The sequence below is a fragment of the Halomonas litopenaei genome, assembly GCF_017303055.1.
GTDB lineage: Bacteria > Pseudomonadota > Gammaproteobacteria > Pseudomonadales > Halomonadaceae > Halomonas > Halomonas litopenaei_A.
On record NZ_JAEKJT010000001.1, the window covers coordinates 396,200 to 453,870 of the forward strand.

General features: G+C 58.1%; 48 protein-coding genes and 1 pseudogene (1 of these 49 cut by a window edge). 23 read left to right on the forward strand and 26 right to left on the reverse strand.

The genetic code is table 11. The features are described from left to right. The 3 genes from JF545_RS01790 to sodC form a co-directional block, all read left to right on the forward strand. Positions 1–538, forward strand: the 3' portion of a protein-coding gene (locus tag JF545_RS01790) for a histone deacetylase family protein (RefSeq protein WP_206937904.1). 497 nt of this gene lie to the left of the window's left edge; only the last 538 of its 1,035 coding nucleotides appear in the window; the start codon falls outside the window, past its left edge; the stop codon is at positions 536–538. Between the two features lie 475 nt (positions 539–1,013). Continuing rightward, positions 1,014–2,363, forward strand: coding sequence for a Na+/H+ antiporter family protein (locus tag JF545_RS01795; RefSeq protein ID WP_206937906.1), 1,350 nt, complete (start codon positions 1,014–1,016; stop codon positions 2,361–2,363). A gap of 393 nt (positions 2,364–2,756) precedes the next feature. Continuing rightward, the gene (gene sodC, locus JF545_RS01800; protein ID WP_206937909.1) at positions 2,757–3,275 is read left to right on the forward strand and encodes a superoxide dismutase family protein; all 519 of its coding nucleotides are present in this window, start codon (positions 2,757–2,759) and stop codon (positions 3,273–3,275) included. Between the two features lie 152 nt (positions 3,276–3,427). Here the strand turns inward: sodC and JF545_RS01805 are convergent, their stop codons facing one another. The 6 genes from JF545_RS01805 to JF545_RS01830 form a co-directional block, all read right to left on the reverse strand. Continuing rightward, positions 3,428–4,168, reverse strand: a complete 741-nt coding sequence (locus tag JF545_RS01805; RefSeq protein WP_206937918.1) for an RNA methyltransferase — start codon at positions 4,166–4,168, stop codon at positions 3,428–3,430. Positions 4,169–4,410: 242 nt separating this feature from the next. Next, a complete protein-coding gene (locus tag JF545_RS01810) occupies positions 4,411–5,691 on the reverse strand; it encodes a Wzz/FepE/Etk N-terminal domain-containing protein (RefSeq protein ID WP_206937920.1) in 1,281 nt (426 codons plus the stop codon). Positions 5,692–6,471: 780 nt separating this feature from the next. Then, entirely contained in the window at positions 6,472–7,389 is a 918-nt protein-coding gene (locus JF545_RS01815; protein WP_206937922.1) for a homocysteine S-methyltransferase family protein, read from the reverse strand. Positions 7,390–7,663: 274 nt separating this feature from the next. Next, entirely contained in the window at positions 7,664–9,307 is a 1,644-nt protein-coding gene (groL, locus tag JF545_RS01820) for a chaperonin GroEL (RefSeq protein ID WP_206937932.1), read from the reverse strand. 68 nt (positions 9,308–9,375) lie between these two features. Next, positions 9,376–9,669: a co-chaperone GroES gene (locus tag JF545_RS01825; protein WP_045994577.1), complete on the reverse strand. Its 294-nt coding sequence runs from the start codon at positions 9,667–9,669 to the stop codon at positions 9,376–9,378. 570 nt (positions 9,670–10,239) lie between these two features. Beyond that, positions 10,240–10,800 (reverse strand): FxsA family protein, encoded by a 561-nt coding sequence (locus tag JF545_RS01830; RefSeq protein WP_206937934.1) that lies wholly within the window; start codon positions 10,798–10,800, stop codon positions 10,240–10,242. 476 nt (positions 10,801–11,276) lie between these two features. Here JF545_RS01830 and JF545_RS01835 point away from each other — a divergent pair, with 476 nt between their 5' ends. Continuing rightward, complete coding sequence (locus JF545_RS01835) at positions 11,277–12,038, forward strand: SDR family NAD(P)-dependent oxidoreductase (protein ID WP_206937937.1); 762 nt, start codon at positions 11,277–11,279, stop codon at positions 12,036–12,038. Positions 12,039–12,157: 119 nt separating this feature from the next. Here the strand turns inward: JF545_RS01835 and JF545_RS20120 are convergent, their stop codons facing one another. Beyond that, positions 12,158–12,520, reverse strand: a complete 363-nt coding sequence (locus tag JF545_RS20120; protein ID WP_206937939.1) for a helix-hairpin-helix domain-containing protein — start codon at positions 12,518–12,520, stop codon at positions 12,158–12,160. A gap of 429 nt (positions 12,521–12,949) precedes the next feature. On the opposite strand from JF545_RS20120, the gene pyrF reads away from it, so the two are divergent. After that, positions 12,950–13,648 (forward strand): orotidine-5'-phosphate decarboxylase, encoded by a 699-nt coding sequence (gene pyrF / locus JF545_RS01845; RefSeq protein ID WP_206937950.1) that lies wholly within the window; start codon positions 12,950–12,952, stop codon positions 13,646–13,648. 15 nt (positions 13,649–13,663) lie between these two features. On the opposite strand, the gene lapB is transcribed toward pyrF, so the two are convergent. The 3 genes from lapB to JF545_RS01860 all read right to left on the reverse strand — a co-directional run bounded on the left by lapB (position 13,664) and on the right by JF545_RS01860 (position 15,529). Next, positions 13,664–14,842 carry a lipopolysaccharide assembly protein LapB gene (gene lapB / locus JF545_RS01850; RefSeq protein ID WP_206937959.1) on the reverse strand — a complete coding sequence of 393 codons (1,179 nt, stop codon included), beginning with the start codon at positions 14,840–14,842 and terminating at the stop codon, positions 13,664–13,666. Next, complete coding sequence (locus JF545_RS01855) at positions 14,843–15,148, reverse strand: LapA family protein (RefSeq protein ID WP_206937961.1); 306 nt, start codon at positions 15,146–15,148, stop codon at positions 14,843–14,845. It lies immediately after the preceding gene. An 84-nt stretch (positions 15,149–15,232) separates the two neighbouring features. Continuing rightward, the gene (locus tag JF545_RS01860) at positions 15,233–15,529 is read right to left on the reverse strand and encodes an integration host factor subunit beta (protein ID WP_045994571.1); all 297 of its coding nucleotides are present in this window, start codon (positions 15,527–15,529) and stop codon (positions 15,233–15,235) included. A 247-nt stretch (positions 15,530–15,776) separates the two neighbouring features. Between JF545_RS01860 and JF545_RS01865 the strand changes: the two genes are divergently transcribed. After that, on the forward strand, positions 15,777–16,079 hold the full coding sequence (locus JF545_RS01865) for a succinate dehydrogenase assembly factor 2 (protein ID WP_206937970.1): 303 nt from the start codon (positions 15,777–15,779) through the stop codon (positions 16,077–16,079). A 394-nt stretch (positions 16,080–16,473) separates the two neighbouring features. Further along, on the forward strand, positions 16,474–16,782 hold the full coding sequence (locus JF545_RS01870) for a hypothetical protein (protein ID WP_206937972.1): 309 nt from the start codon (positions 16,474–16,476) through the stop codon (positions 16,780–16,782). Between the two features lie 76 nt (positions 16,783–16,858). Here JF545_RS01870 and dinB read toward each other — a convergent pair whose 3' ends face one another. Continuing rightward, positions 16,859–17,917 (reverse strand): DNA polymerase IV, encoded by a 1,059-nt coding sequence (gene dinB / locus JF545_RS01875; protein ID WP_206937980.1) that lies wholly within the window; start codon positions 17,915–17,917, stop codon positions 16,859–16,861. Between the two features lie 159 nt (positions 17,918–18,076). After that, positions 18,077–18,742 carry a transcriptional repressor LexA gene (gene lexA / locus JF545_RS01880; RefSeq protein WP_206937983.1) on the reverse strand — a complete coding sequence of 222 codons (666 nt, stop codon included), beginning with the start codon at positions 18,740–18,742 and terminating at the stop codon, positions 18,077–18,079. A gap of 313 nt (positions 18,743–19,055) precedes the next feature. On the opposite strand from lexA, the gene JF545_RS01885 reads away from it, so the two are divergent. Together JF545_RS01885 and JF545_RS01890 are read left to right on the forward strand one after the other, a co-directional pair. After that, positions 19,056–19,718 carry a TetR/AcrR family transcriptional regulator gene (locus JF545_RS01885; protein WP_206937984.1) on the forward strand — a complete coding sequence of 221 codons (663 nt, stop codon included), beginning with the start codon at positions 19,056–19,058 and terminating at the stop codon, positions 19,716–19,718. A gap of 156 nt (positions 19,719–19,874) precedes the next feature. Beyond that, a complete protein-coding gene (locus JF545_RS01890; protein ID WP_206937986.1) occupies positions 19,875–20,393 on the forward strand; it encodes a L,D-transpeptidase in 519 nt (172 codons plus the stop codon). Positions 20,394–20,500: 107 nt separating this feature from the next. Here the strand turns inward: JF545_RS01890 and JF545_RS01895 are convergent, their stop codons facing one another. Both JF545_RS01895 and pilB read right to left on the reverse strand, forming a co-directional pair. Continuing rightward, positions 20,501–21,640: a type II secretion system F family protein gene (locus JF545_RS01895; RefSeq protein WP_242520558.1), complete on the reverse strand. Its 1,140-nt coding sequence runs from the start codon at positions 21,638–21,640 to the stop codon at positions 20,501–20,503. A 423-nt stretch (positions 21,641–22,063) separates the two neighbouring features. Beyond that, complete coding sequence (gene pilB / locus JF545_RS01900) at positions 22,064–23,896, reverse strand: type IV-A pilus assembly ATPase PilB (protein ID WP_347401295.1); 1,833 nt, start codon at positions 23,894–23,896, stop codon at positions 22,064–22,066. Between the two features lie 228 nt (positions 23,897–24,124). On the opposite strand from pilB, the gene JF545_RS20125 reads away from it, so the two are divergent. The 10 genes and pseudogenes from JF545_RS20125 to JF545_RS01950 all read left to right on the forward strand — a co-directional run bounded on the left by JF545_RS20125 (position 24,125) and on the right by JF545_RS01950 (position 36,129). Then, complete coding sequence (locus JF545_RS20125; protein WP_347401296.1) at positions 24,125–24,655, forward strand: pilin; 531 nt, start codon at positions 24,125–24,127, stop codon at positions 24,653–24,655. Positions 24,656–24,690: 35 nt separating this feature from the next. Next, complete coding sequence (locus tag JF545_RS01910; RefSeq protein ID WP_206937990.1) at positions 24,691–26,160, forward strand: MBL fold metallo-hydrolase; 1,470 nt, start codon at positions 24,691–24,693, stop codon at positions 26,158–26,160. Between the two features lie 210 nt (positions 26,161–26,370). Then, positions 26,371–27,174, forward strand: a complete 804-nt coding sequence (locus JF545_RS01915) for a glycosyltransferase (RefSeq protein ID WP_206937992.1) — start codon at positions 26,371–26,373, stop codon at positions 27,172–27,174. Between the two features lie 2 nt (positions 27,175–27,176). Then, on the forward strand, positions 27,177–28,382 hold the full coding sequence (locus JF545_RS01920) for an oligosaccharide flippase family protein (RefSeq protein WP_206938002.1): 1,206 nt from the start codon (positions 27,177–27,179) through the stop codon (positions 28,380–28,382). Next, on the forward strand, positions 28,379–29,335 hold the full coding sequence (locus JF545_RS01925) for an EpsG family protein (protein WP_206938004.1): 957 nt from the start codon (positions 28,379–28,381) through the stop codon (positions 29,333–29,335). The genes JF545_RS01920 and JF545_RS01925 overlap by 4 nt, the downstream gene beginning before the upstream one ends. Positions 29,336–29,678: 343 nt before the next feature. Beyond that, a pseudogene (locus JF545_RS20185) lies at positions 29,679–29,834 on the forward strand (DapH/DapD/GlmU-related protein); the annotation flags it as partial. Beyond that, positions 29,834–31,015 (forward strand): glycosyltransferase, encoded by a 1,182-nt coding sequence (locus tag JF545_RS01935; RefSeq protein WP_206938008.1) that lies wholly within the window; start codon positions 29,834–29,836, stop codon positions 31,013–31,015. The pseudogene JF545_RS20185 and the gene JF545_RS01935, both read left to right, overlap by 1 nt. Before the next feature lie 1,411 nt (positions 31,016–32,426). Continuing rightward, positions 32,427–33,704 (forward strand): sugar transferase, encoded by a 1,278-nt coding sequence (locus JF545_RS01940; RefSeq protein WP_347401297.1) that lies wholly within the window; start codon positions 32,427–32,429, stop codon positions 33,702–33,704. A gap of 18 nt (positions 33,705–33,722) precedes the next feature. Next, positions 33,723–34,739, forward strand: a complete 1,017-nt coding sequence (gene galE, locus JF545_RS01945) for a UDP-glucose 4-epimerase GalE (RefSeq protein ID WP_206938010.1) — start codon at positions 33,723–33,725, stop codon at positions 34,737–34,739. A gap of 34 nt (positions 34,740–34,773) precedes the next feature. Continuing rightward, positions 34,774–36,129, forward strand: a complete 1,356-nt coding sequence (locus JF545_RS01950; RefSeq protein WP_206938012.1) for an O-antigen ligase family protein — start codon at positions 34,774–34,776, stop codon at positions 36,127–36,129. Between the two features lie 57 nt (positions 36,130–36,186). Here the strand turns inward: JF545_RS01950 and JF545_RS01955 are convergent, their stop codons facing one another. Continuing rightward, positions 36,187–37,467, reverse strand: a complete 1,281-nt coding sequence (locus JF545_RS01955; RefSeq protein ID WP_206938014.1) for a PIG-L deacetylase family protein — start codon at positions 37,465–37,467, stop codon at positions 36,187–36,189. After that, positions 37,451–38,638 carry a glycosyltransferase gene (locus tag JF545_RS01960; protein ID WP_206938016.1) on the reverse strand — a complete coding sequence of 396 codons (1,188 nt, stop codon included), beginning with the start codon at positions 38,636–38,638 and terminating at the stop codon, positions 37,451–37,453. The genes JF545_RS01955 and JF545_RS01960 overlap by 17 nt, the downstream gene beginning before the upstream one ends. Positions 38,639–38,962: 324 nt before the next feature. Here JF545_RS01960 and JF545_RS01965 point away from each other — a divergent pair, with 324 nt between their 5' ends. Next, a complete protein-coding gene (locus JF545_RS01965; RefSeq protein ID WP_206938018.1) occupies positions 38,963–40,102 on the forward strand; it encodes a glycosyltransferase in 1,140 nt (379 codons plus the stop codon). A 183-nt stretch (positions 40,103–40,285) separates the two neighbouring features. Here JF545_RS01965 and JF545_RS01970 read toward each other — a convergent pair whose 3' ends face one another. Then, positions 40,286–41,020 (reverse strand): lipopolysaccharide kinase InaA family protein, encoded by a 735-nt coding sequence (locus tag JF545_RS01970; RefSeq protein ID WP_206938019.1) that lies wholly within the window; start codon positions 41,018–41,020, stop codon positions 40,286–40,288. A gap of 4 nt (positions 41,021–41,024) precedes the next feature. Continuing rightward, entirely contained in the window at positions 41,025–42,134 is a 1,110-nt protein-coding gene (locus tag JF545_RS01975) for a glycosyltransferase (RefSeq protein ID WP_206938021.1), read from the reverse strand. A gap of 177 nt (positions 42,135–42,311) precedes the next feature. Here JF545_RS01975 and JF545_RS01980 point away from each other — a divergent pair, with 177 nt between their 5' ends. Together JF545_RS01980 and JF545_RS01985 are read left to right on the forward strand one after the other, a co-directional pair. Next, complete coding sequence (locus JF545_RS01980; protein ID WP_206938023.1) at positions 42,312–43,310, forward strand: NAD-dependent epimerase; 999 nt, start codon at positions 42,312–42,314, stop codon at positions 43,308–43,310. Positions 43,311–43,609: 299 nt separating this feature from the next. Next, positions 43,610–44,953 (forward strand): UDP-glucose dehydrogenase family protein, encoded by a 1,344-nt coding sequence (locus JF545_RS01985; RefSeq protein WP_206938025.1) that lies wholly within the window; start codon positions 43,610–43,612, stop codon positions 44,951–44,953. Positions 44,954–45,153: 200 nt separating this feature from the next. Here the strand turns inward: JF545_RS01985 and JF545_RS01990 are convergent, their stop codons facing one another. Together JF545_RS01990 and JF545_RS01995 are read right to left on the reverse strand one after the other, a co-directional pair. Next, complete coding sequence (locus JF545_RS01990; RefSeq protein ID WP_206938027.1) at positions 45,154–45,957, reverse strand: lipopolysaccharide biosynthesis protein; 804 nt, start codon at positions 45,955–45,957, stop codon at positions 45,154–45,156. A gap of 297 nt (positions 45,958–46,254) precedes the next feature. Continuing rightward, on the reverse strand, positions 46,255–48,162 hold the full coding sequence (locus tag JF545_RS01995; protein WP_206938028.1) for a putative bifunctional diguanylate cyclase/phosphodiesterase: 1,908 nt from the start codon (positions 48,160–48,162) through the stop codon (positions 46,255–46,257). Between the two features lie 333 nt (positions 48,163–48,495). Between JF545_RS01995 and JF545_RS02000 the strand changes: the two genes are divergently transcribed. Then, positions 48,496–49,326, forward strand: coding sequence for a 2OG-Fe dioxygenase family protein (locus JF545_RS02000; RefSeq protein ID WP_242520561.1), 831 nt, complete (start codon positions 48,496–48,498; stop codon positions 49,324–49,326). Positions 49,327–49,511: 185 nt separating this feature from the next. Here the strand turns inward: JF545_RS02000 and JF545_RS02005 are convergent, their stop codons facing one another. From JF545_RS02005 to JF545_RS02030, 6 genes are all read right to left on the reverse strand, one after another. Then, positions 49,512–50,630, reverse strand: coding sequence for a pyridoxal phosphate-dependent aminotransferase (locus JF545_RS02005; protein ID WP_206938037.1), 1,119 nt, complete (start codon positions 50,628–50,630; stop codon positions 49,512–49,514). Positions 50,631–50,776: 146 nt separating this feature from the next. Then, entirely contained in the window at positions 50,777–52,285 is a 1,509-nt protein-coding gene (locus JF545_RS02010) for an FAD-binding oxidoreductase (protein WP_206938046.1), read from the reverse strand. Further along, complete coding sequence (locus tag JF545_RS02015) at positions 52,282–54,018, reverse strand: ABC transporter ATP-binding protein (RefSeq protein WP_206938048.1); 1,737 nt, start codon at positions 54,016–54,018, stop codon at positions 52,282–52,284. The genes JF545_RS02010 and JF545_RS02015 overlap by 4 nt, the downstream gene beginning before the upstream one ends. Before the next feature lie 3 nt (positions 54,019–54,021). Next, positions 54,022–54,855, reverse strand: coding sequence for an ABC transporter permease (locus JF545_RS02020; protein WP_206938050.1), 834 nt, complete (start codon positions 54,853–54,855; stop codon positions 54,022–54,024). Then, positions 54,852–55,832, reverse strand: a complete 981-nt coding sequence (locus tag JF545_RS02025) for an ABC transporter permease (RefSeq protein WP_206938052.1) — start codon at positions 55,830–55,832, stop codon at positions 54,852–54,854. Before JF545_RS02025 ends, JF545_RS02020 begins: the two co-directional genes overlap by 4 nt. A gap of 128 nt (positions 55,833–55,960) precedes the next feature. Next, complete coding sequence (locus JF545_RS02030) at positions 55,961–57,574, reverse strand: ABC transporter substrate-binding protein (protein ID WP_206938055.1); 1,614 nt, start codon at positions 57,572–57,574, stop codon at positions 55,961–55,963. Positions 57,575–57,671 lie beyond the last annotated feature (97 nt).

Below are 57,671 nucleotides of genomic sequence, written 5' to 3' on the forward strand. Positions count from 1 at the left end.
TCGCGCCGGGGGCTTCTGTTATCTCAACAATGCCGCTCTCGCGGCCACCGTGCTGCGCGAACATGTGTCCCAGGTGGCCATCCTGGATATCGATCTTCATCACGGTAACGGCACCCAGGACATCTTCTACGACCGCGGCGACGTCTGGACCGGTTCGCTGCACGCTGACCCTGCGGACTTCTATCCCTACTACTGGGGTGGCGCAGAAGAGACCGGCATCGGCCCTGGGCTAGGGGCCAATCTGAATGTCCCGCTGCCGGTGGGCAGTGGCATCGATGCCTTCCAGGCTGCGCTGGACGAGCTGCTCGATGCCATGGCGAGCTTTAGCCCGGATGCACTGGTACTGGCGCTGGGGCTGGATGCCCACAAGGATGATCCTCTGGCGGGGCTGAGCCTCGATACTCAGGACTTTGTGACGATTGGCCGCCAGGTGGGCGAGCTGGGCCTGCCCACGGTGCTGGTGCAGGAGGGGGGTTATCCGACCCCGGCGCTGAGCCGTAATCTCGCTGCCTTTCTGCGCGGGTTCACCGATACCTGAGAGCGCTGGGCATGAGTTTGCTGCGGCGACCATGAGTTTGCTGCGGCGACATTGTTGCGGCCACATAGCACGGTCGCCTTAGCCGCTGACGTCCTCTAGAGCTGACGTTCTCCAGAAAAGCGCCACAAAAAAGAAAAGCGCCACGACCGATGGACGTGGCGCAGCAATCTTTTCGCTTTCTTTCCTCCCTGAGGCACTATCCCGGTGCCTGAACTCCCTCGATGCGTCCTGCATCGTCGCATCCGTGACGCTCATGGGGCAGTATCCGTTGCCCGATGTTGCCTGAACACGAGTGTAGTATGTCCTGCCAATATGACAAATCCGTAAACGCCGCGTGATGCTTTGGTGACATCCCGCAGCCAGCGCTTTTCTGGTATCCTTCGCGCCGACTTTTGCGGGAAACCTGCGCTATTCCTGGCTTTGCGCCGAGGTTTTCCCCTCCCTCAACCCTCGTAACCCCAACTCGGATGTTCCTATGAACGCTGTAATTATTGCCGTTCTGGTGATGGTGGGCCTGTCGCTGGCGCGGGTCTCGGTGGTGCTGGCGCTGGTGGTCGGCGCCCTGGTGGGTGGCCTGGTCGGTGGTCTGTCCATCGAGGATACCCTGGCGGCTTTCAATGACGGCGTAGGGGGAGGTGCCAAGGTGGCGCTGGCCTATGCCACGCTGGGGGCCTTCGCGGTGGCGATTTCTCGCTCGGGCCTGCCTGACCTGCTGGCCCGACGCCTGATCACCTTGCTGGGGCAGGAATCCAGTGCATCTCGCCAGGCCACGGTCAAGTATCTGTTGCTGGGCAGCGTTCTGTTGGTCGCGGTATCGTCCCAGAACCTGATTCCCGTGCACATCGCCTTCATCCCGATCCTGATTCCGCCGCTGCTCAAGGTCATGAACCAGCTGCGTATGGACCGTCGCGCCGTGGCCTGTGCCCTGACCTTTGGCCTGACGGCGCCCTATATGCTGCTGCCGGTGGGATTTGGCGCGATCTTCCTCAACGATATTCTGCTGGCCAATATCAATCAGGCCGGGGAGAGCCTTGGCCTCGAGATCGGCCGTGCCATGGTGCCCATGGCGATGGGCGTGCCCGTGGCTGGCATGTTCCTGGGATTGCTGGTGGCGGTGTTTCTGTCCTATCGCAAGCCTCGTGACTACTCTGAGGCCGAGCTGACCCATCATGCCCACGGCCATGAAGCGGGCGACACCGAGGAGCCCCGCGCGCTGGGGCTGATCATGTCGGTGGTGGCCATCGTCGCGGCGCTGGGTATCCAGCTTTACACCGGTTCCATGATCCTGGGCGGGCTGGTCGGTTTCTCGCTGCTGTCCATGGGCGGCATCTTCCGCTGGCGCGAGGCGGACGACCTGTTCACCAGCGGCATGCGCATGATGGCGCTGATTGGCTTCATCATGATCTCCGCTTCGGGCTTTGCGGCGGTGATGACGGCCACCGGCGATATCGAGAGCCTGGTCAGTGCCAGTGTCGAGGTCATCGGCGACAACCGCGGCCTGGCGGCGCTGCTGATGTTGCTGGTCGGTCTGTTCATTACCCTGGGCATCGGCTCCTCGTTTTCCACCATCCCCATCATTGCCGCCATCTTTGTTCCGCTGGCGGTGCAGTTCGGTTTCTCCGATCTGGCGACGGTGGCCCTGGTGGGTACCGCAGCGGCGTTGGGTGATGCGGGTTCACCTGCCTCGGATTCCACCTTGGGTCCGACCTCGGGGCTCAATGTGGACCGCCAGCACGACCACATCTGGGATAGCGTCGTGCCGACCTTCGTGCACTACAACATTCCGCTGGTGGCCTTTGGCTGGCTCGCGGCAATGACGCTTTAGTCCTGGGTGCCCGTTGAGGCCCTACGCAGACGTCCTTGCCAGCGTAAGCGGCAAAAACCTAAGCGGCTCACGTCAGGCAATGACAGTGCACACGCGATAGACCAAAACAGTGCCCGTGCTCCCGCAGCACGGGCATTGTCGTTTCAAGGGGGGTGTAAAGGGGGGCTGTAAAGGGTGTTTGACGATATCGCTTACGGGTTGTGCTGATCCGTCACTTTGGTCCAGGCTAAGGGACAGGGAGTCGCGAGATCGAGTCGTCGAACACGGCCAACTGTCGGCAAGGCTCGGCGCTGAACTCTCTACAGGGAGAGCAAGACGTTCCTGACGGCAGGGTGTTCCAGAAGGAACGTCGTACCCGATGGAAAGACACTTCACATGGAAAGGAGCCTCTAGATGATCAAGGCAACATGGTGGTTAGGCGCTAGCCTGCTGGTGGCGGGTACAGCACATGCCGCGACCGAGGTGGAGATGCACCGTGTCAGTACTGACGGCGTGGGAGACAGCGTCGGTACCATCACCTTCGAGGATAGCGATCATGGCCTGCTGATTACGCCTGCCCTGGAAGGGCTGGACACCGGAATCCACGGCCTGCACGTACACGTCAACCCGGATTGCTCTCCGGCAGAGAAGGGCGGGGAAGTGGTGGCTGCTGCCGCTGCCGGTGGTCACTATGACCCCGAGGAAACCGGCACCCATCAGGGCCCCTATGGCGATGGACACCTGGGGGATCTGCCCGCACTGTCCGTAGGACAGCAGGGCGAAGCCGAGCTGACGACCCTCGCCCCAAGGGTGAAGGAGTCTGACCTGAGCGGCCGCGCGATCATGATTCATGCCGGTGGCGACAACTACAGCGACGAACCCCACCTTGGTGGTGGCGGAGCCCGCGTCGCCTGTGGGGTCATTGACGGGTAAGCGTCAGCCCGAGCGGGTCGCGATAATGTCGCAATAGTGTCGCGACCCGCGTTTACGTGCACGATGTTGTCGTTCTAGCCAATCAAAAGCCGCTCTACCCAGGTAAGAGCCGCTCTAGCCAACCAAGGGTTGCTCTAGCCGGCCAAATGCCGCTAGCGGTTGTCGTCGGAAGGAAGGTGACTTTCCAAGGAGGACAGCCAGCCTCGCAGCAACGATAGCTCCTTGCGCGAGGGAGTAGCACGGGCGAACAGGGCCTGCAGCTGCTCTTCGGTTTTTGCGTGGGGCTGGGTGATAAAGCCACTGCGTTGCATGACGCGGCTCAAGTGGCTCTGAAAGTGCCCCACCTGCTCACGCGTAGGCGGTGTCGCTATAGAGCTGGCACCGGCCGTAGACTCACCCGCGTGCTTGCGCCATGCCCGCCTGACCTCGTAGGACAGCACCTGTACCGCCTGGGACAGGTTCAAGATGCCGTAGTCAGGATTGGCAGGAATGCTGACCTGATGCGAGCACAAGCGAATCTCGTCGTTGGTCAGGCCGTAGCGCTCGCGACCGAACACCATCGCCACGGGACTGCTGCGAGCATCCTCCACCAGGTCCTTGGCCAGTTCATCCGGCTCGTCGTAGTGGGGCAGTGGCAGGCTACGCAGTCGCGCGCTGGCGCCGACCACCCGCACGCAGTCGCCAATGGCATCTTCCAGACGCTCGACCACTCTTGCTCCCTCGATCACATCCAGCGCGCCCGCCGCCAAGCGGCTGGCTTCCTCGTCAGGAAAGGCACGGGGATTGACCAGCACCAGGTCCGTCAGGCCCATGGTCTTCATGGCGCGGGCGGCGGAGCCGATGTTGCCGGGATGATAGGTCTGGACGAGAACGATGCGGATATTGGAGAGCATTCGACAGCAAATCGCAGTAGAGACAGGGAGCGCCATTGTAGCCGCCAGCGGCCTGGCGGGGAATGAGCGTGCTCTCACGGTCTAGAGCGTTAGTGCGTTGGATGCGTGATGGCAGGCGTATCTGGGCTGCAATGCAGGCAAGACGAGTCTAGTGCCTCCGACGTGGGATGCACAGGCAGGTAGCCGTACTAAGTGTGTCGTGAAAAAGAGGCCGCATGTGCGGCCTCTTCTGCTGGCGAACGTCAAGCGTATTGGGCGCGGTAGCTTTTGACGCTCCGAGAGAAAGTGACGAGCATGACCAGCATTAGACCCATCATTCCACCCAGGATCAGAGCCAGCGCTAGCACAAGCGATTTACCCGGACCATCGCTTGCCGCAGGACGGTAGGCAACATCGACGATCTCTGTGACAGTGATATCGTCAGGCGTGACATTCTTTGCACGGAGCAAGGTGTTTTCTTGCTGAAGTTGATTGTAGGTGTCGATGAAAGGAGAGTCAGACTCCCGTGCTTCAAATGCCTCTATGCGGCGCTGATGCTGAAGTTGTTCCAGCTGCTTTTCAATCTGCCTAATGGCCGGGGAAGTCATAGGCTCATCTAGTCCCTGCGTGAGAACCTCTCGCTCAGCAGACAGGGCTTCTGTTCCTAGAAAGTAAAGTGGAAGATCGCTGCCGATACTCACATTGTCGTAGACGACTCGGTCTGGCGTATTGCCTCCTGCCATGGATAAAGGAGTGGTCGGTTGGTGGATGGAGAGGCGAGCAGCAATATCTTCAGCTTGTTCGAGAGTACGAATACGCTCCATGCGTGAAGAACGCTCAGCCGCTTGCTCCGCAGCAAGTTGATCCTGTAACTCTAGGTGCCGGATATAGTGTTCTTCATTCATCCTTGTGACCGTGGCATCTAGCTCATCTTGGTAGGCCGCTAGATGCGCATTCATGGACACTTCATTAATGGCGATAGTGTTTTGAATGCTGCGCTCGACACGTTCAATAAGCACTCGCGTGTATTGATCTTGAGACCAAAGATAGTAATCGTTGAGTAGGGAGGCTCCGTCTACATCTTCGGGGTAGCTATAGCGAATTTCGCCTTGATCAGACGATGTGCTGTCCGCTGATGTGACTGATAACTGCCTAAAGCTTTCGCGTAGCGCGCTGGTGTCTTCTTCGGGAGCATTTTCGTTGCTCAGCATCCTTGCGTAGTCAGGATGCTGTGCGAGGAATGCGCGAAAACGCTCAAAGCTACCCAGACGCACTTCAAGCTCTGTTTTTGCTTGAAGCGGAGTAATAGCAAAACCAGGCACATGGTTAATGACGTTGAGGCCATCGCTCGTCTGTGTATAACGCAATGTCGAGGTATACGTAGAAGTAGAGAACCACAAATAGATGCAGGCCAAGAGCATGCAAGTGACAACGCTGGCGGCTATCCAGCGCCATCCATTAAGAGTAATGATCGCAATATCACGTAGATCGATCTCATCGTTCTCAGCATGTCTTTGGTAATGATGAGGTGTCAGCGATGTCATAACTGAGGCCTCCAGACAGCCAGCCGGGCGGTAAGACCAATGACGTGTGCAAACAGGACGGTCAGTTCCGTAAGCAAGACTTGCATTTCTGAAAGGTGGTTGGTGCACAGCAACACAATCGGAGCGATGGTTGCAAACAGCATGATAAAGGCCGTAATGAAGCGCCGCTCTTTGAAGGCGAGACAGCCAGGAAGTAGTAGCACCATAGGAGGTGATACTAGAGACTTTAGAGTTGACATAGCGTTTATGAGCCCTGCGTGAGCCGTTGAAGAGTGATCATTGCCACTTTTTTCGGGGCCGAATTTAGCAGGTTGAATGCCTGTTTGTAAGCCATCTAAACATTATTTTTCATGACGAGGCTCGCGTGCGTTTGTTTGTCGTTGAGACTGTATGGCGAGTGCCTGGCGAGAGTTTGAGTCAGCTAGTGTTAACAGGTAGAGATTGAAGTGTATTAAAGAATTTCAGTATGTAGCGAAATGTTTATATGTCTTGTGTTTTTAGAATTTGGTGTCAAGGCAGTGGGTGGCTGAAGACGAGTACGAGCTGCCATAACCTTGTTACGGAAATAACAAGAGAAATAATCAGTTGTGAGTTCTATTAAAGAGGCGCTATGGCCCCTGCGGTAAAAACATGCTCTCACCGTATGTGCGTTGCAGTAGCTGTTTTTTTGACGGAGCGAGTGTCAAAGGAGGCAGTTGCTGTTACAAAGTTGTATGGTTTGTGCTCCGCGGCAGCACGGATCGCGCATGCTTCTGAAGCGCTGCCGCCTAGCATAGGAAGCTACATCGACCTTCGCCATGTCTCCAGGGCGGCGATATGGCTGGGGCTGATGCCGCAGCAGCCGCCGATAAGGCGAGCACCGCGTTCGAACCAGCGTGTGGCGTAGTCCAGGTAGCCCTGGGGAGTGATCTGCCGATCCTGGGTCAGGGTGGCATTGGCCTGATGGGCTGCTGCAATGGGCGCGAAGCTGTTGGCGTAGGCGCCCAGCGGCAGCGAGCAGCGCAGGCGTCGCATGGCGTCACTGGCATCGATGAGAGCCTGCTCGATCACTTCTGGAATCGAGCAGTTGAAGAGAATGGCATCGGCACCGCCCTGGCAGAGTTGTGTGACGGCTTCTGCCACGCTCTCGCCGGAGCGCAGGCGCGCCACGTCGGTGATATCGTCCTGCAGGGTCAGGGCAAACCAGCGTGGTGCGTCGCTATTCGCCAATACCTCCTGGACGACAGCGATTTCTTCCAGGCTCGACAGCGTCTCGGCCAGCCACAGGTCCACGAAGGGCTCTTGAGCGCGGTAAAGGTCCGTCAGCAGCGAGCGTGCACGATTGGCGTCAAACAGGTCCGGGCGGTAGCTGCCCATGACGGGGGGAAGGCAACCGGCGACCTGGGCGCGGCTGCTGGAGGCCTCGCCGGTCTGATCGGCCTGCCATTCCCTGATGGATCGCGCGGCTAGCCGGGCGGCTTGGGTGGCAAGGGCGATACCCTGCTTCTGGTAGCGTTCTTCGCCGAGATGGAAGGGCACGCAGGCGTAGCTGTTAACCGTGATGACACGGGCGCCAGCATCAAGAAAGTTGCGGTGGGCCTCGACCACACGATCAGGTGCCTCGATCAGCGCCTGGGCGCTCCACAGCGGTTGTGAAAAGGGCGCGCCGATACGCTTCAGCTCTCGCCCCATTCCGCCATCCAATAGCGTCAGTTCCATCGCTTGCCTACCTCGAAAAAGCCGGGACATAGTGAACCACGGCAAGAATCGTTCGATAAGTGAAATGTCCTCAGCGTGGATATGAGGCGGATCGATGAAGAGGGCGATGGCAATGGCTATGGCGCCTAAGCGTCGGGCATGAAAAAGCCCTGCCGCAGGGGCAGGGCTTTTGCTTATGCTCTAGGGCTAGTGCGCTAGGGCTGGCACGCCAGAGACAAGTGGTTCGTCGCCTCTGGGTGCGGGGCCGGGCAGGCTAGCCTGCCCGTGGGGGCACTTACATCATGCCGCCCATGCCACCCATTCCGCCCATGCCGCCCATGTCCGGAGCAGCGTCTTTCTCGTCCGGATCGTCGGCGATCATGGCTTCGGTGGTGATCAGCAGGCCAGCGACGGAACCAGCGGACTGCAGTGCAGTACGGGTCACCTTGGCCGGATCCAGCACACCCATGTCGAACAGGTCGCCGTACTCGCCGGTCTGGGCGTTGTAGCCGAAGTTGCCTTCACCGTCTTTGATGCGGTTGACGATGACGGAGGCTTCCTGGCCAGCGTTGGTGACGATCTGACGCAGCGGAGCTTCCATGGCGCGCAGGGCGATGGCGATACCGTGGGTCTGGTCTTCGTTGTCACCCTTGAGACCAGCGATCTTGGTCAGGATGCGGATCAGGGCAGTACCACCGCCAGGCACGACGCCTTCTTCGACGGCTGCACGAGTGGAGTGCAGGGCGTCTTCGACGCGAGCCTTCTTCTCTTTCATCTCGACTTCGGTGGCAGCACCGACGCGAATGACAGCAACGCCGCCGGCCAGCTTGGCGACACGCTCCTGCAGCTTCTCGCGATCGTAGTCAGAGGAAGTCTCTTCGATCTGAGCGCGGATCTGGTTGACGCGAGCTTCGATGTCGCTGTCGTTGCCAGCACCATCGATGATGGTGGTGTTTTCCTTGGACATGGTCACGCGCTTGGCGGTGCCCAGGTGGTCCAGGGTAGCCTGCTCGAGGTTCAGGCCGACTTCTTCGGAGATCACAGTGCCGTTGGTCAGGATAGCGATATCCTGCAGCATGGCCTTGCGACGGTCGCCGAAGCCAGGCGCCTTGGCAGCTGCCACCTTGACGATGCCGCGCATGGTGTTGACCACCAGCGTTGCCAGGGCTTCGCCTTCGATGTCTTCAGCGATGATGACCAGCGGCTTGCCAGCCTTGGCCACTGCTTCCAGAGTCGGCAGCAGTTCGCGGATGTTGGAGATCTTCTTGTCCACCAGCAGGATGAACGGATCTTCCAGTTCCACCGCCATGGTGTCCTGGTTGGTCACGAAGTACGGGCTCAGGTAGCCGCGGTCGAACTGCATACCCTCGACCACGTCCAGCTCGTCTTCGAAGCCGCGACCTTCATCGACAGTGATGACGCCTTCCTTGCCGACTTTCTCCATCGCTTCAGCGATGATCTCGCCGATGCGAGTGTCGCCGTTGGCGGAGATGGTGCCAACCTGAGCGATAGCCTTGGAGTCGGTGCAGGGCACGGACAGAGCCTGGATTTCCTTGACCGCCGCAACGACCGCCTGGTCGATACCGCGCTTCAGGTCCATCGGGTTCATGCCGGCAGTCACGCCTTTCAGGCCTTCGGCGACGATGGCCTGGGCCAGAACGGTAGCGGTGGTGGTGCCGTCACCAGCAACGTCGGAGGTCTTGGAAGCGACTTCCTTGACCATCTGCGCGCCCATGTTCTCGAACTTGTCCTTCAGTTCGATTTCCTTGGCGACGCTGACGCCGTCCTTGGTCACGGTCGGTGCGCCGAAGGACTTTTCCAGCACCACGTTGCGGCCTTTCGGGCCCAGAGTTGCCTTGACGGCGTTGGCCAGAACGTCAACACCACGCGCCATGCGCTTGCGGGCATCATCAGAGAACTTGACTTGTTTCGCTGCCATTTTCTGTACTTCCTTTGAATCTAAGCGTCAAAAGTGAACGTTGAAACGACCGAGTCAGTGGCGTGGGCTCAGCCCTCGACGACTGCCAGGATGTCGGACTCGCTCATGATCAGGACTTCCTCGCCGTCGATCTTCTGCTTCTCGACGCCAAAGCCATCCTTGAAGATCACGGTGTCGCCGACCTTCACGTCCAGAGGACGTACGTCGCCGCTCTCGAGAATCCGGCCGTTACCGACGGCGAGCACTTCGCCACGAGTCGGTTTTTCCTGGGCGTTGCCCGGAAGCACGATGCCGCCTGCGGTCTTCTGCTCTTCCTCAACGCGACGGATGACGACGCGATCGTGCAAGGGACGGATGTTCATTGCTCACGTTCTCCTGATGGTTTTGCAAGGCCGGGGCATCCACCCGCGGCGGTTCATTGTTCACTCTCGTCGTGACGCAGATCGCGGCGAGAGCTGGAGGTCATGGCCAGGCTGCCGATGAAAGTGGCAGGCCTTTGTCGGCCCTCCTGTCAAAGGCGAGGGAGCAACCCCCTCACCGAAGCTTGATGCTGATCTGGTAAGTGGGGCTGGTGAAGGGGCTTTCAAGGGCGAGGACGAAATTTTTTTCACACTCATGTGACCTGTCAGCGCATCACGGCACAACCTTGGCGCAAACCTGGGCATGCCCACGCGCAATCTCCTCCCACAAGGGTGACGACAGGTGTGACGACAGGAAAACGACAGGGGTGATGACAGGGATTACGACAGGTGTGACGAGAGGACTGATGAGATGGAGGAGAGAGGGGACGACAGGAATAGTGAGAGGGCTAGGGATAGTGCTGGAGGGAGCGCTGAGTATAGCGCCATGAAAAGGGGCGAAGACAGGGGCCGTTAACGCCACTATCTCCGCCCCTGTCTCGGCCCCTGTCTCGGCCCCTGTCTCCCTAAGGCTTAGCGTCGACGATCGTCCTTGCTGATAAATTCGCCTTCGATGGGGTCGCCGTCACCGTTGTCGGAGCCCTGTTGCTGCCGTTCTTGCTGCTGGCTGGTGTCAGCGTCGCGGCCAGAGGCTTGCTCCCAGCCATTGGCTGAACCGGCGCCGAAGTCAGGGCCTTGCGAGCCACCGTAGCCAAAGGTAGAGCCACCCATCTGGAAGCCCTTCATGCGAATGCCTACCTTGGCCAGCAGCTTGCCCAGCAAGCGACGAGCGTCCGGGATCAGGCACATGAAGCCAAGGGCATCAGACAGAAAACCTGGGGCCATCAGCAGAGCACCGCCAAAGATCAAGGCAGCACCGGTCATCAGCTCCGAGGAGGGGATTTCGCCGCGGGCCATGCGCTCCTGGGCGCGGGCGAAGGTCGCCACACCCTCACGACGGATCAGATGCAGGCCGATAAAGCCGGTAGCCAGCACCAGGGCGAGGGTCGACAGCAGACCGATCTCACTGCCGACCGAAAACAGCACGGCGAAGTCGAGCAGGGCAAAAATGGTGAAGATAAGAAGGAAGGGCATGTCAGCTCCGCGTTGTGGTCTGTTGAGAAGATGGGGGTGAAAGGCGAAGAGTTCAAGCATCAACCTCTGGCGCTGATGCACAGTACCTATCGGTCGCTCACACCGGCGTCCCCATCGCAGCGTGGTTGTGGTCCGTCGGTGGCTGTGAGCGTCTGCGGCGACCCGCAGCTGTCACTGCATCACAGTGGAATGTTGTCGTTTGCGTTTTTGCGTGAGTGACGTGAGGTTGACTATCGACTCGGACGGATTGATTGGTGCGTCAATGGCTTATAGCGGGTATGCCATCGCCTGCAAACTAGCGTTTGGCGCGAGCCGGGTGTCGGAAGGTAGCGCCGCGCCGGGAAACTTGGCATGCTGCAACGCAATAACTGCTCGTTGTGCAGCGTTCCGGGTCCCCGATCCGTGGAGCACGCGTCGGCGAGCCACCGACCGGCCTGTCAGCCATGGCACGGCTGGTGCTTACCAGGGGAAACCGTATGCAGTTGGAAAATGCCGTCATTGCCATCACCGGTGGTGCTCGTGGCCTGGGACTCTCCATGGCCCATCATCTGGGCAAGCTGGGTGCCCGGCCTGCACTGATCGACTTTGATAATGATCAACTCGACAAGGCCGTCAACGAGTTGGTGGACGCCGGTATCGATGCCCGCGGGTTTGTCGCCAATGTGGCGGACGAAGCGTCGGTCACGGAAGTCTTCGCCGACATTCGCCAGGGCATGGGCCCGCTGGATGGGCTGATCAACAATGCCGGCATCCTGCGCGATGGTCTGCTGGTCAAGGCTCGCGATGGCAAGGTAGAGAAGACGCTTGGGCTGGACGCCTGGCAGGCGGTCATCGACGTCAACCTTACCGGCGTGTTCCTGTGCGGTCGGGCTGCCGCCGCTGCCATGATCGAAGACGGCCGTAACGGCGTTATCATCAATATCTCCAGCATCTCTCGGGCCGGTAACATGGGGCAGAGCAATTACGCCGCCGCCAAGGCCGGTGTGGCTGCCTTGACCGTGACCTGGGGGCGTGAACTGGCGCGCCACGGCCTGCGTGTGGCTGCCGTTGCTCCCGGGTTTATCGAAACCGAGATGACCGCGTCCATGCGTGAAGACATGCTGGACAAGCTGACGGCTGGAGTACCGGTACGCCGCTTGGGGGCTCCCGAAGAGATCGCCAAGACCGTGGCCTTTATCTTCGACAATGACTACGTCAATGGCCGCGTGATCGAGGTAGACGGCGGTCTGCGCCTTTAAGCGTGGCCGTTTCGATCTAGCGCTGGCGCCTGATGACCTGCAAGCACCCGCCACGTCCCGTGGCGGGTGCTTGCGCAGCGAACGCTATTCTTGGTGACGCCGATCGTGACGCCGAAGCGTCAGTCGGTACTGATTTCGTCCTTGAGCCGCGCCACGGTGTTGGCGCCGATGCCTTTTACGCGAGTCAGGTCCTCTGCGCTGGTGTAGGGTCCATTGACCTGGCGGTCTTCGACGATGGCTTGCGCCTTGGTGGGCCCAATGCCCGGCAGCTCGGCCAGCAGCTCAACACTGGCCTCGTTGACGTTGATGGGTGCAATGGTTGGGCCTTCCGCAGCGAAGGCCGGATGGGCCAGGCTGAGCCAGGCGACACTAAGCCAGACCAGCGTCACCAGCGTGAGCCCATGGAACCCGCGACGACGGACAGTGCGGTTGGTGGTAGACGTGCGGTGATGGACAGACGGGTGGTCGTTGAATGTTGGCATGAGAGACGTCCTGTTGTTGTTGGAAATGGGCGGCCAAGCGCTGTGTGTCAGCAATAGCAGCAGCACCTGTGCCAGAAAGGCCGCGCCGTCGATCCTATAGGTGTGCGCCAAGCCCTCCCGAGTGAACAGTCGTTGGCGTTGTCCTGGTGGCCGTCGGCTGTCTTCTCTCACCTTAGGGTTAGATAAGAAAACACTGTTATAAGAATATTCTTAATAAAATATCAGTCATCTATGAACATCTGAGCCAGCCAAGCGGCAGCGCAGGTAGCGCCAAGGCTGATATACTGCGGCGATTTGGCGCCCTTTGCCTGCTGCGGGCTAGCCGGTAGCGGGCCTGGCTCAAGGCCTCGGTATTGCCCCCCGTGCAAGGGCAGTACTCCCGGATCAGCAGGGCGCCAGCGCTTCGTTCACTTCTCGCCGGAGGCCGCCGTGACCCCCTCATCTCCCTTGATCATCGCCCTCGACTACCCCTCCATGGACGCCGCCCTGTGCATGGCAGACCGGCTGGATCCGGAACGCTGCCGCGTGAAGGTCGGCAAGGAATTGTTTACTCGCAGCGGGCCAAGCGTGCTCGACGCCCTTCACGGTCGCGGCTTCGAGGTATTTCTCGATCTCAAGTTCCACGATATTCCCAACACGGTGGCCGCAGCGGTGCAGGCGGCGGCAGAGCAGGGCGTGTGGATGGTCAACGTTCACGCCTGTGGCGGTCGTCGCATGATGGAAGCGGCCCGTGAGCGTCTTGAACAGAACGGGCTGTCGACCCACCTGATCGCCGTGACGGTGCTGACCAGCATGACCGCCGATGAACTGGCGAGCACCGGCGTGTCGTCGCCGCTGGACGAGCACGTGGAGCACCTGGCGAAGCTGGCCAAGGATAGCGGCATGGATGGCGTGGTGTGTTCTGCCCAGGAGGCCGCCCGTCTGAAGGCAGCCTGTGGCGAAGACTTCCTGAAGGTCACGCCGGGCATTCGCCCGAGCTTTGCCCAGGCGGGGGATCAGCGGCGGATCATGACGCCCCAGCAGGCGATGGAAGCGGGCAGTACCCATTTGGTGGTGGGGCGGCCCGTGACCCAGGCAGAAGATCCGATGGCCGCTCTTGCGGCGATCGAGGACGAGCTCAAGGGCTGACGCTCTGTTGCAGCGCTATTCGCCCTCGATGCCGGTGATTGGCTTGGTTGTGCCCCAGTTGCGGCAACGGGGGCACTGCCAGTGCAGGTGTTCCCCCGAGAACCCGCAGCGTCGGCAGCGATGCCGCGGCAACGCCTTCAGCAGCGGCTGCGTGTGTTGACGCAGTAGATCAAAGCGAGTGTCACCGGCGTCAGCGCCGCTGCGCTGGTAAAGCCCCATCAGATAATCGACGCCGCCCAGGCTCGGCTCCTTCCTTAGCTGTTCGGTAATCAGCTCGATGGCTTCGTCATCGTTGCCGCGTACCTGCCTGAGCGTCTGGGCCAGCAGCACAATAACGCTGGTGCAGGGGTTGAGCTCCAGCAGGCGCCGCAAGTGTTCGATCAGGCCCTCGGCATCGTCCAGCAGCTGATAGGTGCGCTCCAGCGGCTCCAGCAGGGTGGGGATGAACACCACATCCTGCTGGGGAATACGGTCAAGAAACTTCAGCGCCTGGCGGTACTGGCCGGTGTCGCGGCACAGCTTGGCATGCACGAGATTGGCGCGGATGCAGCGCTCGTCGATGGACAGCGCTTGCTTGAGGTGCTTGCGGGCGACCCCATGGCTATTGGAGGTGCGAGCTATCTCCGCCAGCTCGCAATGCCAGTGGGCTGCCGCGCGGCGCAGGTCGTCGTGCTGGCGGGTCAGCTGCGGTACGGCAACCTCGATGGCGTTCTGCCATTCCCCTTCACGCTCGAACAGGTCCACCAGGAGCCGCTTGGCGTGGTGGCGAATCTCGGCGTGGGTGTCCTCCTTGACCAGACCCTTGAGCAGCCGTTCGGCACGGTCATGCAGACCCAGGTGCAGGAAGTCACGGGATAGCTCGAGCTGGACCCAGGCGCCCTGGTGGGCATCGAGGAACGGCCGGGCGAGCAGATTCTGGTGAATCTTGACCGCTCGGTCGGCCTCTCCGCGAGAGCGAAACAGGTTGCCCAGGGTGACATGGGTCTCGATGGTGTCGCTGTTCACTTCAAGCGCGGAGATAAACGTTTCGATGGCCCTGTCCTGCTGGTCGTTGAGCAGGTAGTTGAGGCCGACGAAATAGTCGCGATGCAGGCTGGGGGCAGGGCGTTGTTGCGGACGGCTTTCCCGCCGGCCGAGCGCCCAGCCAATGGCGAGGGCGACGACCAGCAGGCCCAGTAGCAGGAGATCCGGCATTCAGGGCAGTTCCTTCATCTCCTGCACTCGAAGGCGGTCGAGTTCCTTGCGCTGCTGCTGGTTGTGGCGCTGGGCGCGGGTGAGCAGCGTGCGCAGCCTGATGTAGACGCCGGTCATGGCGAGCATGCCGAGCAGGACGCCCACGGCCAGGGAGGCCAGCAGCCAGACGGACAGGGATGCCTCGGGCAGCTCGAACCAGATCAGGTTCAGCGGCAGGGCCTGCTGGTTATTGGTCGCGAACAGGATACCGATGATCAGTACCGCCAGCAGAATGATGGCCATGATCAGGCCTTTTAGCCAACGCATGTGTGACTTCCCGTAGTGAGACGAAGAGAGGTTGAGCCAGAGATAACGGAAAACGCTGGCGCGAGTGGGCCCAGACGTTGGTCGCTAGTATCCCAGCGCACGGCTGGCATCGACCTGTTCGCGCAACTCCTTTCCTGGCTTGAAGTGTGGCACGAACTTGCCTTCCAGCTCCACCGCTTCGCCGGTCTTGGGGTTGCGTCCCACCCGTGGCTCCCGATAGTGCAGAGAGAAACTGCCGAAGCCACGAATTTCGACGCGCCCGCCATCGGCCAGGGTGTCGGTGATGTCATCCAGAATGAGGCGCACCGCAGCCTCAACGTCCTTGATCGACAGCTCGGGCTGCCGCATGGAGATCTGCTCTATCAGTTCGGACTTTGTCATCGGTTATCTCCGTGAGTCCCATCTGGGTGATGAGCGCTGGTCAGGCCAGTGTCGAGGACCGCGTCGATCGCAGTCCCTTGTTTTTAGATAGCATACTTTTCAAGTGTTGATAAAACAACGCACTACATTGATCGACATTCGTGGCAGGCCCTTGCCCGGCATCACCTTTTTCGCCGCCGTGCGGCTGCCCGCCGCTGGTGCCTGCGCTATACTGGCGCCACACTTAACATCCCAGACGAGGTTCCCCTTGGATCAACCGTCTTCCGCGGCCTCTCAGCTCGAGGCCGAGCGCAAGCGCCTGCACTGGCACTCCCGTCGCGGCATGTGGGAGCTGGACCTTCTGTTGCTGCCGTTTCTGGAACACCGCTACGATGAACTTGATGAGGCCGACAAGGCCGCCTATCGCGACCTGATCACCGAAGAGGATCAGGACCTGTTTATATGGCTGATGCGTCGCGAATGGCCGGAAGAGCCGACTCGCCGGCGTATCGTGCAGATGATCGTGGACTATGCAGAGACCACGGGTCACGGCCACAATCGGGGCCTCTGACCGACAGCATCTCGCCCATGGTGCAGTGGTGGTGGCGGTCAGTCTGATCGTCGCCATCGTCCTGCCTTCCCCGCTCGGGGGATATGCTGTTGCCTTGCTCGGAGCTGTGCTGATTCGCAGCGCCCGCCATCCTCTCCTCGGTCAGTTGCGCTGCCTGCCTGGGCCACAGGCCACGCCGGCCGCGTCGCCTTCTGCCATTTTGTCCGCGACGTCCCTCACGCTGCCTTCCACACTGTCTTCCCCGCTGCCTTCCACACTGTCTTCCCCGCTGTCTTCCACACTGTCTTCCACGCCGCCTGTGTCGAGGTTGCAGATGTACCTGAGCCCCTGTCGCTGCCCTGGACGATTTCCTAATCTATGGCCCTGTCGATGGCGCCGATGGAGGCAAGGCGTCATGACGTTTGTCGCCGGGCTGGCGTCCGTCTCAGTGCCTGTTCCCGGACACTGGCAGTGGCGTCCTGGCGTCTGTCAGGACGGGCGAGGGCCCGTCACTGCCTCAGAAGACAGTCACGCTCCCTGGCACGACATCGACCTCTATTGCATCAGTGTGGGTCATTACCTGATCGCCCTGCGCTGGCATGGCCGAACCCACTGGCTGTGGCATGACGCCGTGGACCCCGGTGAATGGTGGCAGCTCAAGCGTTACCTGCTGGGAATGGAGGCCTCGAACAAGGGGCGCCTGGCGAGCGAGCACGATCAATAATGCGACGAGAAACGCGACTCGTGAGAGGACGGCGTTCGCACGTCGTAGCATGATGATGAGCGGGGGTAGCGGGCACCTAGAAGGGCAGGGTCAGCTGCTGACGCGCCTCTTGTGGCAGCAGCCTGACGCCAACCCCAAGCAAGCGCACCGGACGTTGTGCCCGTTGCCAGGCCTGGTCCAGCAGCTGCGCAAAGGTCGCGGGGTCAGGTTCCAGGCCGCGGGACTCCAGGGTAGTGGTGGTGAAGTCATCGAAGCGTACCTTCACGAACACGCCAGCCAGGGGCGGCCGACCGTTGCGGTCGATACGCGCCTTGAGCTTTTCGCACAGCTCCACCAGTGCCAACTGCGCGGCGCTCAAGTCGGGCAGGTCGCGTCCGTAGGTGCTTTCGACGCTGATCGACTTGCGTTCACGCTCTACCTTGACCGGCCGCTCATCGATGCCGCGGGCCAGTTCGTACAGGCGGCGGCCGAACTTGCCGAATTCGTCCAGCAGGCGATCAATGGGCTGGGCGCGCAGCTCTTCGCAGGTGGTAATGCCCAGCGCATCCAGGCGCGCCCCGGTAGCCGGGCCCACACCGTGCAGCTTGCGCACGGGCAAGGCCAGCACAAAGGACTCGACCTGGTCCGGGGGGATGACCGTCAGGCCGTCTGGCTTGTCCCAGTCGCTGGCGATCTTGGCGAGAAACTTCGACGGGGCAGCTCCGACGGACACAGTGATACCGGTGCGTGCCAGGCACTGTTCCTTCAGCCAGCGGGCCATCCAGGTCGCGCTGCCCTTGAAGCCTGCGACATCAGTAACGTCCAGATAGGCCTCGTCCAGTGATAGCGGCTCTACCAGCGGCGTCAGCTCGTGGAAGATGGCCTGGATCTGGGCGGAGACCTCGCGATACTTGTCGAAGTTGGGTGGCACCAGCGTCAGTTGAGGACACAGGCGCAGGGCGCGGGAGGTCGGCATGGCCGAATGGATACCGAACTTGCGCGCCGGGTAGTTGCAGGTGGTGATGACGCCACGCCCCTCACGGGCGCCACCCACGGCCAGCGGGATATCCCGCAGGGCCGGGTTGTCGCGCATCTCGACGGCGGCGTAAAAGCAGTCGCAGTCGGCGTGAAGAATCTTGCGTACCGGTTCCGTCATGGTCTGGCCTGGCAGCGGCGCGGCGTCTATTTACCCATCCGAAAGGGTGAGGCGGGGTCTCGGCCTAGCTCAGCGTCAGCCTAAGTGTTAACCCCAGTGTTGACCCCAGCATTAACCGCAGCACCAACCTTCGCATTAACCTTCCTATTAACCTTTCTATTAACCCAGGGCCTGGCCGTTGCCACCGCGAATGACACCGACTCCAACGCCTTCGATGTTCAGGCTGTCCCGCCGCAGGTCCAGGGTGATGGGAGCGAAGTCGGGGTTTTCCGCCTGCAGGGTGACGTGATGTCCGTCGCGCTGGAAACGCTTGACGGTCACCTCGTCCTCGAGGCGTGCCACCACGATCTGGCCGTTGCGAATGCGTTCAGTACGGTGCACGGCGAGCAGGTCGCCCTCCAGAATGCCAACGTCCTTCATCGACAGGCCGCGCACGCGCAGCAGGTAGTCGGCACGCGGTGTGAAGTAGTCAGGCGGCAGCGGGCAGTAACGATCGATATGCTCTGCCGCCAGGATGGGGCTACCCGCGGCGACTTCACCGATGATCGGCAGGCCCTGGACGGGACTGGTGTCCTGTGGCGCATCGTTGGCGGCAGTGGTGTCGGCTTCCTGGGCTGGCAGACGAATGCCTCGCGAGGTGCCGCGAATCACCCGGATGGCGCCCTTGCGTTCCAGCGCGCGCAGGTGCTCTTCAGCGGCGTTGGGGGAGCGAAAGCCCAGTGCGCGTGAGATCTCCGCACGGGTCGGCGGGTACCCCAGCTCGTTCATGGTCTTGACGATAAAGTCATAGACGTTTTGCTGGCGAGGGGTCAGGGGACGTGTCATGCGGCCTCCCACGGGCGGCGGTGAGTCAGGACGGCAGCGGCAGGGTAGCCCCAGCGTGCTGCCAGACAGCGGGTACCTTCAGCACCCTTGGTGAAGTGTACAGTATGGATGCCTATCCAGTAAAACGGTGATCTGCCTCGAATTTCGCGTTTGGGGTGAGAGGCGTCGTGGCACCGGTATGAGCGGTCTGATGCACACGTTTCAAACACCGTCTGCGATGGTTGATTGTGCGTAGAGAGCGCCTCCCTTACACTCCGGCTAACATTCAAACAATTGTTTCCAACTGCCCTGACTGACTGGACGGAGCCCGCGAATGGCCCAGACCGATACAGTGACTCGCATTCTGGACACCGCCGAGGTCCTCTTCGCTGAACGAGGTTTCGCGGAAACGTCGCTGCGCAACATTACCGGCAAGGCCAAGGTCAACCTGGCCGCCGTCAACTACCACTTTGGCTCCAAGAAGGCGCTGATCCAGGCGGTCTTCTCGCGCTACTTGGACCCGTTCTCCGACCGCTTCCACGCCGCCATCGATGAGTTGGAGCGTGGATACGGCAGCAAGGTCATACCGCTGGAAGTGCTGCTGGAAACCATGGCCAGGACGGTGCTGGAAGTCCCAGCGGAGCGTCATAGCCTGAAAGTCTTCATGCGCCTGCTGGGGTTGGCCTATAGCCAGGCCCAGGGGCACCTGCGCCGCTATATCCAGGACCAGTACGGCACCGTGTTTACCCGCTTTGTGGCGTTGGTGCGCAAGGCGACCCCGGAGCTGCCGGATTCCGAACGGTTCTGGCGCCTGCATTTTGTGCTGGGTACGGTCATCTTCACTTTGTCTGGCCTCGATGCCCTGCGCGACATCGCCGAGAAGGACTACGACGAGCACGTGTCGGTGCGCGACCTGGCACGCCGGATGCGGCCAGTGGTGGTCGCGGCCATGAAGGCTCCCTTGCCGGAGCCGCCGCAGGCCAGTTCTCAGGCCTGAAGCCAGAGCCCGAAGCCAGAGCCCGAAACTAGAGCCCGAAGCCAGAACCTAAAGCCAGGCCCGACACCAAATCCGCATTGGAACCACCCGGGCGGTGACGCGTCGAACCGGCAACACGGCAGGTACAGCTGCAGCGTAAACAAACAGGGAGAGACGATGCAGACACCGCGACTTGAAGCATTGCCGCCCGCCGATAGCGTGTGGGTGGAGGTCGACACCTCCACCCAGCAATTGACGCTGTGGCGGGGCAAGCAGCCGGATTGGCAGTGCCTGGTGTCGACCGGCGTTGCCGGCACTGGCCAGCAAGAGGGCAGCGGCCAGACGCCGCTTGGCTGGCACTACATTCGCGCTGCTATTGGGGGTGGAGAGCCAGTAGGTACCGTCTTTCGTGGGCGCCGGCCAACCGGAGAGGTGTTCGACGCCGAGCTGGGCCGTGATAACCCCGAGCGGGACTGGATACTGACGCGCATTTTATGGCTGTGCGGCCTGGAACGGGGCGTCAATCGCGGCGGTAACGTCGACTCTCAGCGGCGCTACATCTACTTCCATGGCACTCCACCGGACAAGCCCATGGGCGTGGCCGATTCCCACGGCTGCATTCGACTGCGGGACGATGCCCTGCTGAAGCTGTTCGATCAGGCGCCCCCAGGTACTCCGGTGTGGCTGCACGATTAAGGTCTCCGCTCAAGAGGCCCGTCAGGCCGCCATTAACGGCCTGAGCTGACAGCTCTTAGGTTGGGCTCAACGACACCCTCGACGCGCCGTGTCTAGATGGGAGCCCGTTACACCACATTGCCCAATTGGAAGATGGGCAGATACATCGCCAGCACCAGGCCGCCGACCACCACCCCCAGCACCACGATGATCAGCGGCTCCAGCAGGCTGGTCAGCGTATCGACCCGGTCATCCACCTCCCGCTCGTAGTGGTCGGCCACCCGGCTTAGCATGCTATCCAGGGCGCCGGCTTCTTCCCCGATAGCCACCATCTGCAAGGCCAGCGACGGAAAGCGCTGTGTTCGCCGCATCGCCAGGTGCAGTCGCTGTCCGCTGGCGACATCGGCCTGCAGCGCTAATACCGCCCGGCGGTAGACATCGTTGCCGCAGGCGCCGGCGGCGGTCTTCAGTGCGGTTACCAGCGGTACCCCTGCCGCGAAGGCGGTGGCAAGGGTGCGGCAGAAGCGCGCCACCGCCGCGTGATCCAGAATCGTCCCCACCACCGGGAGCCGCAGCGACAGGGCGTGAAGCTTGAGACGAGCCGCCTGGGACTTCGCCACCCGCCAACGAACCGCCGCGATCAGGGTGAACAGGCTTCCCAGCGTGACCAGCCACCAGCGTTGAGCAAACTCCGACAGCAGAATGGTCCACTGAGTCATGGCAGGCAGGCTCGCGCCCACTCCGTCGAACATCTGCTCGAATTGGGGCACCACCTTGATCAGCAGGATCGCGCTGACCGCCATACCCACTGCCACCACAGTGGCGGGATACCAGAGCGCCTTGCGCACGCGCCCCTTCAGCAGCTCGCGTTTCTCCAGGTGATTGGCCAGGCGATCCAGCATCTGATCCAGGGTGCCCGACTGTTCGCCTGCCGCAATTAGATTGACGTACAGGCTGTCGAAGGCGGCTCCCTGTCGGGACAGCGCCTGCGCCAGGCTGGCACCAGCACTGACATCCATGCCCAGGGCCTGCACAACCAACCGCATGGCGGGGTTGGACAGGCTGTCGGCCAGCACCCGAAAGGCCTCCAGTAGCGGCACACCGGCAGTCAGCAGGGTGGCCAGCTGACGGGAAAACAGCATCAGGTCCCTGGGCTTGATCTGCCTTTGATAGCGGGCCAACTTGCCGGCGGGTTTGAGCTTACGCGGCGTGATGCCCAGCAGGTGCAGTTGACGCTGCGCATCGGGTCGCCTAGAGGCCAGCAGCATCCCAGTGCAGGCCAGGCCCTGGCGATCTTCTCCCTTCCACTTCCAGCAGAGCTGCCGTTGCTGCGCGGACCTTGACCGCCCAGCCGTATCTGCTCGAGCACCTGAGCGCACATCAGGCCTGACACCCGGGCTGCCGATGGGGTGATGAAAAGCGTCGACAGCAGGGGGAGGTGAAGTGGCGCGTTCCCTGCCGGTAGGCAGGCCGGCGATCAGGCGAGTGCTCTGATCCGTTCCACTGTGATCATCTCCATGTCCAGCACCAGAACCAGAAGCAGAGCCAGGACGAGGATCAGAACCGGGACCGTCGCCATTGGACGGGCGGTGATCCCGATACACAGGCGAGGACGAGTGAGAGGACGAACGGTCGCGGAAGGGCACGTGGTCTGCATCTCGCATCAAGAATTAAAGGAAAGAGGAAAGCCGCTACGCCGTGGTGATGCGGCAGACCTCCGTCAGGCTGGTGACGCCTTCCATCACCCGTTCCAGGCCACTGCGGCGCAGATTGGGAAAGCCCTGGCTGCGGGCGAGGGTGTCGAACTCGTCGGCGCTGCCGCCGCTGAGAATCAGTCGGCGCATGTGCTCGTCCACCGGCACGACCTCGAACAGCCCCACACGACCCTTGTAGCCCTGGGTGCACTGGCGGCAGCCGACGGCGTCATAGAAGCTGCCCTGCTGGGCCTGTAGCGGACTCAGCCCGTGGTGGATGAGCACATCCTCCGGCAGCTGTACCGGTGCCTTGCAGTGGGGGCACAAGCGCCTAGCCAGACGCTGGGCCACGATAAGGGTGACCGCGCTGGCAATATTGAAGGATTCGATCCCCATGTTGGCGAGCCGGGAGAGCGTGTCGGCGGCGGAGTTGGTGTGCAGCGTCGACAGCACCAGGTGGCCGGTCTGGGCTGCCTTGATCGCGATTTCGGCGGTCTCCCGATCGCGAACTTCTCCCACCATCACCACGTCCGGGTCCTGGCGCAGAAAGGCCCGCAGGGTGTGGGCGAAGTCCAGCCCGATACGCGGCGCCACATTGACCTGATTGACCCCAGGCAGCTTGATCTCCACTGGATCTTCTGCAGTGCAGATATTGCGCTCGGTGCTGTTGAGCAAGTGGATGCCCGTGTACAGAGTGACCGTCTTGCCGCTGCCGGTGGGGCCGGTCACCAGGATCATCCCCTGAGGGCTCGCCAGGGCCGTCTCGAACAGCTTTCGCTGGCTGGGTGAAAAGCCGAGCTGTTCAATCCCGATACGGGCGGTGGCGGAGGCCAGCAAGCGCAGCACCAGCTTCTCGCCGTAGACCGTAGGCAGGGAGTTGACGCGAAAATCGATATCCTCGCCGTCGTCCAGTTGGACCTTGATGGTGCCATCCTGCGGCAGGCGCCGTTCGGAGATATCCATGCGTGCCATGACCTTCAAACGCGAGGCGATGCGACTGCGCAGGTTGAACGGCGGCTGAGCGACTTCATGGAGCAGCCCATCAATGCGAAAGCGAACCCGAAAGCGGTCCTCGAAGGGCTCGAAGTGGATATCCGAGGCGCGCTTTCTGACCGCGTCCCGCAGGATGGTATTGACGAACTTCACTACCGGGGCATCGTCGGCCTGGCTGGTGAGGCTAGCCGTCTGGCCGCTGCTAAGGTCCTCGTCGAGCTCGCTTTCGTCTCCCGCTACCCGGCGCGGCTCCGCCCGACTGAAACGCTCACCGCGACTCTGTCCCTGTACCGCAGGGGATTGGCTGCGGCTTGGTGGCGCCTCAGGGCCCAGCTCGCCAATGGCATCGGCAATATCCTCGGCATTGGCCTCGCCCAGGTAGGCGTCCAGTAGTAGGGAGAGCTTATCCATGGGTGCCAGCGCGGGCTTTAGCGGCTTGCCCACCACGAACTGCAGCTCACCCAGTCGAGCGAGCGTGGACGGGTAGGGCACGGCCACGTGCAGATGGTCGTCATCCAGTACCAGGGGCAGTACCTGGTGTTCTCGCAGTAACGCCTGGGGGAAGTGGCTGAGGGGCGGCAGCTGCTCCGCCACCACCGTACTTAAATCGGTAAAGTCGAGGTTGTACTCCTCCGCCGCTGCGCGAGTCGCGGGACCGGGTTCGACGCGTCCCGTCTCGACAAGATGGCGCAGCAAGGTGCTTCCGTGGGCCAGGGCGTCGTGCTCGGCGCGTAGCGCCTCCAGCGGTGGCAGCAGGCCCAGGGCCACCAGACGTTGCCCCAGGCCGCTGTGTGGCCCCTGGGCGTGTCTGTCCCCCACAGTTTGATCAAACGGCACAGTGGTTCCTCTGCGAGCCAGTATCCAGCGTCGACAATAGCGCCAGTTTACGCCTCAGCGAGTGGTCAATTGCGCCGCAGCGCGTGTTTTGCGCTAGCAACCCGACGCATATCAAGGTTTCAGCGCGCTCAGCCCTGCGCGGCACGAGGTCCGGCGTACTATCCCGATATTCCCCGCCGCACCTCCCGGTCCGGCGATACGTCAAGTCCCACTGAGGAGAGAGTCGTCATGGACGCACACCATCCGTCACACGCGGCGACAGCGTGCACTGAAGTCCGTATTGCGAGTGCCATGCAAAAGCCCACCACCACGGCTTCGGCTGCCGATCCACGCGCCGCGGTGCAGGCACAGCCGACACAGCGGCAAGGGCAGGGCGGCTTCACCTTGATCGAACTGCTGGTGGTCGTGGCCATCATTGGCCTGCTGTCCGCCATCGCGATACCGCAGTACACCAACTTTCAAAAACGAGCGGCGGTGAATGCCTGCAAGGAGGAGCTAGCGGCCGCACGAACGGCGCTGTCGATAGAGGGAACCCTTGCGGAGGTGGACGTGGCTAACACGGGGCTCAAGGACGCCTATTCCTGGTCAGCCTGTCTGGACACCAGTGTGAAGTACACGGCAGGCGTTCAAGGAAGCGGCGGTACGGCGGATAAGGACGGTGAGCTATACGCAACCCCCTCCTCAGAGAAATTCAAGACGGAAGCGGTAAAACTGATCATTCCTCCCGTTATGGATGTCGATGACGCCCTCGGCAGTTAAGCGTAAATACCGAAGTAAATGCCAAAGGGTCGCTAATGTCCGACAGATCCACTGAAGAAAATCGTATACCGTCGGATTCTCCGGCGATTGTGCATCACGGTGGCGCCGACGGCGTCACCGGGAGCTGCCACAGGCTCCAGATCACCCCACACCAGGCCATTCTGATCGACTGCGGGCTGTTTCAGGGCAGCGACCTGAAAGGGCAGAGCAGCTTCGAACGCCACCAGATCGAATTTTCCGTCGAAGATGTCGTCGCGCTGGTGGTTACCCACGTGCATATCGACCATGTCGGGCGGCTTCCCTATCTTCTGGCCGCCGGCTTCACAGGCCCCATAATTTGTACCCCGCCCAGTGCCAAGCTACTACCGCTGGTAATTGAAGATGCACTGAAAATTGGCTTTACCCGAGACAGAAGACTCATCGAGCGGTTTCTTGATAGAGTCGAGATGCATCTTGAGCCAAGTCCTTATGGTGTCTGGAAAAGTTGCATAGACGAAGAGCAACTCAAGGTCAAGGTGCGTCTCCAGAACGCGGGGCATATACTCGGTTCTGCATACGTTGAAATTGATGTTGAGGACCAGCGCGCCAGTCTGGATAATCGCTACGTCTTTTCGGGGGACCTGGGGCCGCCCGACACTCCGCTGTTGCCGGACCCCACCCCATTGGAAAAAGCCGACGTCCTGGTGCTGGAAAGCACCTATGGGGATCGTCGGCATGAAGGCCGCAGGACGCGGCGCGCACAGCTCAAGGAAATGATTTATCGTGCACAGCGCGAGGGCGGTAGCGTGGTCATTCCGGCCTTCAGCATCGGCCGCACGCAAGAGCTCCTCTACGAGATAGAGACCCTGCTGCACGAGCTGCAGGGCCAGCACGAGACAGAAAGCCCAGGCCCCGAGCCCAGCGAAACGCCTCCGATACCCATGGTAGTTGTTGACTCACCACTGGCCGCCAGGTTTACCAAGGTCTACCGCGAGCTGAAGCCCTGGTGGGACAATGAAGCGAAGCAGCGACTGGAAGACGGCCGCCACCCCCTAAGCTTCGATGGCCTTGTGACCATCGACAGCCACGACGACCACCTCGACATGGTGGAACGGCTGGCCGAGACGACTACCAGCGCCATCGTGATCGCCGCCAGCGGTATGGCCACCGGAGGTCGCGTCGTCAACTACCTCGCGCGACTGCTACCAGACCCTAGACACACCGTGCTGTTCGTCGGCTACCAGGCCGAAGGCACCCCAGGGCGAGACATCCAGCGGGCAACACCAGGCAGCTACGTCCGCCTCGAAGAGAAAAAGGTCGCCGTCAACGCCACGATCAAGACCATCTCCGGCTTTTCCGCCCATGCAGACCAGCAAGACCTGCTGAACTTTGTGCGAAGCGCCAAGGAATCGGTGGGGGAGGTGCGGTTGGTGCATGGAAGTGAGGGGACGAGGAGGGGGTTAGGGCGCAAGTTTGTCAAAGTTGCTACGTACTTTTTAATCGTCACATGGCCAGTTAAGATTTAGTTCGCAAGTTTAATGCTAAGCAAGTAACAGCTGTTATGCATGTGTAGCTTTTTACTCTCGAAAAACCTTTTCAAAATGTTTTTTCAGTTGTAGAGGCAATATTAAGCGCGCAATAAAGTTGTCGTGATTATTAAAAACTTTTGAAATAATCATAAATAAAAAAGAGTGTAAGGCCATGCAGGCTAAAAAATTCTATTCGCGAGTGTTTAAATGATATCAGTGCTAATTTCAGTGTACAAAAACGATGTATTAACCTATTTTAAAGAATCTATAGAGAGCGTGATCAGCCAAATAAATGGAGATGATGAATTAGTAATAGTATTTGATGGGCCAGTAGCTGAAGAGCTAGAACAGTATGCAAAAGGGCTGGATGGTATTGTAGACACGACTGTGAAAGTTGTCAGTTTACAGAAGAATCTGGGGTTGGCTAAAGCGCTTAACGTTGGTCTAGAGTATTGTAGTAAAAAATATGTAGCCAGGATGGATGCAGATGATGTGTCAAGAGGTGACAGGTTCGCAAAACAATTATCCTATATGGAAACGAACCCAACGGTATCCGTTGTTGGCGGGGCTGTGTGCGAATTTACGATTGACGGAGTCACAAAAATTAAAAAAGGAGCGGAAAGCAATAAAATAGTCGCCTTCTCAAAAACTAGAAATCCACTCAATCACCCTACTGTAATGTTCCGAAAAAAAGATGTGTTGAGTGTAGGCGGGTATAATGAAAAACTATACTACGCGCAGGATTACGAGTTGTGGTGCCGCATGATTAATGAGGGGTTTTGCCTCGTCAACTTAGATGATGTACTGGTGGACTTTAGATTAGGGGAGAATTTTTTAACAAAAAGGAGTGGCTTTAGGTATGTAAGAGTTGAGGCTAAGCTTCTTAGTAGTCTGGTCAAGCTTGACTACTTTAGTTCTTTCGATGCGTTGAGGTTTATGATCTTTCGTATCCCACCAAGGTTATTGCCAACCTCTATACTAAAGCTGGTATACAGAACGCTGAGAAAATAGCAATGGCGTCGTTAAAAAAGCTAGTTTTTTTGGGAAGTGATAAGGTAATAGCACTCGGCTTGCAGTTCCTTGGGTTTATATGGATCGCACGCACTTTGGAGGTTAGTGAATTTGGCAAATTAAATTCAGCGATGTCTGTGTTTGGGATGCTTTCATTTGTAGGCGCACTAGGTGCGTCCGTGTGGTTTCAGAATCAGCTAATAATAAAATCTAAAGAAAGAGAACTTAATGAAATTTTAAGAGATGTGATAGTCTTACGTGGATTGGCAACTTTACTTCAGGCGATGGCCGCTGCAGTAGTATTATATGTCTCGAGTAGCGATGTCCTTTTGCTAGTAGTAGCCTTTACAGTATACCACCTTTTCCTAAGATTTGACGTCTTAGACTTCTATCTTCTAGAAAGAGAAAAAGCTCATGTAGCCGTGCTCGCTAATGTGATTGGTAAAGCCACGTTTGCCATTAGCTGCTATGCGTGTTTTAAGATAGATGCATCTTTATCTATACTCATATTTGCTCTTCCTCTAGACTTGCTTGTAAGCTCATTTATTAAGATGGTTTATCTTTTTAATCGAGAGGAAATATTTAAGAATCAAAAGGCAATTGAGCTAAAAAATCTGATTAAAATTTTTGATAACTTAAAATATTTGGCAATAGCAGGGGCATCGACACCATTATTGTTGCAGTCAGATGTTTTCGTGGTAAAAGCAATAATAGGCGAAGAAGTTGCAGGATTATACGCAGCGGCTTCAAAGATCATAAGCCCTTTTCTTGCCGCAGCGATGGTAGTATCTATAGCGTTTTTCTCTTCAATTGTAACTGGTAGTCGCAAATTTTTATCCGGCTTTTTCCTAACTGTTTTTTGTACCGCGGTGATTATTAGCATTACAGTAATGATGTGGAGCGAAGAAATTATAGTCTTGGCTTACGGCGAACCATTTCGGCCTTCGTCGGAGATACTGGCAGTTCTTGTGATGGCGTTACCCGCCTTCTCCCTCGGGCCAATACTATCAAGGTTCATGATTTCGAAGGGGTTGAATCGGCATGAGGCGGCCAAGAATTGGTTTGTAGCCATTGTGTACCTTGGGCTACAACTTCCTGGAGTTGCCATATGGGGAGCACAAGCTGCAGCGTGGTCATTAGTTGTCTGTAGCTATCTACTGGTAATTATATCATTCTACGTCATTTATAATAATAGAGTTAAGGGATGACTTCGTTGCTTAAGATAACAAAGTATGTCGTACGAGTGCTTCTATTACTATTATTGTTTCCTTTGCTGAACTACGACAGCAGTTTAAATCCAGATATAGGCAATTATGAGATTAATTACGAAAAATCCAAATGGTCTTATGATATTGGCTTCGAGATAGTTGGAGCGTTATTTAGGCATGTGCTGGACTTTTCATTCGAACAATACTGGATTTCATTACTTGTAATTGTATGTTTGTTATTGGCCGCATTATATAGAAATTTATTTGTTTTTTTATTGGCATATCCGAATATAATATTTCAGGCTACATTCCTTGGGACTCAGATTCGCTTTGCAATCGCGATTTTGGTTTTCTTGAATATCGTATTGTTAGCAGGCAGTGCTGGAAAGAGTAAATTAACTAGGCTATGCGGTCTCGCTGTAGCGGCATCGATGCATTTTTCAATAGTGTTTTATTATATATTTTACCGTATCTATTTGTTAATTGTGCACAAGATTAAGGGGTTTAGTGTTGGAGTGAGGTTTTCTTTAGTAGCTCTTGTAGTCTCGGTAGCGGCAGTTTTTGGGAGCTATGTAATAGCATTCGCCTTTCAAGTTTTAGCAGAAGATAATTACATCGGTTCAGCCTATTTTGAAAGAAAATCTTTTGTCTCTACCATATATGTGTTGTGCATTTTTTGCTTGATGTGGCTCGCTCTGAAGGATTATATAAGAGAAAGTAGAAACAGTGCCAACATACACACAATTGTTTTGGCACTTTTTCTAGCGGCTTTTGTTATTGGGAGCTCTTCTGTTGCCTTGTTATCTGGCAGAACACTAATATTACTTTCTTTTGTAGAGCCAATTGCTATATATGCGTTATTGAGAAGTGAAAGCCGTTTTTGCATGTGGTTAGGAGTTGTATACTTGATGATTTACTTGTCGAAAAATCTACTTGGTATTATATATGCATAGGTATAAACTAGCGTTATGCGATGAAGCATGGAGCTTATATCAATGGCTTTTTCTCTTTATCCCTGGAAGATTAGGACACAGGTTACGTGGAGCTGCATTAAAGCCATTTTTTAAACAGGCTGGGAAAAACATTTCAGTAAAAGAGAACGTAGAGATCTATCGACCCTGGAATCTGACTATTGGTACAGGGAGTGGCTTTGGTCGAAACAATATCATTGATTGCACTGGCGGAATCATCATTGGTAATAATGTGCGATTCGGCCCAAATGTCATGGTTGCAACTATGAACCACTCGACGATCAAAGATGGTATGGAAGATAAAGTACGTAAGCTAAGAGTTGTAGAAATTGGGGATAATGTCTGGATTGGTCATGGGTCGACGATTCTACCAGGGGTTAAAGTTGGTAGTAACGTCATAATAGCTGCAGGTGCCGTGGTGAATAAGGATGTAGATTCAAACTCTGCTGTCGGTGGAGTGCCGGCTAGGAAGTTAGGTTAATGCACACGATAAGTTTCTTTCTCGGTGAAGAGTTACTGTTTCATAATGGAAATTATTACACTTCATCCTCCTCGGCTTCTTTTTTAATAAATACGTTTCGTGACTTAGAGTGGGAAGTTGTGACACACTCTAGAGAGGTGGCCGAACATCCTGGTGGCACCAAAATTGACAGTAGTAAGGTTGTCCTGTTGCCTCATTATGAGGGTATTCTTGGCTTTGTTAAAAAGACCTTCACGGAAAAAAGTTTTTTCTCTAGTTTTCTTGGAAAGGTAAAGCAGTTAGCTACAGACCAGAAGCGTGTGTTTTGGGTTAGAAATCCAACATTAGTTTCCTTGATATTCTCTGTGTTTCTCGTGTTAAAAAAAAGATATTTTGTCTCTCATGTATGTGCCGACATAAGGCTGGTTTGGAAAAATAAAAAATATAAAGGATTTAGTCGTTATGCGGCATATTTGTTCTCTAAGTTGATGCATGTCGCACTTATTTTCGTGACTAAATCTGGCTATTCCATAAATTTAGCAACGGGAACCAAGCTGCATAAATTTTGTCTGAAACATGATAAAAACAGTACCTATTTTATTGATTCCATAATCGAACCTAATAGCGCTCGGGGTAAGGTCGAAAGTGCTAGCAGTGAAGTAATCAACCTTTTGTTCGTGGGAAGGGTAAGGGAAGATAAAGGCGTCTTTGATTTGTTAGAAGCCATGCGTCAACTAGTTGAAGAGGGGGAGTATAAGTTATTGATCGTAGGTGGTGGAGAATTAGAAAAAGTAAGGGACATAAGTACAGAGCTTTGTATTGATAAACATGTGAAGATAGCTGGACCTGCTTCAGGAGATGCTCTAAAAGATTATTTCGCTAAATCTGATGCAGTAATCGTTCCTTCAGATAATGATTATGAGGGTTTTCCAAGGGTTATACTTGAAGCCTGGTCACATAATAAACCAGTATTTCTTACCCCGGTGGGAGGTATCCCTGGGTTAGCTAAAGATGGTTTTAACTCGATCTTTATCGAGCGGGGAAAGCCTACTGATATCAAAGAAAAAGTTAGTCGCTTTTTTTTACCTAGCAACAGTATGGCTCGTGAGGTGCTCGAGAAGGGTATTTGTCAGACTAACGATAGTTATGGAAGCTCACATTGGGCTTCTATTGCTAGGACTAAAGTTTTTTCGCTTACATAATAGTTGCAATAGCTCGCTTGGTCTTGTTTTGGTTGCAACTTATAAGGCGTTATGAATAAACATATTGTTATTTTTAATTTAACTTGCATTCACGTCACTCTATGCTCAAATTCAATACAGACTATGTTGACAGTTAGCAAGTGTAAGGCCGTGACGGTTATTTATCCTATCTCTGGGACTCATTTTTACTAATAATATATGGATGTAGAGTGCGTCACGATTATATTGTTGCATGATAGTGGCACGAAACCCACCATTATCAAGCATCTCTAAAGACTTATAAGTACGACTCCTCGCGAACTGGTACATGGCGTAATGCTTCGATCAAGTGGGATGCTACGCCAGTCTCGCCGTTTTTTATTTAGCTGACACGCCATTAAGCACGACGCCAATCGAAGTGGCCGTATTGGCACGACTTTCATCGAGCTAGGGACCGATGTGTTGCTTAAGCACAGGTCTTCATGGCAAATAGTTGTTGAAGTGCTTGTACCTAGGTGTCCACATATTTCAGTCCTGTCTTGCGGCCACCTACAAGCCACTTCATGTTTTTTATGCGGCTCGTTGAATGTGTGCCGCTTTCGCCATCAGAGAGGCTCGCGGCGTCAACTCCGTCGCGGTTAGAACCGTTGCAGCACGGTCCGTGACTTGGTCAGTATTCATTTGAGTCCGCCGGAGATCGTAATCGGAAAAGGCCAGGGCCATTGGAGAAGGGGCCAGTAACCGCTCTGAAGTGGTCACAGTGGTCGGGCGTACGTTAACTTGGTGAATATACACGGTATCACTGCGGCCAATAGCATGATCGGCTTCACCGTGAAATTAATTCGTGTTCCATTGTCACTTTGGCTATCGATAATCTATGATTAGGGGCATCAAATGGTCAAGCATGCCTAGAGAACACCGTGGGCCGGAACGGCTATGTACTTCTACGATCCACATAGTGCAAGCGATGCGGGTAGAACGATAATACCATTGGTCTGCTAGGCCAGTATGTGCGTAAGAGAGCTGGTCTATCGCGCTATACCAGTGATGGGGCCCGATGAGACTGCAATATGATGCCTGGTGAGCCTTGAAACTCCAGAACGCCTGTGGAATTATGCGATGAAATTTTCAATAAAGTGCTTGGATATCTGAATTTTCAATGGTGTTTCGTGCGTAGTTGGAAGTATCCCTAGTGTAGTTGAGTCTACTAAAGGTTGTTACCATTTACCTGTCTGCATAGGGCCAGCTGGAGCTGTCTGTGGTTTTGTGAAACTAGCGGCTGCATGTTTACATGTGCATAAATATTTTTTAGCAATTACTCTGGTCAGATGATTCTGATCGTGTTTATTTACATAATGCACCGGAATACTATCAGTTTATTTGGTCGCGATTGCTAATACTGGCTTTGGCTAAGGAATAAAAGGAATGTTTTGTGGCACAAATTTATGAGCGTCGTCATTCTCGTTGGTATGAAATGCTGTTGCTCACGCTTCCATTTCAAATTATTGTAGGTGTGTTCTTTACAGCACTTTTGCCCTCCTTGGAAAGATGGGGATGGGGGTTTTGGCTATCGCTTAACGATGTTAGAGTGAATAGCGTTTTGGCAATAGCGCTATCATTTATGTTAGTGATTATTACGCAGCGCCGTTTGCTGAAGTATCCAGGTGTGCAGATTGCTGCATACATTGTTCCAACAGTAACTAGCGCTTTCTTACTAGCAATCGCAATTCTGTTTTTTGGGCGAGAAGCATATTCACGTCAAGTGCTTTTTACTGGGTATGTATTAACTTTGTTCTGGTGTTTTGCCGGATACTTTTTAGGTATCCGCTATCGCAGACTTAAACTAGCCGTTGTTCCAATAGGAACAGCGAGTAAGCTGTTGTCTGCGGGAGGAAGTGAGCTTAGATGTTTGGAGCAACCTGATCTGGATAACGTCCGTTATGATGGCGTAGTGGCCGACTTGAGATCGGATGACCTGTCGCCGGAATGGGAAAAATTTCTCGCTCAGTGTACTCTTAACTATATTCCTGTCTACCACGTCAAGCAGATTTCCGAATCGATGACTGGGCGAGTGGAGATAGAGCACCTTGCGGAAAATGAGATAGGATCGCTGCTGCCTTCGCGTCTTTACAGTTTTTTTAAGCGGTGCTTTGATATTTTTGCTGTGTTGCTTGTAGCGCCATTGGCGGTGCCTTTGATGGCGTTGACTGCGATAGCCGTTAAGCTGGACAGCCCCGGGCCTGCTCTTTTCATCCAAGAGCGAGTAGGACAAGGAAACAAGAGTTACAAAATATATAAGTTCCGTAGTATGCGAGTGGACTCTGAGAAAGATGGTGCCAAGCTGGCACAAACGTCGGATTCCAGAATTACTCGAGTTGGAAACTTTATTAGAAAGACTCGTCTGGATGAGTTGCCTCAGTTTTTTAATGTCATTAAAGGTGATATGAGTTTAATCGGCCCTCGCCCTGAGCAGCGTGCTTTTGTAGAGCAATTTGAGGAAGAAATTCCTTTTTACACATATCGTCATGTTGTCAAACCCGGTATTACAGGTTGGGCTCAGGTTGTTCAAGGTTATGCTAGTGATGCAGATGATACGCGAATAAAAATTCAACACGACTTTTATTATATTAAGCATTTCTCTCTCTGGATTGACATACTCATTGTCTTTAAAACAATTAAGACGATATTGACTGGTTTCGGTGCTAAATAATTTTGTCGGAGGTGTTGTGTGGCTGTATTGGTGACGGGTGGCGCAGGATATATTGGCTCACACATGGTATTGTCTCTTCTGCAAGAGGCATACGAAGTTGTAGTAGTTGATAACTTTTGTAATTCCTCTCCCGAGGCTTTGCGCAGGGTTTGCTCTATCGCGGAGCGTGAGTGCTCTGTGGTGGAAGGCGATATTCGTGATGAAGTTCTTCTTGATAAGGTCTTCAAGGAGAATGACATAACTGAAGTACTACACTTTGCGGGTCTCAAAGCAGTGGGAGAGAGTGTAAGCGCTCCTCTGAAATATTATGAAAATAATATAACTGGCACATTGTCCCTCTGTAGAGTAATGCAACGTGCGGGCGTTCGAAATTTGGTGTTTAGCTCTTCGGCTACGGTCTATGGGGATGCTAAGCATATGCCGATCAGTGAGGACTGTCCTACGGGCACACCGACTAATCCCTATGGCAGATCCAAGCTCATCGTTGAAGAGATTTTGCGTGATGTGGCGAAATCTGATCCGGAATGGTCCATCGCTCTTCTAAGATATTTTAACCCAGTGGGGGCTCATGAGAGCGGCCTCATAGGAGAGGATCCAATGGGTGAGCCGAATAATCTTGTTCCTTACGTGGCGCAGGTTGCTGTAGGAAGACGACCACAGTTGTCGATTTTCGGTGGTGACTATCAGACAAAGGATGGGACTGGTGTCAGAGACTACATTCATGTTGAAGATCTCGTTGCTGGGCACCTAGCCGCTATGAAAAAGCTTGCGACTGAGAAAGGTGCCAAGATTTGGAACTTGGGCACAGGGCATGGGTCTTCGGTGCTAGAGGTAGTTGAAGCTTTCCAGCGTGTGTCTGGTCGAGATATTTCGTACACCATCATAGATCGAAGAGAGGGCGATATCCCAGAGTGCTGGGCCGATCCTAGCAATGCAAAAAAGGAATTGGGATGGGCGGCAACAAAGTCATTGAACGATATGATGGCGGATACTTGGCGTTGGCAGTCTAAGAATCCCGATGGCTATCGAAGTTAGTATTTTTACTCGCGTAGCTCATCGGGATTTCCTTATGAAGTTGTCTAATGTTAGTGGACCGCTTGGTGTATCGCTTCCCACTTGGTCTATTTTCCTTGGTACTGTCTCAGCTTTAGGGTACTCAGCCCTCAGGATTTTTTTATCGGATGCCGGACAGGGCTTAGGTACGTTATGTGCCCTGTCCGCCTTGTTTCTTATTCTTTTTTGTAGTAAGGACCTTCGCAGCAGCGTTGTTTTTTGGTGTCTGCTTGGAGTGGTTATTACTCAACTGGTGAGCTGGGTAGCAGGTTTCTATCACCATCCTGGCTGGCTGCCAAGTAATCCGGAAATTGATCGTTTGGGTAAATGGTTTTTATTTGTTGGCGTGGCGTTCTGGCTTGGTGGCAGTTATTGTAACGTCAAGCTTGCGTTGTCACTTGCTTTGTTAGGCTTCTTGGCGACGTGTTTTTTCTTTGATGGTTCGCTGGAGCAGTGGGTAAGGGGGGTGCAGGGCCATAGGATTGATCTCGATATCAGAAATGCACAGCATACTGCAATGTTTTTTGGTGTGGCATTGATCGGTTTACTTTGTTTTGTCAGGCTATGCTTTTCTGGTGGGCGCTTAGCTTGGTTAACAGGGACGGCCTGGGTCGTTGCTTTTGCTATATGCTTGCTTGGTGTAGTGGTGACTCAGACTCGCGCTGTATGGCTAGCTATGGTAGTTGTCACTTGTTTGGCGATTTTTGTTTTAGTGGTGGCTGCGTTAAGGGGTGAATTTTCTCGTAGTGCTCGACGCCAAGGATTTATTGCAATCCTCAGTATTGTTGCCTTAGCCGTTATTGCCGGTATAACGTTTGAGGACACGCTTCAAACACGTCTCGCGGCCGAGAATTCCGTGATGGCTCATGCTGTGCAGGGTCACTGGGAAGAGGTTCCTTATAGCAGTATTGGAACTCGCCTTCATACATGGCGCGCAGGGGTGGAATGGTTTGCGGAGCGACCCATACTGGGTTGGGGCGGCGAAGGCCGTGGCTTGGTGATTGATCATACTGATTGGCTTCCTCCACATATCAAAGAAGAGTACGGTCATTTGCACAACACCTTGCTCGACTTTCTTGTTAGCTATGGCCTGTTAGGTCTGTCCGTAATTAGTGTGCTTGTGGTGTGGACAGGGCTTGGTAGCTACAAGTCCTGGAAGGCAGGAGTGATGCCAACTGAAGTGTTCGTTTTTGGTTGGGCATTTTTTGTTTATTACTTTATTGTTAGTTTGTTTGAATCCTATAGTTTTTTCTGGACAGGCTCGTACATTCAAAATGTGGTGATGGGGGTGGTCGTCACCTTCATCTGGCGCTGGCAGCTTGAAACCGGCAGCTCAGTCTTTACGTTTGGACGCAAGCAAGCTGCCCCATAAGCAAGATTCGGCCTGAGCAAGCCGTCGCGTGAGTTGGCATTGATCCCGTGATGGTCATCACTTCAGTTGGATCGAACAGAACACCTCATGGGCCTTAACGTGAGTTTGAAAGTAGTCGTGACCGCCGTATTCTTTCCACTGATGGGGGGGTACGCCGCTTAACCATCGCATTAGCTGCCGTTTCCAGCGCCTTTCAAGCCCTGGCTTGCCTCCAAGATCATGCATGGAGTGCAATGCCAGGGCTTTTTGTTTCTGGGTTTCCAGGTCTAGCCGTGTGCTCATTAGCCGCCATTCGCCAAGTCTGGATGTTGCCATCTGGGTGGGCCATACGCCGGCAGCGGCGTGAGCCGGGCCTCTTGGGAACCCTCGGGTGCTCTTTAGGTGGTTGGCATACAGCAACATCGTCTCTGGCGAGTGGTCGCTTTCTTGCATAGCGGCAAGAAGGTGTTCGGTGGCGGCTATGTGATCCGCGTGAGGGTCCAGCTCAGAGTGCGGTGTGATAACGGTGGTGGGTTTTATCTGGTCGAGCAGGGCGATTAGGTCCCGCTGCAGGCAGTGCCCTGTGTTAGTTGTCTGGCCATCGCTCGGTAGTGCCAAATGATTCCATTGGCGAAAGGTGTCCGGTGTGACATCTCCCGCGCTGTAAGAAGGCTGTGGAACGTCGGGGTCTGCATAAAGTGCAGCCAACGTGTCATTGAAGTAGCCAAGCATCACTAGCTGCTGAGCCTGGACGCCTGCCAGAAGAGGCGTTGTAGCGCTGTTCCAGGTCCGGATGAAGCCCTTGCGTCGTGACGCTTCCTCGAGACGGTCATCCATGCTGGGCCAGTACTGCTTTTCGAGCTTCTTGAGCCTCTCACCGGGGGTAAGGGTCACAATCCACGTATTCTGGGGGTGTTTGGCGTAGAGACCGAAGGCGGCAAGCTCTGCGTCATCGGGGTGGGGCGCGACGATAAGGATCGGACCACTATCAAGATCAGGGTGCTTGAACCCTAGCATCCTTGCTTGGGTTTCCAAGCGCAGGTGCGAGAGATCAAACCGTATGTCCTCTAGGCTGCTTATGCCGGTGAGGTTGATCAGGCGACTGCCAGCCTCGTTCGGCTCAAGATACTGTGTGAAGCCAGCGGTACCGGCCTGGTGAGTTGTTACCGCGGGGAGTTTCCAGCGCGAACTCGCGCGATAGCTGACCTCTAACATCCATGTGGTGCTGCTGATGTTCGGTAAGCCCTGTTGAGCCTGTCGTCCTGTGCTGTCTACTGTCAGGTGCCCGTCGCTGTCGATCGTGGCCGTATATTCCCAGTCAGGTGTCAGGGGGAGTTGGTGGTCACGTTGATGGGGCATAGAGCACATCCGTTGTCTCAGGGGCCAATGCTACAAGATCGCTGATGATCCTTGGGGCTTCAAACGCTTTTACCATCGAGTTGTCGATCGTTACCGGATCCGTTACTGCCTCGCGCATCTTATCGGCGAGAGCCTCGACGGTTGGCGCGGCAAGTAAGCGCGCCTGAGGTCCGGCCAGTACCTCGCCAATACCCCCTGGCACATCGCAGGCAACGCATTGGGTGCCCAGCGCCAAGGCTTCTATCAGCACAATGCCCAGGCCTTCAAAGTTGGAACTCAGCACAAGGGCGGTCGCATCCTTCATCCACGGGTAGGGGTTGTCCTTTTGGCCAAGGAAATGCACCTTGGCGGCGAGCCCCAGTGCCATCACCTGGGCTTCCAAGTGTCGGCGTTCGGAGCCATCACCAATGATGACGAGGTCGTGCTCAAGGCCCTGGTTCACGGCCAGGTGGTAGGCCGCAATCAGGCGCTGTTGGTTCTTCACCGGTACCAGGCGCGCGACGTGTAGCAGATAGGGTTTGTGTAGGTGCAAGTCCTTATCGGCGGTGGCCATTCGCCTGATCGAGGGTATAGGGACCGCATTGTAAAGAATCTCGCCACGCAGCGGTGTGACGCCCTGGCGCTCCAGGTATTGACCTACTTCCTTCTCGACTCCGCGAGAGACAAACAGCAGCTTCTTATCCTGGTAGAGCGCTCGTGCCAGCCAGCGACCCTTTGCATTAGCGGGGAAGCGTCCGGTGACCGCTTCTACCACGCGCCAGGTGCGCTCATCGTCAAAGGCCCAGAGGTTCTCGAAGGCGCCCTGACCCCGTATCAGTATCAAGTCAAAGTGTCCATATGTGTCCTCCAGCTCACCAACGTAGCGCTGGAATTCCTGAGAGCAGCGCTTGCCCCGCCAGATAAAGCCAGACTGCTTGATAAGTGGGGTCAGTAGCAGCTTGTCGGCCAGATGACACAGTCGACCCAACCCCTTGCGGCTGGCTCTGTCCACGTCATGGTGGTGAGTCTGGAAGGGGGCATACGAGGGGAGAGCGCTGGCCCCTTTCAGCACCAGCAGGTGCGCCTCGTGTCCTGCGCTATCCAGCGCGGTCGCCAGGGTTTTGGTGGCCTGTTCGATACCGCCGATGCCCATACGTCGCAGCACTAGTAGAACGCGCTTTTTATCTGCCATCTTTCACCGCCTAGCCTGGTAGGGCTTTCCTTGTGTCAGAACCTATGCGGCTGGCCAGCCCAGACGTTTCGTTTGGCTCTCGCCACAAAGTGTTCCTACTGCAAAGTCTAGCAAGCCCGCAGGGGGGCGCGTCTCGGTGGACGGAGGTCTTCGCGTGTTTCAGCAAATTCACATATAGCGAGTCAGCGTTTGGTTGAAAGCGGTGGTGTAGCGGATGCTGGCAGTACCGCGAGCCGTGAGTGTTCGGCAGGAAGGCTCGATCACGCATAGTGATCTGTGTTCTCATTAGCCTCTTTTCGTTGGCAGGTGGACAAGGCGCCTTTCATGAGAACGCTGGTGGTAGTGAGATCGCTCAAGATGGGCGGTATGGAGAGGGTGGCCGTCAACCTGGCAGACGCCTTCCATGAGGCTGGCCATGAAAGCCATCTGGTCAGTTTTCGCAAGGTGAAACGACCCCTGGCTCCGGAGCACGAAGGTGTGACGGTGCACTATCTGCCACTGCAGCAGCGTAACCGCCTGACGCTGATTGGTTATGGTCTTGAGGTGATCGCTCGCTTGATTCTCAATCCGTTGCTGGGCAGGGCGCTGTTCCTGGGCAATGGGATCATGGGTGGTGTCGTGTTTCGCCACTGGCTGAAGCGTTTCGAGAAGCAGTACGGCAAGGTGGATCGCATCGTGTTTCGGGGCATCGGAACCTTCGAACTGGTGTGGAGTTTTAGCGACAAGCGGGCTCGCTACGTGTTGGAGAACATCTTTCACCTGAAAGGGACGAGCCGGCGCAGAATGCTGTTTGCACGCTGTCTGTATCACCGCCGGGACCTCGTCGCGGTGTCGGAAGGGGTGGCCGACAGCCTGCGTGAAGCGCAAGCGCTGTGGAAGTTTCGGCCTCGCTCCTTGACGGTGATTCCGAACCCTTGCCCCATTCGTGCCATTCGCAGGTCAATGCACGAGCACAATCCGCAGATACCGGAGCAACCCTACCTGCTGAATGTGGCCAGGCTGGTACCCGCCAAGGGCCATGACTTGCTGCTGCGTGCCTATGCCTTGTCAGAAACCCAGATGCCGCTGGTGCTGGTGGGCGATGGGCAGAAGCGTGAAGCGCTGGAATGCTTGGCGGAAGAACTGGGTATTGCTGAGCGGGTCATCTTTGCTGGTAACCAGCAGAATCCCTACCCGTGGATGCATCGGGCCAGACTTTTCGTATTGAGCTCTCGCTTTGAAGGTATGGGCATTGTGCTTTTCGAGGCGCTGGCTTGCGGAACGCCTGTGCTGTCAGTGGACTGCCCTGGCGGTGTGCGGCAGATTCTCAAGGGGGAGCTTGAGACTTGCCTGGTAGAGAGAGATGCTTCGTCACTGGCGGAGGGGATCAACCAGGCATTGGCGAGCCCGAAGCCGGCCATCCGCGATGCTTGGCTCCAGGACTTTATGCCGGAGAGAGTGGCAGCCGCCTTTATAGATAAGTGAGCGTCAGTGAATCAGAGAAGGTTTGGCGAGACACTGGTGCTGCATCGGAAGTGGTGGGAGAAGGCGTAAGCTTAAAGAGCAGCGGACTGTAGGGCAGGCATAGTAAAGCAAGCAATAGTAAAGGACCGAAAAGTAAGGGAACCAAGAAATGAGCGGAGCCACCGAAAAGTAGTACCGCAGATGCTACGGGCTGTCGTGGCTTTGGTCGCTCCCGAAGATCTTTAAGTAATCCGCCACACGGCTGGTAACTTCAGCCCGGTTGTCTTCCCCACGTAGCTTGCCCGCGGTGAGTGACGTCGCGATGGCGCGCCATTTGTGCTGCGCTTGTCGTGGCAGTCGGCGGACATGGGCATCTACCCACACCAGCGCTCCGGAGGGGGCAATAAGCAGGTTGTTGAAGTGCAGGTCGCGGTGCACAAAACCGGCTTCTGCCAGTTGGGCCACCTCCCGGCTGAACCGATCCAGAAAGTCAGCTCGTTGACTCGGTGTAAACGCCTCGAATGCATCGCCGCCAGATACCGCTCCTTCCACTCGTTCCATCAATAGCAGCGACGCGTTGCGATTGCCTGGGTTCAGGCTGATGCCCCATCCATGGCAGCGGGGTGTGGTCAGCCCGGCGTTGTCCAGAATACGCATGCTCAGGTATTCCTTTCGCGCGTCTGACTGGGCCAGCCAGCGTTTCTCGAGGTAGTCGCGGGTCAACCATTTGAAGGGCTCGAGCGTCTTCGAGAACTTGTCCGCTACCACCTTGGCTAGAATCCTGCCGTCCTCAGAGACGAAGAAGCGACTGGAGCCCACTGCCTCGAACGCTTCCGTCGTGGTTGTCTGGGACAGAGCAAGGCGCTCGGGCAGGCCCTGTGTATGAAACATCAGGTAGCGGCGGCGACGATCGTTAAAGGGAATATCCAGCAGTTGCATGGTGTTACGCCTGCTTGCTGACGTGCAGGGATTCGAACTTCGGCAGCACGTTCTCTTTCAGGAACTGCTGGTAGTGGCGGGGCTCGATTGTGACGGGAGCCGAGGCCATGCGGGCCATGGCATTGGCTAGCCCATCTTCATCCTCGCGGTCGATCAGAAAGTCGCTGAGTTCCTGGGTCAGGATCTCCTTTGGGCCGCTGGGGCAGTCAACGCTGATCACCGGCGTGTGCAACAACAGCGCTTCAATCAACACTCGTGGCAGCCCCTCGGCGTCAGAGGTCAGCACCATCGCCAGAGCGTGGCGAATAAAGGCGTAGGGGTTGGCGGTATACCCGAGCAGATGTACGTGTTCACCAAGGGATAATTCGTCGATCAGCGCCTTCACCGTCGCCTCGTTCTCCGGCTTGCCTTTGCCCAGCAGCACCAACGGCATGGTGAGCCCGTGTTCATCACGTGCCTTGCGGTAGGCCCGCAGCAGTCTGTCCTGGCGTTTCCGGGGCTCGATGGCCGCCACGGACAGCAGGTACTCCCCCTGGCGGATGCCTGCCGGTAGGGTCAGCGTCTCCGCCGCCATCTCGACAAACGGCTCGCGCTCGTATGGGTTATAGATGGGGATAATGGTCTCGGCCTTGAGGTCGACGACGTTCTCCAGGTTTTCCTTGACCCCCTGGGACACCGCAATGACCTTGCGACCGCCGTAGAAGCGTCTCACCTTGTCGAAGGCCTTCTCCCTGGCCTCTGGCTGGCTGAACTTGGCACTGACGTCGGACTTGATCCAGAAGTACAGGTTGTCCCAGTCCAGATGTCGCGTGATCTTGTCGCAGGAGCAGGAAATCACGACCTCTGGTCGCCAGGCGTCCAGGGCTTTGCCTATCTTGCGGGCCTGCCATTTCTCGGTCAGCGTGGTGGAGGTCGCCTTGGTAAAGCGCGTGACCACTGCCAGGTTTTCGATATCGAGGCCCGGCGGCAGGCGATGTTCCACCTTGTCGCGCAGCGTGAAGACCTTGACCGCATGGCCGCGCTGGCGCAGCTGGTCCGCCGTGTACAGCAGGGACTTCTGGGCACCGCCCCCATAAAGGTCTTCAATGACAAAGGCGATGCGCTGTGATTTCACGGTTGGCTCCTGCAACGGGTGGGTCTCGCGTGCTGATGTCGACGCGAATGCTAGCACATCTGAGTTGGAGCAGCTGAAGGCAAGGGCGCCTCAGATGCTGCTTTCATTCGAGTTCCAAGGCTGCCAAGAAGACATAGCACAGCGTACAATGTTGCCGACTACTTTTTAGGTGAGTGTATGAAGATTCTCGTTACTGGCGCTGCAGGGTTTATCGGGCACGCTGTGGTCAAGAAGTTGAGTGGGTTAGGACATGATCTTGTCGGCATTGACAACCTCAACGATTACTACGACGTAGCGCTCAAGGAGGCCCGCCTCAAGGACTTGAGCAACTGCACAGATTTCAGGTTCGAGAGGCTGGACATAGCGGATCGTGCTGGAGTGGCCGCGCTTTTTGAGCGAGAGGGCTTCCAGCGCGTGATTCACCTAGCGGCTCAAGCGGGGGTTCGCTACTCCTTGGAGAACCCGCATGCTTATGCCGATGCCAACCTTGTGGGGCATCTCAATATCCTGGAAGGATGCCGTCACAGCCGGGTAGAGCATCTGGTCTATGCCTCGTCCAGCTCGGTGTACGGTGCCAACGACAAGGTCCCCTTTGCGACTGACGACGATGTGGACCATCCCATCAGCCTGTATGCGGCCACCAAGAAGGCCAACGAGCTGATGTCCCACACCTATTCCCACCTGTATGACCTGCCGACCACCGGGCTGCGGTTCTTTACCGTCTATGGCCCCTGGGGGCGTCCCGACATGGCCCTGTTCAAGTTCACGCGGGCGGTGCTAAACGGCGAAGCCATGGAGGTCTACAACCACGGCCAGATGTCTCGCGACTTTACCTATATTGACGATATCGTCGAGGGGATCGTGCGCGTGCTGGAGGTGGTGCCGACGCCAAGAGGTAGCACCGAGGTCACTACGGACACCGCGTCTGCGCCCTACGCCCTGTACAACATCGGTCACGGTAGCCCGGTATCACTCATGGACTTTGTGCGCGCCATCGAGAAGGCGACGGGCAAGCAGGCCATCTGTGATTACAAGGACATGCAGCCGGGCGACGTGCCCCGTACCTGGGCGGATACCGATGCCCTCTATCAGGCTACAGGGTATAAGCCCCGGGTGCAGGTAGAAGAGGGCGTACGTCACTTCGTTGAGTGGTATCGCGACTTCTATCGCGTTTAGGGAAAGACTGCAGAAACGCCGGCGCTGATGATGCCCTACGTTGCTGGAGGCTCGATCGCTTCACCTATTAGGCATATTCCCCGGGAGCTTAAGTTTAAGGGGCTTTGGTCTCTTGGGGTCGGCACGGGGGAAGGGGCCTGGCGTGGCGCCCGGTTTACTGGTGCCTGCCGAGCTAGTTGCCGTGACGACACCGCTAGGGATGTCTCCCCATTGATGTAGGCCTGGCTTTTGCTGTGCCAAATCTATGCCGAGGTTGCTATCCTTGGCCGATCAACCAAGCAGTGAGTGAGTAGCAAGGAATGAAGATCACCATTTTTGGCACCGGTTACGTGGGACTGGTCACAGGGACCTGCCTGGCAGACGTCGGCCACGATGTCGTGTGCATGGACGTGGACGAAAACAAGATCGCTCGCTTGGAAGGTGGTGAGATTCCCATTTTCGAGCCAGGCCTCGAGCCGATGGTCAAGGCCAACGTGGCGGCGGGGCGACTGGTCTTTACGACAGATGCCAAGACGGCAGTGGACCACGGCACCCTGCAATTTATCGCTGTCGGCACGCCGCCGGACGAAGACGGCAGTGCGGATCTTCAGTATGTGCTGGCGGTGGCCAAGACCATCGGTGAGCATATGCAGGATGACAAGGTGGTGGTGGACAAATCCACCGTACCGGTCGGCACCGCCGACAAGGTCAAGGCCATGGTGCAGTCCCAGCTCGATGCCCGCGGCGTGGCGTTAAACGTGGACGTGTGTTCCAACCCCGAGTTTCTGAAGGAAGGCGCCGCTGTCGAGGATTTCTCCCACGGGGCACGTATCGTGGTGGGTACGGATTCCGACAAGGTCAAGCAGCTGATGCGGGAATGCTACTCCCCGTATATCCGCCTGCAGGAAAAGCTGATGTTTATGGACGTGCGCGCGGCGGAGCTGACCAAGTACGCCGCCAATGCCATGTTGGCCACCAAGATCAGCTTTATGAACGAGATCGCCAACCTGGCAGAGCGCCTGGGAGCGGACGTGGAGCAGGTGCGCCGTGGTATCGGCAGCGACCCGCGCATTGGCTACCACTTTATCTACCCCGGCTGTGGCTACGGCGGTTCCTGCTTCCCCAAGGATGTACAGGCTCTGGAGCGCACCGCCCGTGAGGTCAGCTACCAGGCCGAGCTGCTTGGCGCGGTCGAGGCGGTTAATAACCGCCAGAAGCAGACGCTATTTACCAAACTGGCCAATGCCTTTGATGGGGATCTAACGGGGCGCACCATCGCCGTGTGGGGGCTTTCCTTCAAGCCCAACACCGACGATATGCGTGATGCGCCTAGCCGCACCCTGATGGAGGCCCTGTGGCAAGCCGGTGCCAAGGTCCAGGCGTATGATCCTGAAGCCATGCGTGAAGCCCGCCGCATCTACGGCGAGCGTGAAGACCTGATGCTGGCGGGGGACCGTATCCAGGCAGTGAAAGGCGCGGACGCCCTGGTGATCTGCACCGAGTGGAAGGAGTTTCGCTCCGTGGACTTCAGCTGGTTGAAGGAACAGCTGGCAATGCCAGTATTGATCGATGGCCGCAACCTTTACGACCCGGATATCGTGCGCCAGGCTGGATTGATGTACTTCGCAGTAGGGCGGGGCGACTCGCTGGTTGAGGCGAGTTGAGGCGAGTTTAGATTGGCTGAGGCAAGTAAGATGGCTGAGGTTGGCCTGAGGCTGGTCGCGGCATAGCAGCCCCCTGACCTTGCTCCCATAAACCGTCCGAGCCAGATAAAAAACCGCCCCGCAGGCCAAGCCTGCGGGGCGGTTTTCGTTGATGGTGCTGCGGGCCCCTTAACTTAATTGCCTCTTGGCTTATGAGCCTGTCAGCCGCGCTGCTGGGAGGCCTTGCGCACGGTGCCGGCAAACTCTGCAATAAAGGCGGCCATCACGGCCAGCATGCCACCCAACACAATCGCCAGTGCCAAGATCAAGGCCTTGCTGATGCCCACCGGCTCACGGCCCTGGGCTGCGACGCGCTGAATGTGGCCTTCCGCCAAATAAGTCAGTTCCTGCTCCACGTTGAAGCGCTTGTCCGTGTAGCTGGCGACCAACTCAGCGGCGCTTTCCAACGTAGAGTTCTGGGCAGCTTCAAGACTGGCGTTGGTGGTTTCCAACTGCTGCTCCAGGGTGGCGCGGCGCTTTTCAAGCAGGCGGTCCTGGTCGGCTTTTACCTCATCGAGTACCGCCTGGTGGTATTCCTTCACCAGGTCTGCATTGGCTTCGTCGGTCTCGGAAGAAATGGTAAGGAAGGCCACATTGTCCGGCGCTTCAGCCTCGGTCTCGAATCCGAGTCTTTCGATGCCGTTCTCTTCGATCAGGCGGTTCGACACCACATCGAAGTAGTAGTTGTCGATTCTTGCCACAACGCTTTGGGGGCTTTCCAGTGTACCCACGCCAGATCCGTTATGCGGCTGGCGCTCGGCTACGTTGTAGATGGACACATAGCGATAGGTGTCGGTCTTGCTCAGGGCGAACGCTAGCGCTGCCAGCACGACGACCAGAAAGATCACCGCCATCATCTTCCAACGGCGAACCAGGATGAGCGCGATATCTACCAGGGATATCTCATCATCCGCAGGCGGCCTGGGGAAGTAGTGCTCTGGGGGCTGGGTGGGGGTGTTGGTCATTGCCGTGTGGTCCTTGCTGGTACATCGCTGTGAAAAGCGTGACGGATGGCGAAGTGTCATGCTTCCTACCTGGCTTTTGGATTGCTCGACCCATCAGGCGGAAGTTAGTAGCTGAGGATACAGAAGCCGCCGTCCGGCGCAAGCGCGTTGACGACTAAGTAAAGGTATAACGCAGGTTTGAGGAGCAGGGGGAGAGTCGTACGCGGCGAGCCAGATGGGAGCCATCTCGTACAAAGCGTCGCATCGTCTCACTCGTTCTCTAGCTTGTTCCAGCGCTACGCGACTGTCATATGGCGTTCAGTTATATTTCGTACCTGTGCGAGACCCTGTGCTTTCAACCCTGCTGCCGTGGGCCCCACCGCTTGTTTTGCCGCTTAGCCCCAATGGGCCTGCGCGCAGCAGTCGTGCGATGCTGGCGGCATCGGTAGGGCGGTGGTAGTAGTAGCCTTGCAGCAGGTCGCATCGCATCTCCTGTAGCAGGGCTTCCTGTTCGGCGGTCTCGACGCCTTCGGCGATGACTTCAAGGCCCAGGCGGTGGCCAAGGAAAATACTGGCTTCCATGATGGCGCGGTCTTTGGGGTCCTGGGTGCACTCGGCCACGAAGGTGCGGTCGATCTTCAGTGCAGTGACGGGCAGGAACTTCAGGTAGCTCATGGAAGAGAAGCCTGTCCCGAAGTCATCGATGGCGATCTTGTAGCCCTGGTCATACAGGCAGCGCAGGCTATCCAGTACGCTCTGGCCGGCCTCGATCAACACGTTCTCGGTCAGTTCGATACCAATATCCTTGGGGCCGAGCCCGTAGCTCTCGACGCAACGGGAGCACTCCTCGAACATGCCCGGCATCATCGCGTGCCTGCCCGAGATATTGATGTCGACCCTGACCCGCCTTAGCCCTTGCTGACGCCAGCGCTGTTGCTGCTGGCAGGCGTGATGCAGCACCCAGTCTTCCAGTCGCGTGATCAGCTCGCTGCGTTCGGCCACCGGAATGAATTCCCCGGGGGAGATAAACTCGCCTTCCGCGGTGGTCCAGCGCAGCAGCGCTTCCATGGAGTCGATGTAGCCGCTGCTTGCGGACACCTGGGGCTGATAGGCCAGGCTTAGCTCGCCCTCCTTGTCAGCCTTGCCATCCTGGTCGAGCAGGCGCTGCAGGCTCGCGGCGATCCTGTGCTGGCGCACCATGGCAGCGTGAGCCTCAGGGCTGAAGAAGCGGTAGGTGTTGCGGCCTTCCTGCTTGGCCCTGGTCTTGGCCGCATCGGCGTTACCGACCAGTTCCTGTACCGCGCTGCCATTGTCGGGATAGAGGCTGAGCCCGACCGATGCATTGATGCGCAGCTCCCGGTTCTGGATGCGCATGGGCCTGGCGATGCTCTCAAGAAGCCGGTCGGCCACCTGGGTGGCGTCATTGGCCACATCGACCCGCGGCATGGCCAGCACGAATTCATCGGTGCCAAAGCGTGCCAGCAGGTCGTGGCTGCGTCGAAAGGACTTTAGCTGCCGGGCCGCTTCCTTGATGACCTTGTCCCCGTATTCGTAGCCGTGGGTGTCGTTGATCTCGTTGAAGCGATCCAGATCGATAAACAGGATCAACAGGCTGTCATCATGTAGCCGGCATTCTTCGAGCATACCCGCCAGGTCATGTTCGAAGGCGTGGCGGTTGGGCAGCCCCGTCAAACGGTCAAAGCGGGTCATGTAGTCCAGGTCGCGGCGGGCCTGGCGTTCGCCTGCCAGGTCGATGTCGATACAGAACATCAGCGGGTTGTCGCTGCCCTGGGCAAGCATCACGTGGTGGGAAAAGACCGGCACGGTGGCGCCGGAGCGATGCTTCAGTTCCAGTTCTTCCGGGGGGATTTCGGTGCCGTGGCAGACCCACGCCTGATGAGCGTCGATAACCGCAGGCACCATGGCATCGGGAATCAACAGCTCTTCCAGCCGGCGGCCAAGGGCTTCCTGCTCGCTGTAGCCATACAGTGCCTGACTGGCGCTGTTCCAGTAGATGACCCGACGATCACGATCGTACCCCTGCACGGCCACTCGCGAGAGACTCATCAGCAGCTCGCGGAAACGCCATTCACTGAGCGTCAGTGATGGAAGCGCCGGCGCCTCGGCTTCGCTCTGGCTAAGCCGCTGATCGCTAGCCTGTTTGCGACTGTCCTGCTTGGCGCGAGGATAGGGTGGAAGTCTGTCACCGATGTGCAATGGCGTCATACCCCTGTGCGGTCAATCACGACGTAGTAGTGGAAGAGAGTGGCTGAAGAGATTGCGTCGAACTGCACACGTTGTAATGGACATGCATATGTAGCAAGTGTCGTACAGAACGTCCCGAAGCGCGACCTAAGACGGTATCAGGAACATGAAAAGTGAGTTTTACCATGCCGACGGCATGGGTGGCGATACCAGCAAAGCGGTAGGGTTTTAGTCTCCGGTTTTGCGTACAAACCGGCATTTGACCGGCTTCAAGGGCCTCCACATGATCCTCGTTGTTGCGTAAGCAACATCCATGAAATGCGCGTGAATGCGCATAAAAACGAGGAAAATGTCATGAAATCAATCAAAGAGATGAACGTCGGCCGCCATCTGGCGCTGGTGGAGGACGCCGGTGCGATACAAGAATGGTATGAAACACCTGCTCCTGGCTATTGGGAGTCATCGGTCCACGAGGGAGTGGCTTCTCAGTCCTGGAGCAAGACGACGCTGGCGCGGATTGATCTGGCTGCGTGGCAAGCCTTCGTGGCGGATCTACCCCGCGACCCCTACGTCAACCAGCGTTGGAAGCGGATGTCCTGGCTGCACCTGAACGATAGCGGTGAGGTCGAGACACTGGGTGAATGCCCCATGGCCCAGGGAGGTCGCTTCAATGATGCGGCCAGCATGGCTGATCGCCTGCGTTACTACGAGCCGCTGCTGCCGGCCTTTACCGAGCGTGAGGACGTGAAGGCCTTCGTCAAGGCGTGGGCAGAGCTGTGGGAGTTGCCGGCCAGGTCACCCATCCTGATGCAGATTACCGGGGTGAGAGGGGATGGCTGCGTCGACCCGCTGCAGGGGCAGGGAATCCACGCCGACGGCTGCAAGTACCTGAGTATCGTGGTGCTCAGCCGTGACAACGTCGAGGGCGCGGTTAACACCCTGTACCTGGACAAGGCCGGACAGCAGGAGGTGGGCCGTATCACCCTGGCCCCGGGTGAGATACTGCACTTGCGCGATGATCAGCTGTTCCACAGCGTGGACAGCATCCGCCAGTGTCGCGAGGACGCCCCGTTCGAGCGCTTCATCATTATCATCAACGCCTGCTTTGTGGACGAGTTCCAGAACCGCATGCTGCGCAGGCACTTTCCCGACGCCACCCTCAACGTGGCGGTACACGACAGCTAAGCGATCTGTTCGCCCAAGCCGATGCGGTTGGCTGCACTCACGCCTTTGCCTGAGCGTTAGCCGTTTGGCACCGGCGGGCGGCAACCACTCAAGGAGGTAGCCCCTGACGTCATCGCCGACGGGCCTGTGCCCGTCGGCGATGATCCTGTGGGTGATAGCCCACTTTGAAGTCTTTCAGCAGAGGCTCAGCGAGCTTGAATCGCCTGCTCGAGCCTGGCCAGGCGGCCCGGCTCCAGGGCGTCGGCCACTGCGGTGATGCGCAGCACGTGCCCCAGCGCCGGGTGCGCGGGTCGCGCGATCAGCTTGCCCTCATTCAACAGGTCGGCGTGAACCTGGCGCGCCGTGTCGGCGTCGGCCAGGCGTATTCCAATGAAGTTGGTGCCGCTTTCCAGTACGTCGGCCCCCAGTGCCTTGAAGTGTTCTGCGAGGCGGTGACGACGCTCCAGCACCGCCTGGATGTGCGCGTCGGTCTCATTTTGGTGGTCGAGCACCACCTCGGCGGCGGCCAGACTCAAGGTGGACACCGCATAGTGGATGCGCACCTTCATCAGCATCGCCAGGGTGTCAGGGTCGGCGATGGCGTAGCCGACCCGCAGGCCCGCCAGGCCGTGGGCCTTGGACAGCGTCCTGCACCGAATCACCCCCGGCAGGGCGCGGGTAAAGGCGGGTTCTGCCGCATCATCCCGAAAGTCATGGTAGGCCTCGTCGAGCAGCAGCCAGCAGTCCTTGGGTAGCTCTGCTCGCAGCCGTTCGACTTCCGCCACGGGGTGGACGTGGCCTGTGGGGTTGTCAGGGTTGGCCAGGTACACCAGGCGAGCCTGATGCCGGTGGGCGGCCTCTATCAGCACATCGATGTCCGGTGCCAGGGCGTCGGCGGTTTCGTGATAGTCGACTTCCACCAGCCGACACCCCTGGCCCTGGGCGAAGTAGCCAAAGGTGGGGTAGGTCCCGGCGGAGCTGACCACGGTAGTGCCGGTTGGCGCGGTGGCCCGCAGTACCAGCGCCAGCAGGCTGTCGCAGCCGGCATCTACCAGCAGGGTATCCAGCTCGAAGCCATGCAGGCGGCACAGGCGTTCACGCACGGCCAGGGCTTCCGCGTCGCCATAGCAGTAAACGTGTTCGGCCATGGCGTCGCCGAAGGCGTCACGCAGGGCGCGATGTGGCATGTCGAGCCCTTCGTTGGAGCCGAGGCGATGAGGGATCTCCTTGCCGATCCGGCGCTTGAGCACCCAGATGCCTGGGAAGGGGTTATCCGGTCCCGGGGTGTAGAGGTGATCAGCGAAGGCGGGGGTGTCGGAGGCCATAACGTATCCTGTAGAGGTTCCTGTGGTCGGTGACAATAAGCTTTTGAAGCAATGAGCTTTTGAGGCAATAAACGTGGGTGCTTGAAAGCCGAAAATCCAAGAGCCGGGCATTTAAGAGCCGGGTAGCTAATGTATCAACCAGGTCGTCAATGATCCTGGGCGGCTGTCCATGGCACGACCTTGTGTCGGTTAAGCAGTCCCAACGGGTCGAGGCTGCGCTTTAGCGTCGCCATCAGCGCCAGTTCTTCAGGGCTGCGCGAGATCGATAGCCAGTCGCGCTTTTCCAGGCCGATGCCGTGTTCGGCCGAGATCGAGCCTTGCCGGTCGGCCAGGGGGCGGTACAGGCACGCTTCCACACCGTGGCGGGTCTCGGCATCGTTGCTGCCGACGCCCACGGACAAGTGCAGGTTGCCGTCGCCCAGGTGGCCGAACACCGCCAGCCGCGCCTGGGGCCAGCGTGCGGTCAGCGCCGACTCGACCTCATCCACGTAGTCCTGCATGGCGGAGATGGGCAGGCTGATATCGAAGGCCATCAGCGGGGACAGCGCCTCCACCAGGCCTTCGATGTCATCGCGAATCGCCCACAGCCGCTCCCGCTGGGTGTCGGACTGGGCGATCACCGCATCACTGGCCCAGCCCTGTTCGAAGGCGCTTTCCAGCGCGCTCTCAAACTGTGCCTGGTGGTGCGGCCCATCGCCGGACAGGGATTCCACCAGCGCGTAGTAGGGCGCGTCCAGCTCCAGCGGGGCGCTATGGCGGCCATTGGCGGTGATCAGCGTTAGATGATTGCGCCACATCGCCTCGAAGGCCGCCAGGCCGCCGCCCAGTCGGTCTCGTAGGTGTGCCAGCAGGGCGGTCATGGAGGCGAAATCCGGACAGGCAATCAGCGCAGTGCGGGCATCCGACAGCGCCGGCTGCAGGCGAAGCACGGCGCGAGTGACGACGCCCAGGGTACCCTCACTGCCGATAAACAGCTGCTTGAGATCGTAGCCCGCGTTGTTCTTGAGCATCGGGCTCATGGCGCTGATGACCTGACCGTCTGCCAGCACGGCCTCGAGCCCCAGCACCTGCTGGCGCATCATGCCGTAGCGGATGACCCGGTTGCCTCCCGCATTGGTGGCGATGTTACCGCCAATGGTGCAGCTGCCGCGGGCCCCCAGGTCGAGGGGGAACTGCATGCCAACCTCTCTGGCCGCCTCCTGCACCTGCTGCAGCGGTACGCCCGCCTGCACGGTGATGGTCCCGGCCAGTGGGTCCAGGTCCTCGATGCGGGTCAGCCGTTCCAGCGACAGCACCAGCTCGTCCGGTTCTGCCTCGGCGCCGTGAACCAGGCCGGTCAGCCCGCCGTGGGTGACGACGGGCTGGCGCACCTGGTGGCACAGCGTCAGTACCTCAGCCACCTCCTGCGGCGTGCCGGGCCGGACGATGGCAGCAGCCCGGCAGGCTGCGCCGCTCAACCAGTCCACCTGGCGGCGGGCCACGTCCTCGCCGGTCAGGACCTGATTGTCGCCGAGCCGCTCTCTCAAGGTGGCGAGCAGTGCGTTTCTATCCTCGGCGGACGCGCCCACCGAGGAGGACGCTGGGGACGAAGGCGACGCAGAGGCCGAAGAAGCGGTTAAGAAAGAGCCGGAGAGAGGAGATGTCGCTTCCGTCATGATGAATAGGCCTCCTGCTGGCTGCCGCTACTTCCTTCGTTATGGCCTTCGCTCTTTTGTTCGCTCTTTCTTTCGCTCTTTTGTTCGATAGGACTGTCGTGACGGCTCCCGTGTTCGCTCTTGCGTCCAGGGATCGCTGCCAGCAGTTCCTTGGTGTACTCCTCCTTGGGGGTCAGGAAGACCTCCGAGGCGGTGCCCTGTTCGACGATGCGGCCGTGCTGCATGACGATGATCCGATCGCAGATTTGCGCCGCCACGCGCAGGTCGTGGGTAATGAACAGCAGCGACAGCGAGAAGCGCTGCTTGAGATCCTCCAGCAGTTCGAGCACCTGAGCCTGGATGGACACGTCGAGGGCAGACACCGCCTCGTCGGCCACGATCAGCTCGGGATCCAGCGCCAGGGCCCTTGCGATACCGATGCGCTGGCGCTGGCCGCCGGAGAACTCGTGGGGGTAGCGGTCTGCGCTGCCGCCGAGCCCGACCAGTTCCAGCAGTTCGTCGGCCTTGCTCAGGGCATCGGCCTTGGGGAAACCGTTGGCGATGGGCCCCTGGGCGATCGCCATGCCCACCCGAGTGCGCGGGTTGAGGGAGGCATAAGGGTCCTGAAACACCATCTGTATCCGGTGGCGCTGTTGGCGCAGAGCGTCGCCACTTAGCGCCGACAGGTCTTCGCCTCCAATTAGGATTTCGCCACTGTCAGGACGTTCCAGCCGGACGATGCAGCGTCCCAGGGTCGACTTGCCGGACCCGGACTCACCGACGATGCCGATGGTTTCCCCTCGGGACAGGGTAAAGCTGACGTCGTCCAGGGCGCGCACTTCCCGAGACGGCTTGAATAAGCCCCCGCGAGAGCGGAAGACCCGATTCAGCTGTCGCACCTCCAGCATGGGCGCCGGTGGTTGCGACTCGCGCCGGGGTGGGGCAGCGTCGGCGGGTATGGCCTCGATCAGCGCTCGGGTGTAGTCATGCTGCGGATGGTCGAGGACGTCGTCTCGGCGGCCCAGCTCGACGATGTGTCCCTGACGCATGACACAGACGCGATTGGCGATCTCGGCCACGACGCCAAAGTCATGGGTGATGAACATGACTGCCATGCCGCGTCGCTGCTGCAGCTCCGCGATCAGCGAGAGAATTTGTGCCTGGGTGGTCACATCCAGGGCCGTGGTGGGCTCGTCGGCGATCAGCAGCCGCGGCTCCAGTGCCAGCGCCATGGCGATCATCACGCGCTGGCGCTGGCCACCGGACAGCTCGAAGGGGTAGGCACGTATGGCGCGCTCCGGCTGGGGCAGGCCGACTTCCTTCAGCAGCTCCAGGGCTCGGGCCTGGCGCTGCGCGGGTTTCAGCTCTCCGTGGGCCTCGAACACTTCGGCGATCTGGTCGCCGATCCGCATCAGCGGGTTGAGCGCGGTCATCGGCTCCTGAAAGATCATGCCGATCTGCTTGCCGCGCAGGGCCCTGTGACGCTTGTCGTCCAGGCTCAAGAGGTCGATGCCTTCGAACAGGATGCGCCCTGCGGTGGCACGCACGCCCTTGGGCAACAGCCCCATGATGGTATTGGCCGCCATGGACTTGCCCGAGCCGGATTCCCCCACCACGCAGAGGATTTCGCCGGGGCTGACGTCGTAGCTGAGGTCTTCGACCGCATAGTCGCGGTCGGCCCCTTGGGGCAGGGCAACGCTGAGGCCTTCGATGCGCAGAATAGGCGCCGTGCTGTGGTCGTTGTTGGTCGCCATGGTTCAGCGCTCCCGAGCCAGTTTGGGGTTGAGGGCGTCGTCCAGTCCCTCGCCCACCAGGTTGAGGGCGAGCACCGTGAGCAGGATCGCCAGGCCAGGGAAGAACGATAGCCACCAGGCCTGGCGAATCACCGTGCGTGCGGCGCCGATCATGTAGCCCCAGGACATCACGTTGGGATCCCCGAGACCGAGGAAGGACAGCGACGACTCCAGCAGGATCGCGGTGGCGACCATCAAGGACGCCAGCACGATGATGGGCGACAGGGTGTTGGGCAGGATCTGGCGCAGCATGATCTGCAGGTTGCTCTGGCCGACCAGGCGCGCGGCCTCCACGTATTCGCGCTGGCGCAGGGACATGAATTCCGCGCGTACCAGGCGCGCCACCGGTGGCCAGCTGACGATGGCAATGGCCAGCACGATGGAGGTCACGCTGGGCTGCATGATCGCCACCAGGACGATGGCCAGGGCAAAGTTGGGAATGGTCTGGAAGAACTCGGTGAAGCGCATCAGCGCATCGTCGACCCAGCCACCGTAGTAGCCGGCAATGGCGCCCAGGGGCACGCCGATGGCCAGGGCAACCGCGGTGGAGACCAGGCCGATCAACAGCGACACCCAGGCACCGTGCATCAGCCCGGCGGCAACATTGCGTCCCATGGTATCGGTGCCGAGCCAGAAGCCTTCCTGGGCCATGGGCGGCAGAAACGGACGCTGGACCATGCGCCAGGGTGATTCCGGAAACAGTAGCGGGGCGAGTACCGCCATCAGGATGATCGCCCACAGGATCAGCAGGCCCACCAGGGCGCCTCGGTTCTGGGCAAAACGGGCAAAGAACGTCATGCGGCAGCCCCCTTGATACGTGGATCCGCCAGGCGATAGACGAGATCAGTAAGGATGTTGAACAGGATCACCAGGGCGGCAGAAAAGAAGAAGATGCCCAACAGCAGGTTGTAGTCGCGTTGCATCAGTGCCTCGTACATCAGGCGGCCGATACCGGGCCAGGCGAACACGGTCTCGGTGAGGATCGCGCCGCCGACCATCTGTCCGGCCTGTAGCCCGGCCAGGGTGATGATCGGCAGCAGTGCGTTACGCAGGATGTGACGACGCTGGATAACCCGCGGCGCCAGGCCCTTGGCCCGGGCGGTCTTGACGAAGTCCTGCTGGGCGGCGTCGAGCATCGAGGCCCGGGTCATGCGGGTGTAGATGGCCATGAAGAACAGGCCCAGCGTGGTGGCTGGCAGGACCAGGTGCTTGGCCACGTCCAGGGCGTAGGCCAGCCCCTCCAGATTGGCACCTACGGTGAACATGCCGTAGGCGGGCAGCCAGTCCAGGTACACCGAGAACAGCACCACCGCCATCAGCGCTACCCAGAACAGCGGTGTGGCGTAGAACAGCAGCGCCAGGGCCATGATCAAGGAGCCCGAGGCCTTCTTGACCCGCATGGCGGCCATGGAGCCGGCCAGGATACCGAGGCCCAGCGACAGCACAAAGGCGGTGCCGGTGAGCAGCAGGGTGGCTGGCAGGCGATCCATAATCAGATCCAGTACCGGCATCTGCTGGCGATAGGAGTAACCGAAGTCCAGGGTCAGGATGCCGGACACGTAGTGCCACAGCTGGACGTACATGGGCTGGTCCAGGCCGAAGCGCTCGCGCAGCTGGGCGATGAAGGCCTCGTCCGCGGCGCCGGCTTCACCCGCGAGGATGGCGGCGGGGTCGCCGGGAGCGAGCTGGATCAGCACGAAGTTGAACACGACGATCATCAGCAGCACGACGGCTGCCTTGATCAGGCGCGACACAATAAGTCGGGCGTAAAGCATGATGGGTTCTCGCGCAGTCATTCGGGGCCGCGGGCGACCCCGTCATCTGGTCGGGAATCTGGCCAATCACCGGGCCGACAAGCAGGTCGTCGGCCCGGTGGGGGTATCGGTTGGCGATCCGTCGGCGATCAGTCGGCGATCCAGGCGTCCTTGAAGCCGTCATTGACGCCCACCGCCGATGTCACCAGGTCATTGACGTTGCAGCGGTAGATGGTGGGGAAGCCGAGCTCGAGCAGCCAGCCCAGGGGAGCGTCCTCCAGCAGGATGCGTTGCACTTCGTGGTAGAGGCGCTCGCGCTCGCTGTCCGGGTAGGCGGTGGCGGCGCTGTTGAACAGCTCATCGACCTCGGGGTTCTGGTAGCCTTCCACGTTGTTCCAGGGCGAGCCTTTTTCGGCGTTGGTCGACAGGTAGGTGCGCGAGATGCCGAGCGCCGGATCGCCGTACTGATACAGGTAGGTGAAGGCCAGGTCGTAGTCGCGCTCGCCCAGGCGCTGGTTCCAGCCACCGACGTCGGTCGCCTCGGTGCGCACATTGATGCCGACTTCCTTGAGGTTCTGCTGAACGGCTTCGGCCCAGCGATTCCAGGTCTCGCCGTAGGGCAGCGGCAGCAGGGTGATCTCTTCGCCGTCGTAGCCCATCTCATCCAGCAGCTGCTCGGCCTTGTCGGGGTCGTAGGCGTAGCCGTCGAGATCCGGGTCATTGAACTTGGCGTTGGAGCCAAAGGGGCCTGCCGGCACTTCGCCCATACCGTTCCACAGCACGTCACGGGCGAACTCGCGGTCCATGGCGTACATCACTGCCTGGCGGAAGCGCTTGTCGGCGGTCGGTCCTTCGCGGTTGTTCATCCACAGCATGGCGAAGGGACTGAAGTACTCGTGGCCCTTGTCCGTCACGCAGGTGTTGTCCATGGCGGTCAGACGGGGCACGTCGAAGTTCTCTACCGTTCCGTAGGGCAGCACGTCCACGGTGCCGTTCTCGTAGGCGACCGCACGGGAGGCGCCGTCGGGAATGATGTGCCAGTTGATCCCGTCCAGGTAGGGCAGGCCCTCTTCATAGTAGTCGTCGAAGCGGGTGAGCTTGATCACGGTGCCACGGTCCCAGCTGTCGAACTGGAAGGGGCCGGTGCCGATGGGGTGATTGTTGGCGTCGTTATTGCGGAAGTCGGTGCCCGCGTAGATGTGCTCCGGCACCATGGTGAAGGTGCCTGCCTCGAAGGAGATCAGGAAGGGGCCGAAGGGTTTCTTGAGGGTGAACACCACGGTGTGCTCGTCGGTCGCCTCGATGCTCTCCACGTGCTCCAGCACGGCGCGGGCACTGGGATTGAGCTCCCGGTGGAAGACGTCGGCAGAGAACACCACATCGTCTGCGGTGAAGGCCTCGCCGTCATGCCACTTGGCGTTTTCCTGCAGGTAGAAGGTGTAGGTCAGGCCGTCTTCGCTTACGTCCCAGCGTTTGGCCAGCTGCGGCATCGGCTCCATATCGGTGGAGTAGCGCAGCAACCCCTCGTAGATGTTCCCCGCCACGGTGCGCGTGGGCGCGTTCTGGATCATGCCCAGCACCAGGCCGGGGGGCTCCGGCTGAATGATGGTGTCGATGACACCACCGCGCTGGGGCTGTGCCGACGAGCTGTCGGTAGTGTCCTGAGCCAGGGCCGAGGAGGCGGGCAGGGTAGCGGCCAGTCCCAGAGACACCAGCGTCGATGTGATGAGGGGAACGGCGAAGCGGCGAGACGTCGCAGACATGGGGCACCTTTTTTTGGCAGTTGTTATGAGTGACTGTTGTCAGTGGCTGTTCTAGAACCTAGCAGTGCTGATCCAAACTGTCGACAGTCGTCAATCG

Excerpts from the sequence above, each read along its gene's own strand:
- JF545_RS01795 (WP_206937906.1), top strand. The coding sequence starts at position 1,014 with ATGAACGCTGTAATTATTGCCGTTCTGGTGATGGTGGGCCTGTCGCTG.
- sodC (WP_206937909.1), top strand. The coding sequence starts at position 2,757 with ATGATCAAGGCAACATGGTGGTTAGGCGCTAGCCTGCTGGTGGCGGGT.
- JF545_RS01805 (WP_206937918.1), bottom strand. The coding sequence starts at position 4,168 with ATGCTCTCCAATATCCGCATCGTTCTCGTCCAGACCTATCATCCCGGC.
- JF545_RS01810 (WP_206937920.1), bottom strand. The coding sequence starts at position 5,691 with ATGACATCGCTGACACCTCATCATTACCAAAGACATGCTGAGAACGAT.
- JF545_RS01815 (WP_206937922.1), bottom strand. The coding sequence starts at position 7,389 with ATGGAACTGACGCTATTGGATGGCGGAATGGGGCGAGAGCTGAAGCGT.
- groL (WP_206937932.1), bottom strand. The coding sequence starts at position 9,307 with ATGGCAGCGAAACAAGTCAAGTTCTCTGATGATGCCCGCAAGCGCATG.
- JF545_RS01825 (WP_045994577.1), bottom strand. The coding sequence starts at position 9,669 with ATGAACATCCGTCCCTTGCACGATCGCGTCGTCATCCGTCGCGTTGAG.
- JF545_RS01830 (WP_206937934.1), bottom strand. The coding sequence starts at position 10,800 with ATGCCCTTCCTTCTTATCTTCACCATTTTTGCCCTGCTCGACTTCGCC.
- JF545_RS01835 (WP_206937937.1), top strand. The coding sequence starts at position 11,277 with ATGCAGTTGGAAAATGCCGTCATTGCCATCACCGGTGGTGCTCGTGGC.
- JF545_RS20120 (WP_206937939.1), bottom strand. The coding sequence starts at position 12,520 with ATGCCAACATTCAACGACCACCCGTCTGTCCATCACCGCACGTCTACC.
- lapB (WP_206937959.1), bottom strand. The coding sequence starts at position 14,842 with ATGCCGGATCTCCTGCTACTGGGCCTGCTGGTCGTCGCCCTCGCCATT.
- JF545_RS01855 (WP_206937961.1), bottom strand. The coding sequence starts at position 15,148 with ATGCGTTGGCTAAAAGGCCTGATCATGGCCATCATTCTGCTGGCGGTA.
- JF545_RS01860 (WP_045994571.1), bottom strand. The coding sequence starts at position 15,529 with ATGACAAAGTCCGAACTGATAGAGCAGATCTCCATGCGGCAGCCCGAG.
- JF545_RS01870 (WP_206937972.1), top strand. The coding sequence starts at position 16,474 with ATGACGTTTGTCGCCGGGCTGGCGTCCGTCTCAGTGCCTGTTCCCGGA.
- dinB (WP_206937980.1), bottom strand. The coding sequence starts at position 17,917 with ATGACGGAACCGGTACGCAAGATTCTTCACGCCGACTGCGACTGCTTT.
- lexA (WP_206937983.1), bottom strand. The coding sequence starts at position 18,742 with ATGACACGTCCCCTGACCCCTCGCCAGCAAAACGTCTATGACTTTATC.
- JF545_RS01885 (WP_206937984.1), top strand. The coding sequence starts at position 19,056 with ATGGCCCAGACCGATACAGTGACTCGCATTCTGGACACCGCCGAGGTC.
- JF545_RS01890 (WP_206937986.1), top strand. The coding sequence starts at position 19,875 with ATGCAGACACCGCGACTTGAAGCATTGCCGCCCGCCGATAGCGTGTGG.
- JF545_RS01895 (WP_242520558.1), bottom strand. The coding sequence starts at position 21,640 with ATGCTGCTGGCCTCTAGGCGACCCGATGCGCAGCGTCAACTGCACCTG.
- JF545_RS20125 (WP_347401296.1), top strand. The coding sequence starts at position 24,125 with ATGGACGCACACCATCCGTCACACGCGGCGACAGCGTGCACTGAAGTC.
- JF545_RS01910 (WP_206937990.1), top strand. The coding sequence starts at position 24,691 with ATGTCCGACAGATCCACTGAAGAAAATCGTATACCGTCGGATTCTCCG.
- JF545_RS01915 (WP_206937992.1), top strand. The coding sequence starts at position 26,371 with ATGATATCAGTGCTAATTTCAGTGTACAAAAACGATGTATTAACCTAT.
- JF545_RS01920 (WP_206938002.1), top strand. The coding sequence starts at position 27,177 with ATGGCGTCGTTAAAAAAGCTAGTTTTTTTGGGAAGTGATAAGGTAATA.
- JF545_RS01925 (WP_206938004.1), top strand. The coding sequence starts at position 28,379 with ATGACTTCGTTGCTTAAGATAACAAAGTATGTCGTACGAGTGCTTCTA.
- JF545_RS01935 (WP_206938008.1), top strand. The coding sequence starts at position 29,834 with ATGCACACGATAAGTTTCTTTCTCGGTGAAGAGTTACTGTTTCATAAT.
- JF545_RS01950 (WP_206938012.1), top strand. The coding sequence starts at position 34,774 with ATGAAGTTGTCTAATGTTAGTGGACCGCTTGGTGTATCGCTTCCCACT.
- JF545_RS01955 (WP_206938014.1), bottom strand. The coding sequence starts at position 37,467 with ATGCCCCATCAACGTGACCACCAACTCCCCCTGACACCTGACTGGGAA.
- JF545_RS01960 (WP_206938016.1), bottom strand. The coding sequence starts at position 38,638 with ATGGCAGATAAAAAGCGCGTTCTACTAGTGCTGCGACGTATGGGCATC.
- JF545_RS01965 (WP_206938018.1), top strand. The coding sequence starts at position 38,963 with ATGAGAACGCTGGTGGTAGTGAGATCGCTCAAGATGGGCGGTATGGAG.
- JF545_RS01970 (WP_206938019.1), bottom strand. The coding sequence starts at position 41,020 with ATGCAACTGCTGGATATTCCCTTTAACGATCGTCGCCGCCGCTACCTG.
- JF545_RS01980 (WP_206938023.1), top strand. The coding sequence starts at position 42,312 with ATGAAGATTCTCGTTACTGGCGCTGCAGGGTTTATCGGGCACGCTGTG.
- JF545_RS01985 (WP_206938025.1), top strand. The coding sequence starts at position 43,610 with ATGAAGATCACCATTTTTGGCACCGGTTACGTGGGACTGGTCACAGGG.
- JF545_RS01990 (WP_206938027.1), bottom strand. The coding sequence starts at position 45,957 with ATGACCAACACCCCCACCCAGCCCCCAGAGCACTACTTCCCCAGGCCG.
- JF545_RS01995 (WP_206938028.1), bottom strand. The coding sequence starts at position 48,162 with ATGACGCCATTGCACATCGGTGACAGACTTCCACCCTATCCTCGCGCC.
- JF545_RS02000 (WP_242520561.1), top strand. The coding sequence starts at position 48,496 with ATGAAATCAATCAAAGAGATGAACGTCGGCCGCCATCTGGCGCTGGTG.
- JF545_RS02005 (WP_206938037.1), bottom strand. The coding sequence starts at position 50,630 with ATGGCCTCCGACACCCCCGCCTTCGCTGATCACCTCTACACCCCGGGA.
- JF545_RS02010 (WP_206938046.1), bottom strand. The coding sequence starts at position 52,285 with ATGACGGAAGCGACATCTCCTCTCTCCGGCTCTTTCTTAACCGCTTCT.
- JF545_RS02015 (WP_206938048.1), bottom strand. The coding sequence starts at position 54,018 with ATGGCGACCAACAACGACCACAGCACGGCGCCTATTCTGCGCATCGAA.
- JF545_RS02020 (WP_206938050.1), bottom strand. The coding sequence starts at position 54,855 with ATGACGTTCTTTGCCCGTTTTGCCCAGAACCGAGGCGCCCTGGTGGGC.
- JF545_RS02025 (WP_206938052.1), bottom strand. The coding sequence starts at position 55,832 with ATGCTTTACGCCCGACTTATTGTGTCGCGCCTGATCAAGGCAGCCGTC.
- JF545_RS02030 (WP_206938055.1), bottom strand. The coding sequence starts at position 57,574 with ATGTCTGCGACGTCTCGCCGCTTCGCCGTTCCCCTCATCACATCGACG.